50 protein-coding genes and 4 pseudogenes (2 of these 54 running past the window's edge) are annotated in these 56,202 nt (G+C 59.9%); 31 read left to right on the top strand and 23 right to left on the bottom strand.

Features of this window, described 5'->3' with window-relative positions; translation table 11 throughout:
- The 4 genes from spoT to R1A29_RS28375 all read right to left on the bottom strand — a co-directional run.
- Positions 1-1,047, bottom strand: partial view of a bifunctional GTP diphosphokinase/guanosine-3',5'-bis pyrophosphate 3'-pyrophosphohydrolase gene (spoT, locus tag R1A29_RS28390; RefSeq protein WP_438300174.1) — the start only. The gene continues 1,059 nt to the left of window position 1, outside the view; 1,047 of the gene's 2,106 nt are visible here — the first part of the coding sequence; the start codon lies at positions 1,045-1,047; the stop codon falls past the left edge of the window.
- A gap of 57 nt (positions 1,048-1,104) precedes the next feature.
- Positions 1,105-1,368: a DNA-directed RNA polymerase subunit omega gene (gene rpoZ, locus R1A29_RS28385; protein WP_003229503.1), complete on the bottom strand. Its 264-nt coding sequence runs from the start codon at positions 1,366-1,368 to the stop codon at positions 1,105-1,107.
- A 168-nt stretch (positions 1,369-1,536) separates the two neighbouring features.
- A complete protein-coding gene (gene gmk / locus R1A29_RS28380) occupies positions 1,537-2,157 on the bottom strand; it encodes a guanylate kinase (RefSeq protein ID WP_085708867.1) in 621 nt (206 codons plus the stop codon).
- A gap of 10 nt (positions 2,158-2,167) precedes the next feature.
- Entirely contained in the window at positions 2,168-3,031 is an 864-nt protein-coding gene (locus tag R1A29_RS28375) for a YicC/YloC family endoribonuclease (RefSeq protein ID WP_438300173.1), read from the bottom strand.
- 267 nt (positions 3,032-3,298) lie between these two features.
- Between R1A29_RS28375 and rph the strand changes: the two genes are divergently transcribed.
- From rph to gltS, 3 genes are all read left to right on the top strand, one after another.
- Positions 3,299-4,021 (top strand): ribonuclease PH, encoded by a 723-nt coding sequence (gene rph / locus R1A29_RS28370; protein ID WP_085708868.1) that lies wholly within the window; start codon positions 3,299-3,301, stop codon positions 4,019-4,021.
- A 29-nt stretch (positions 4,022-4,050) separates the two neighbouring features.
- On the top strand, positions 4,051-4,419 hold the full coding sequence (locus R1A29_RS28365; protein ID WP_438300172.1) for a DUF4870 domain-containing protein: 369 nt from the start codon (positions 4,051-4,053) through the stop codon (positions 4,417-4,419).
- A gap of 389 nt (positions 4,420-4,808) precedes the next feature.
- Positions 4,809-6,017 (top strand): sodium/glutamate symporter, encoded by a 1,209-nt coding sequence (gene gltS, locus R1A29_RS28360; protein WP_134828506.1) that lies wholly within the window; start codon positions 4,809-4,811, stop codon positions 6,015-6,017.
- Between the two features lie 82 nt (positions 6,018-6,099).
- Here gltS and R1A29_RS28355 read toward each other — a convergent pair whose 3' ends face one another.
- A complete protein-coding gene (locus R1A29_RS28355; RefSeq protein WP_007920349.1) occupies positions 6,100-6,879 on the bottom strand; it encodes an exodeoxyribonuclease III in 780 nt (259 codons plus the stop codon).
- Between the two features lie 82 nt (positions 6,880-6,961).
- On the opposite strand from R1A29_RS28355, the gene pyrE reads away from it, so the two are divergent.
- On the top strand, positions 6,962-7,606 hold the full coding sequence (gene pyrE / locus R1A29_RS28350) for an orotate phosphoribosyltransferase (RefSeq protein WP_007954442.1): 645 nt from the start codon (positions 6,962-6,964) through the stop codon (positions 7,604-7,606).
- A gap of 70 nt (positions 7,607-7,676) precedes the next feature.
- Here the strand turns inward: pyrE and argB are convergent, their stop codons facing one another.
- From argB to coaBC, 4 genes and pseudogenes are all read right to left on the bottom strand, one after another.
- Positions 7,677-8,582, bottom strand: coding sequence for an acetylglutamate kinase (gene argB / locus R1A29_RS28345; protein WP_119426808.1), 906 nt, complete (start codon positions 8,580-8,582; stop codon positions 7,677-7,679).
- Positions 8,583-8,599: 17 nt separating this feature from the next.
- A pseudogene (locus tag R1A29_RS28340) lies at positions 8,600-10,003 on the bottom strand (phosphomannomutase/phosphoglucomutase); the annotation flags it as partial.
- Positions 10,004-10,239: 236 nt separating this feature from the next.
- Positions 10,240-10,695, bottom strand: coding sequence for a dUTP diphosphatase (gene dut, locus R1A29_RS28335; protein ID WP_065258173.1), 456 nt, complete (start codon positions 10,693-10,695; stop codon positions 10,240-10,242).
- Between the two features lie 5 nt (positions 10,696-10,700).
- On the bottom strand, positions 10,701-11,909 hold the full coding sequence (gene coaBC, locus R1A29_RS28330) for a bifunctional phosphopantothenoylcysteine decarboxylase/phosphopantothenate--cysteine ligase CoaBC (RefSeq protein ID WP_085708873.1): 1,209 nt from the start codon (positions 11,907-11,909) through the stop codon (positions 10,701-10,703).
- 134 nt (positions 11,910-12,043) lie between these two features.
- On the opposite strand from coaBC, the gene radC reads away from it, so the two are divergent.
- Positions 12,044-12,718: a RadC family protein gene (gene radC, locus R1A29_RS28325; RefSeq protein ID WP_438300171.1), complete on the top strand. Its 675-nt coding sequence runs from the start codon at positions 12,044-12,046 to the stop codon at positions 12,716-12,718.
- A gap of 77 nt (positions 12,719-12,795) precedes the next feature.
- Here radC and R1A29_RS28320 read toward each other — a convergent pair whose 3' ends face one another.
- Entirely contained in the window at positions 12,796-14,385 is a 1,590-nt protein-coding gene (locus R1A29_RS28320; protein WP_438300170.1) for an ABC transporter substrate-binding protein, read from the bottom strand.
- A gap of 79 nt (positions 14,386-14,464) precedes the next feature.
- On the opposite strand from R1A29_RS28320, the gene R1A29_RS28315 reads away from it, so the two are divergent.
- The 3 genes from R1A29_RS28315 (at position 14,465) to rpmG (ending at position 15,232) form a co-directional block, all read left to right on the top strand.
- Positions 14,465-14,632, top strand: a complete 168-nt coding sequence (locus tag R1A29_RS28315) for a hypothetical protein (RefSeq protein ID WP_438300169.1) — start codon at positions 14,465-14,467, stop codon at positions 14,630-14,632.
- Positions 14,633-14,831: 199 nt separating this feature from the next.
- Positions 14,832-15,065, top strand: coding sequence for a 50S ribosomal protein L28 (rpmB, locus tag R1A29_RS28310; protein ID WP_003229474.1), 234 nt, complete (start codon positions 14,832-14,834; stop codon positions 15,063-15,065).
- An 11-nt stretch (positions 15,066-15,076) separates the two neighbouring features.
- Entirely contained in the window at positions 15,077-15,232 is a 156-nt protein-coding gene (rpmG, locus tag R1A29_RS28305; protein WP_003177274.1) for a 50S ribosomal protein L33, read from the top strand.
- Between the two features lie 74 nt (positions 15,233-15,306).
- On the opposite strand, the gene R1A29_RS28300 is transcribed toward rpmG, so the two are convergent.
- Positions 15,307-15,669, bottom strand: a complete 363-nt coding sequence (locus R1A29_RS28300) for a cupin domain-containing protein (protein ID WP_085708876.1) — start codon at positions 15,667-15,669, stop codon at positions 15,307-15,309.
- 237 nt (positions 15,670-15,906) lie between these two features.
- Between R1A29_RS28300 and R1A29_RS28295 the strand changes: the two genes are divergently transcribed.
- Together R1A29_RS28295 and R1A29_RS28290 are read left to right on the top strand one after the other, a co-directional pair.
- A complete protein-coding gene (locus R1A29_RS28295; RefSeq protein ID WP_085708877.1) occupies positions 15,907-17,400 on the top strand; it encodes an aldehyde dehydrogenase in 1,494 nt (497 codons plus the stop codon).
- A gap of 184 nt (positions 17,401-17,584) precedes the next feature.
- Complete coding sequence (locus tag R1A29_RS28290) at positions 17,585-18,730, top strand: MFS transporter (protein WP_438300168.1); 1,146 nt, start codon at positions 17,585-17,587, stop codon at positions 18,728-18,730.
- Positions 18,731-18,751: 21 nt separating this feature from the next.
- Here R1A29_RS28290 and R1A29_RS28285 read toward each other — a convergent pair whose 3' ends face one another.
- Positions 18,752-20,287, bottom strand: coding sequence for a phospholipase D family protein (locus R1A29_RS28285; protein ID WP_438302101.1), 1,536 nt, complete (start codon positions 20,285-20,287; stop codon positions 18,752-18,754).
- Between the two features lie 277 nt (positions 20,288-20,564).
- Here R1A29_RS28285 and R1A29_RS28280 point away from each other — a divergent pair, with 277 nt between their 5' ends.
- The 4 genes from R1A29_RS28280 to R1A29_RS28265 all read left to right on the top strand — a co-directional run bounded on the left by R1A29_RS28280 (position 20,565) and on the right by R1A29_RS28265 (position 24,997).
- On the top strand, positions 20,565-21,215 hold the full coding sequence (locus tag R1A29_RS28280; RefSeq protein ID WP_438300167.1) for a DUF1120 domain-containing protein: 651 nt from the start codon (positions 20,565-20,567) through the stop codon (positions 21,213-21,215).
- 101 nt (positions 21,216-21,316) lie between these two features.
- Positions 21,317-22,027: a fimbria/pilus chaperone family protein gene (locus R1A29_RS28275; protein ID WP_438300166.1), complete on the top strand. Its 711-nt coding sequence runs from the start codon at positions 21,317-21,319 to the stop codon at positions 22,025-22,027.
- Positions 22,027-24,456, top strand: a complete 2,430-nt coding sequence (locus R1A29_RS28270) for a fimbria/pilus outer membrane usher protein (RefSeq protein ID WP_438300165.1) — start codon at positions 22,027-22,029, stop codon at positions 24,454-24,456. The genes R1A29_RS28275 and R1A29_RS28270 overlap by 1 nt, the downstream gene beginning before the upstream one ends.
- A 13-nt stretch (positions 24,457-24,469) precedes the next feature.
- Positions 24,470-24,997: a hypothetical protein gene (locus R1A29_RS28265; protein WP_438300164.1), complete on the top strand. Its 528-nt coding sequence runs from the start codon at positions 24,470-24,472 to the stop codon at positions 24,995-24,997.
- Here the strand turns inward: R1A29_RS28265 and R1A29_RS28260 are convergent.
- Complete coding sequence (locus R1A29_RS28260) at positions 24,994-26,415, bottom strand: PLP-dependent aminotransferase family protein (protein WP_438300163.1); 1,422 nt, start codon at positions 26,413-26,415, stop codon at positions 24,994-24,996. The genes R1A29_RS28265 and R1A29_RS28260 overlap by 4 nt on opposite strands.
- Before the next feature lie 179 nt (positions 26,416-26,594).
- Here R1A29_RS28260 and R1A29_RS28255 point away from each other — a divergent pair, with 179 nt between their 5' ends.
- Positions 26,595-26,840, top strand: a complete 246-nt coding sequence (locus R1A29_RS28255) for a DUF1127 domain-containing protein (protein ID WP_248739845.1) — start codon at positions 26,595-26,597, stop codon at positions 26,838-26,840.
- A 34-nt stretch (positions 26,841-26,874) separates the two neighbouring features.
- Here the strand turns inward: R1A29_RS28255 and R1A29_RS28250 are convergent, their stop codons facing one another.
- The gene (locus tag R1A29_RS28250) at positions 26,875-28,185 is read right to left on the bottom strand and encodes an NAD(P)/FAD-dependent oxidoreductase (RefSeq protein WP_438300162.1); all 1,311 of its coding nucleotides are present in this window, start codon (positions 28,183-28,185) and stop codon (positions 26,875-26,877) included.
- Positions 28,186-28,330: 145 nt separating this feature from the next.
- Between R1A29_RS28250 and R1A29_RS28245 the strand changes: the two genes are divergently transcribed.
- Positions 28,331-28,684, top strand: coding sequence for a YkgJ family cysteine cluster protein (locus tag R1A29_RS28245; protein ID WP_007954485.1), 354 nt, complete (start codon positions 28,331-28,333; stop codon positions 28,682-28,684).
- A gap of 4 nt (positions 28,685-28,688) precedes the next feature.
- Here R1A29_RS28245 and R1A29_RS28240 read toward each other — a convergent pair whose 3' ends face one another.
- Entirely contained in the window at positions 28,689-29,177 is a 489-nt protein-coding gene (locus R1A29_RS28240) for an Lrp/AsnC ligand binding domain-containing protein (RefSeq protein WP_003177284.1), read from the bottom strand.
- A 154-nt stretch (positions 29,178-29,331) separates the two neighbouring features.
- On the opposite strand from R1A29_RS28240, the gene dadA reads away from it, so the two are divergent.
- From dadA to R1A29_RS28210, 6 genes are all read left to right on the top strand, one after another.
- The gene (gene dadA / locus R1A29_RS28235; RefSeq protein ID WP_085708888.1) at positions 29,332-30,636 is read left to right on the top strand and encodes a D-amino acid dehydrogenase; all 1,305 of its coding nucleotides are present in this window, start codon (positions 29,332-29,334) and stop codon (positions 30,634-30,636) included.
- Positions 30,608-30,961 carry a RidA family protein gene (locus R1A29_RS28230; protein ID WP_085708889.1) on the top strand — a complete coding sequence of 118 codons (354 nt, stop codon included), beginning with the start codon at positions 30,608-30,610 and terminating at the stop codon, positions 30,959-30,961. The genes dadA and R1A29_RS28230 overlap by 29 nt, the downstream gene beginning before the upstream one ends.
- A gap of 95 nt (positions 30,962-31,056) precedes the next feature.
- Complete coding sequence (gene alr, locus R1A29_RS28225) at positions 31,057-32,130, top strand: alanine racemase (protein WP_438302100.1); 1,074 nt, start codon at positions 31,057-31,059, stop codon at positions 32,128-32,130.
- 89 nt (positions 32,131-32,219) lie between these two features.
- Positions 32,220-32,768: a cupin domain-containing protein gene (locus tag R1A29_RS28220; protein ID WP_003229444.1), complete on the top strand. Its 549-nt coding sequence runs from the start codon at positions 32,220-32,222 to the stop codon at positions 32,766-32,768.
- A gap of 182 nt (positions 32,769-32,950) precedes the next feature.
- A complete protein-coding gene (locus tag R1A29_RS28215; RefSeq protein WP_025112727.1) occupies positions 32,951-33,367 on the top strand; it encodes a c-type cytochrome in 417 nt (138 codons plus the stop codon).
- 136 nt (positions 33,368-33,503) lie between these two features.
- The gene (locus tag R1A29_RS28210) at positions 33,504-35,426 is read left to right on the top strand and encodes an acetyl-CoA hydrolase/transferase C-terminal domain-containing protein (protein WP_438300161.1); all 1,923 of its coding nucleotides are present in this window, start codon (positions 33,504-33,506) and stop codon (positions 35,424-35,426) included.
- Between the two features lie 49 nt (positions 35,427-35,475).
- Here the strand turns inward: R1A29_RS28210 and R1A29_RS28205 are convergent, their stop codons facing one another.
- Together R1A29_RS28205 and rep are read right to left on the bottom strand one after the other, a co-directional pair.
- Complete coding sequence (locus R1A29_RS28205; RefSeq protein ID WP_007920398.1) at positions 35,476-36,048, bottom strand: xanthine phosphoribosyltransferase; 573 nt, start codon at positions 36,046-36,048, stop codon at positions 35,476-35,478.
- 57 nt (positions 36,049-36,105) lie between these two features.
- On the bottom strand, positions 36,106-38,115 hold the full coding sequence (gene rep, locus R1A29_RS28200; RefSeq protein WP_119426795.1) for a DNA helicase Rep: 2,010 nt from the start codon (positions 38,113-38,115) through the stop codon (positions 36,106-36,108).
- 264 nt (positions 38,116-38,379) lie between these two features.
- Here rep and R1A29_RS28195 point away from each other — a divergent pair.
- Positions 38,380-40,051, top strand: a pseudogene (locus tag R1A29_RS28195) (putative bifunctional diguanylate cyclase/phosphodiesterase).
- 39 nt (positions 40,052-40,090) lie between these two features.
- On the opposite strand, the gene R1A29_RS28190 reads toward R1A29_RS28195, so the two are convergent.
- Positions 40,091-41,485: a NorM family multidrug efflux MATE transporter gene (locus tag R1A29_RS28190; RefSeq protein ID WP_438300160.1), complete on the bottom strand. Its 1,395-nt coding sequence runs from the start codon at positions 41,483-41,485 to the stop codon at positions 40,091-40,093.
- A gap of 157 nt (positions 41,486-41,642) precedes the next feature.
- On the opposite strand from R1A29_RS28190, the gene R1A29_RS28185 reads away from it, so the two are divergent.
- Positions 41,643-42,563 (top strand): LysR substrate-binding domain-containing protein, encoded by a 921-nt coding sequence (locus tag R1A29_RS28185; protein ID WP_119426792.1) that lies wholly within the window; start codon positions 41,643-41,645, stop codon positions 42,561-42,563.
- A gap of 182 nt (positions 42,564-42,745) precedes the next feature.
- The gene (locus R1A29_RS28180) at positions 42,746-44,722 is read left to right on the top strand and encodes a methyl-accepting chemotaxis protein (RefSeq protein WP_114886302.1); all 1,977 of its coding nucleotides are present in this window, start codon (positions 42,746-42,748) and stop codon (positions 44,720-44,722) included.
- Positions 44,723-44,827: 105 nt separating this feature from the next.
- Here the strand turns inward: R1A29_RS28180 and R1A29_RS28175 are convergent.
- Positions 44,828-45,475 (bottom strand): annotated as a pseudogene (locus R1A29_RS28175) (ATP-binding protein); the annotation flags it as partial.
- Positions 45,476-45,670: 195 nt separating this feature from the next.
- On the opposite strand from R1A29_RS28175, the gene R1A29_RS28170 reads away from it, so the two are divergent.
- The 6 genes and pseudogenes from R1A29_RS28170 (at position 45,671) to R1A29_RS28145 (ending at position 51,589) form a co-directional block, all read left to right on the top strand.
- A complete protein-coding gene (locus R1A29_RS28170; protein ID WP_438300159.1) occupies positions 45,671-46,261 on the top strand; it encodes a TnsA endonuclease N-terminal domain-containing protein in 591 nt (196 codons plus the stop codon).
- Entirely contained in the window at positions 46,258-48,177 is a 1,920-nt protein-coding gene (locus R1A29_RS28165) for a Mu transposase C-terminal domain-containing protein (protein ID WP_438300158.1), read from the top strand. The genes R1A29_RS28170 and R1A29_RS28165 overlap by 4 nt, the downstream gene beginning before the upstream one ends.
- A 54-nt stretch (positions 48,178-48,231) precedes the next feature.
- On the top strand, positions 48,232-49,068 hold the full coding sequence (locus R1A29_RS28160) for a TniB family NTP-binding protein (RefSeq protein WP_438300157.1): 837 nt from the start codon (positions 48,232-48,234) through the stop codon (positions 49,066-49,068).
- A pseudogene (locus tag R1A29_RS28155) lies at positions 49,020-49,490 on the top strand (TniQ family protein); the annotation flags it as partial. The gene R1A29_RS28160 and the pseudogene R1A29_RS28155, both read left to right, overlap by 49 nt.
- A gap of 129 nt (positions 49,491-49,619) precedes the next feature.
- A complete protein-coding gene (locus R1A29_RS28150) occupies positions 49,620-50,138 on the top strand; it encodes a hypothetical protein (protein WP_438302107.1) in 519 nt (172 codons plus the stop codon).
- 455 nt (positions 50,139-50,593) lie between these two features.
- Complete coding sequence (locus R1A29_RS28145; RefSeq protein ID WP_438300156.1) at positions 50,594-51,589, top strand: hypothetical protein; 996 nt, start codon at positions 50,594-50,596, stop codon at positions 51,587-51,589.
- Between the two features lie 369 nt (positions 51,590-51,958).
- On the opposite strand, the gene R1A29_RS28140 is transcribed toward R1A29_RS28145, so the two are convergent.
- From R1A29_RS28140 to R1A29_RS28125, 4 genes are all read right to left on the bottom strand, one after another.
- Entirely contained in the window at positions 51,959-53,596 is a 1,638-nt protein-coding gene (locus R1A29_RS28140) for a hypothetical protein (protein ID WP_438300155.1), read from the bottom strand.
- A 194-nt stretch (positions 53,597-53,790) separates the two neighbouring features.
- Positions 53,791-54,429, bottom strand: coding sequence for an antitoxin Xre/MbcA/ParS toxin-binding domain-containing protein (locus R1A29_RS28135; RefSeq protein WP_438300154.1), 639 nt, complete (start codon positions 54,427-54,429; stop codon positions 53,791-53,793).
- A gap of 158 nt (positions 54,430-54,587) precedes the next feature.
- Positions 54,588-54,983: a DUF6957 family protein gene (locus tag R1A29_RS28130; protein ID WP_438300153.1), complete on the bottom strand. Its 396-nt coding sequence runs from the start codon at positions 54,981-54,983 to the stop codon at positions 54,588-54,590.
- Between the two features lie 266 nt (positions 54,984-55,249).
- A protein-coding gene (locus R1A29_RS28125) for a toll/interleukin-1 receptor domain-containing protein (protein WP_438300152.1) crosses the window boundary here: on the bottom strand, positions 55,250-56,202 show its 3' portion. The gene runs 25 nt beyond the window's last position; only the last 953 of its 978 coding nucleotides appear in the window; the start codon falls outside the window, past its right edge — the gene reads right to left on this strand; the stop codon is at positions 55,250-55,252.

Raw genomic sequence — 56,202 nt, 5'->3', positions numbered from 1 at the left:
CGGCTGCTCGTCGCCGCTGGATTTGTACAGCCAGTGGGCGGCAATGCCGTTGTTGGCCATCTCTTCCATTTCGCGGGTGCGGATCTGGATCTCGATCGGTACACCGTGCATGCCGAACAGCGTGGTGTGCAGCGACTGATAGCCGTTGGCCTTGGGGATCGCGATGTAATCCTTGAAGCGACCCGGCAACGGTTTGTACAAATTATGTACAGCACCCAGCACGCGGTAGCAGGTGTCGACCTTGTCGACGATGATCCGGAACGCGTAGACGTCCATGATCTCGTTGAAGGCCCGACGCTTGCCGCGCATTTTCTTGTAGATGCCGTAGAGGTGTTTCTGGCGACCGCTGACTTCGCCCTGGATGCCGTCGATGGCGAGGCAATGGCCAAGGGATTCTTCGATCTTGTTGACGATTTCCTTGCGGTTGCCCCGGGCGCGCTTCACGGCCTGGTAGATCCGCGCGGAACGCATCGGGTGCATGGCCTTGAAACCGAGGTCTTCGAACTCGATGCGGATCGCGTGCATGCCCAGGCGGTTGGCGATGGGTGCGTAGATCTCGAGGGTTTCCTTGGCGATGCGCCGGCGTTTTTCACCGGACAGCACTTCCAGCGTGCGCATGTTGTGCAAACGGTCGGCGAGCTTGACCAGGATCACGCGAATGTCGCGTGCCATGGCCATGGCCATTTTCTGGAAGTTTTCAGCCTGGGCTTCGGCCTTGGTCTCGAAGTTCATCTGGGTCAGTTTGCTGACCCCGTCGACCAGTTCGGCCACGGTTTCACCGAACTGCGCTTGCAGCGCTTCTTTGGCGATCCCGGTGTCTTCGATCACGTCATGCAGCATCGCGGCCATCAGGCTCTGATGGTCCATGTGCATGTCGGCAAGAATATTTGCCACGGCAAGAGGATGCGTGACGTACGCCTCGCCACTGCGGCGGCGTTGGCCGTCGTGGGCTTGTTCGGCGTAGAAATACGCTCGGCGGACCAGGTTGACCTGGTCATTGCCGAGGTAGGTCGATAAGCGATCGGCGAGGGCGTCTATGCTCGGCATGATGTCTCCTGCCGTAGGCTGTGATCCCGCGCCGTGCTACGTCGACCAGGCATAGGCTTAGACGGCCTCGTTGGACTCGTCCTCGAACGCAGCGAAGACTGGGTCTTCGTGGACGATTTCCTGCTCGGCGATGAACTCGTAGCTCATCAGGCCTTCAGCGATTTCACGCAGCGCAACTACGGTCGGTTTGTCGTTTTCCCACTGTACCAGGGGCTCTTTGCCGCCGGTGGCCAGTTGACGGGCACGCTTGGTAGAGAGCATGACCAGCTCAAAGCGGTTTTCCACGTGTTCTAGGCAGTCTTCAACGGTTACGCGGGCCATGGTATTCCTCGGAGCGAATGCAATATGCGCGCTGCCCGGTTGGGCGAGCGGACTCAACAGTTTAAAAAATCACCAGCGATTAGGGAAGCGCTGATTTTTTGACCAGACTCTTCAACGCGCTGCAAGCACCAATGTAAAGCCCTTGCAGCGGTTTTGGGAAGTGCTGTTTCAGCCCAGCAATTCAGCCAGCAATTTGCCGAAACGCACCTGTTGGCGTTTCTGTTGCAGCTGATTGGCGCGGAAAATCGCTTTCAGATCGTCCAGTGCGTGGGCGAAATCGTCGTTGATGATCAGGTAGTCGTACTCGACGTAGTGGCTCATCTCGCTGACAGCTTCGCGCATCCGGCCGGCAATGATTTCGTCGCTGTCCTGGCCACGGTTGGTCAGGCGCTGGTGCAGGGCCTGCAGCGATGGCGGCAGAATGAAGATCGAACGGGCCTGGGGCATCAGCTTGCGAACCTGCTCGGCACCTTGCCAGTCGATTTCCAGAATCAGGTCGTGACCTTCATCCAGGGTCTGCTGCAGGCGGCTTTGCGAGGTGCCGTAGAAGTTGCCGAAGACTTCGGCGCGTTCGAGGAAGTCGCCGTGCTCGCCCATCTTCACGAACTCTTCGCGGCTCACGAAGTGATAGTTCACGCCGTCCACTTCGCCCGGGCGCATGGCGCGGGTGGTGTGGGAAATCGAGACGCGGATTTCCGGGTTGGCGTCGGTCAGGGCCTTGACCAGGCTGCTCTTGCCCGCGCCCGAAGGGGCGGAAATGATGTACAGGGTGCCGGTGCTGTGGGTCATGTCTGTTGCCTTACTCAATATTCTGCACTTGTTCGCGCATCTGCTCGATCAACACCTTGAGGTTGACCGCCGCCTGGGTGCTGCGCGGATCGAAGGCCTTGGAGCCCAATGTGTTGGCTTCGCGATTGAGCTCCTGCATCAGGAAGTCCAGGCGCCGACCGGCGGCACCGCCGGATTGCAGCACCCGGCGAACTTCGATGATGTGGGTGCTCAGGCGATCCAGTTCTTCAGCCACGTCGCTCTTTTGCGCGAGCATGACCATTTCCTGTTCCAGACGCTGCGGGTCCATTTCGGCCTTCATGTCGGCGAAACGGTCGAGGACTTTCTGGCGCTGGGTGGCGAGCATCTGCGGAACCAGTTCGCGCAGGGTCACCACGTCTTCCTCGATGGAGGTCAGACGATCGTTGATCAGGCGTGCCAGCTCCGCGCCTTCGCGCTCGCGGCCGGCCTTGAGGTCTTTCAGGCCTTGATTGAACAGGGCCAGCGCTTCCGCGTTCAAGGCCTGCGGGTCAGTGGCGTCGGCGACCAGCACGCCCGGCCAGGCCAGCACTTCCAGCGGGTTCAGCGCGGCGGGGTTCTTGATCAGGCCGGCGACGGTCTCGGCAGCGGCGACCAGTTGTGCAGCGCGTTCGCGATCCACCTGCAGTGGCTTGCCGGTGCTTTCCTCGGTGAAGCGCAGGGTGCATTCCAGTTTGCCGCGCGACAGGCCCTGACGCAGGGCTTCGCGGACGGCGCCTTCGAGGTCGCGAAACGATTCCGGCAGGCGCAGATGGGGTTCCAGGTAGCGGCTGTTGACCGAGCGCAGCTCCCAACTCAGGGTGCCCTGAGCGACGGCTTTTTCGACGCGGGCGAAGGCGGTCATGCTGTGCACCATGGGGTGACCTCGCGATACAGATCGGCGCGAATTGAAGCTTCGCAGCTCGATATCAATGAATTTAAGCCGACTGGCAGCAAAGGCGCAGGATTGTAGCGCAGTGCGGCAGATGCGCCCAAACACACGGTGTGACAAAGGGCTGCAGGCCGTCGGCGAAGCGCGTTTCAGGGCTCTGGATCGACGGCCGGAATTTTTAGGCAGTGCCCAGGCGCGGTGCGCAGCTCTATAATGCTCCGCAGTTTTCCGTCCCCAGTACAGGTATCTCCTATGAAACGTCCAAGTGGTCGCGCTGCCGATCAGCTCCGCTCGATCCGCATTACCCGCAACTACACCAAGCACGCCGAAGGATCGGTACTGGTCGAATTCGGTGATACCAAAGTCATCTGCACCGTCAGCGTCGAGAACGGCGTACCGCGTTTCCTCAAAGGTCAGGGCCAGGGCTGGCTGACCGCCGAGTACGGCATGCTGCCGCGCGCCACCGGCGAGCGTAATCAGCGTGAAGCGAGCCGTGGCAAGCAGGGCGGCCGCACCCTGGAAATCCAGCGCCTGATCGGCCGTTCCCTGCGCGCCGCGCTGGACATGTCCAAGCTGGGCGACGTCACCTTGTACGTCGACTGCGATGTGATCCAGGCCGACGGCGGCACCCGCACTGCGTCTATCACCGGCGCCATGGTTGCGTTGGTCGATGCGTTGAAAGTGATCAAGAAGCGCGGCGGCCTGAAGGGCGGTGACCCGCTCAAGCAAATGATCGGTGCCGTTTCCGTGGGCATGTACCAGGGCGAGCCGGTGCTGGATCTGGACTATCTTGAAGACTCCGCTGCCGAGACTGACCTGAACGTGGTGATGACCAGTACCGGTGGTTTCATCGAAGTGCAGGGCACCGCCGAAGGCGCGCCGTTCCAGCCTGAAGAGCTGACCGCGATGCTGGAACTGGCCAAGAAAGGCATGAACGAGATCTTCGAACTGCAAACGGCTGCACTGGCCGACTGAGCAGGTTCGTAACCCGCAAGGAGGACGCGATGAGTGATGAGCAAGAGTTGCTGCCCAAGCCGAGCCACGAGGTTCGCCAGTGGGCAATGTTTTGTCACTTGTCCGCCTTGCTGGGGATCTGGGTTCCGTTCGGCACGCTGATTGGGCCATTGATCCTGTGGCAGATGAAGCGCGAGACGGATCCGTTTATCGATGCCCAGGGCAAGGAAGCGCTGAATTTTCAGATCACCGTGGCGATTGCTTCGATGATCTGCTTCCTGCTGATGGTGCTGATCATCGGATTCGTGATGTTTGGCCTGCTCGCCATCGGCGCACTGGTGTTGACGATCATCGGTGGCGTAAAAGCCAATGAAGGTTTTCCGTACCGTTATCCGTTTACCTGGCGCTTGATCAAATAGCATCCTGCCGAAAGATAAATGCTGAAATAATTAATTCTGCATACTTAAAAAGCCCTGACTTGTCAGGGCTTTTTTTACAACTACATAAACCTGCACTAATTGTAGGAATAGTCTGCCCGCGATGAATGGCAGAACAGATTTTATATATTCACCGGCCTTACATTTTTAGTCACAACTGTAATGCCTTGATACGGCCAAAGGTCATTGGCAGCATGACTTTGTGCTTGTTAAGGTTGTCGCACGTCATATTCCTTCAGAAATATTTCGATATATTCAGGCCATCGAAGGCTCTTGAATTTCAGTGTTTCCAGTGTTGAAACAGCCAGCCGATTCGTGAGGCGTATCCAGGGAAAAGTTCGCCTCCGACTATATAGCCAAGAATAATCCAGATGATTCAGCTCGATTTTTACGGCACGCTCGTGGCCGCTTCCCTTGTACTTCTGCTGGGGCGTGGTCTTGTTACCCGTGTTGGTGTACTGCGCAACTTCAATATTCCCGAACCTGTCGCGGGTGGCCTGTTGGTTGCTCTGGTGCTTCTGGTATTGCGTGCGCTCGACATAGAAGTCCGGTTCGATACCTCGCTGCAGGCACCGCTGATGCTGGCGTTTTTTGCCACTATCGGTCTGAGTGCAGACTTCGCCAGCCTCAAGAAGGGCGGTCGCGTAGTGGGAGTGTTTTTACTGGCGGTCACCGGCCTCCTGATCCTGCAGAACGCCATGGGCATCGGACTCGCCACAATGCTGGGGCTCGACCCGCTGATGGGACTGTTGACGGGCTCCATCACGCTGGCCGGTGGTCACGGAACCGGCGCCGCGTGGGGAACGGTATTCAGCGAGAAATACGGTTTGGCTTCAGCCTCCGAGCTGGCGATTGCCTCGGCGACATTCGGTCTGGTGCTGGGTGGACTGATCGGTGGGCCGGTTGCCCGTCTGCTGATCAAGCGGGTCGAGGTGCCGGGCTGCCACGCGCAGGAGGCGCCGCGTCTGCCAAAAGGTTTTGAGCAGCCGAACAAGGAGCGCTCGATCACGCCATTCTCGTTCATCGAAACCCTGGCACTGATCGCGGTAAGCCTGCTGGTCGGCACTCTGCTGAACGGGTTGTTGCATGGCACGGCATTCGAGTTGCCGACATTCGTTTGTGTCTTGTTCGTAGGCGTCGTACTGCGCAACGGCCTCTCGGCGTTTGGTCTGTATCAGGTCTTCGAGCGTGAAGTTTCGGTGTTGGGCAACGTCAGCCTGTCGCTGTTTCTGGCGATTGCGCTGATGTCGCTCAAACTGTGGGACCTGGCAGCGCTGGCGTTGCCGATCTTCATCATTCTGGCGGTGCAGACACTGGTCATGGCGTTGTTCGCGGTGTTCGTGACGTTCAGGGTGATGGGCCGCAACTACGATGCGGCAGTGCTGGCGGCGGGGCATTGCGGTTTCGGCCTCGGTGCCACGCCGACCGCCATCGCCAACATGCAAGCGGTGACGCAGCGTTACGGGCCTTCGCAGATCGCGTTTCTGGTCGTGCCGATGGTGGGGGCATTCTTCATCGACATCATCAATGTCATCGTGATCAAACTGTACCTGGCGCTGCCGTTCTTCGCTGCTGTCTAAAGCACATTCCAGCCTGAGACTGACCCATAAAAAATGCCCGTATCCTGCGATACGGGCATTTTTTTCTACTGCGAAACGACGCTTAGATGGTCAGCGTCCAGTCGTAGTCGACGATCAGCGGCGCGTGTTGCGAGAACCGAGGCTGACGCGGCAGGCGTGCGCTGCGCACGAAGCGCCGCAGGCCCGGAGTCAGGATCTGGTAGTCGAAGCGCCAGCCCAGATTCAGCATCTCGGCCTGTTCGTTGTCCGGCCACCAGCTGTACTGGTCGCCTTCGCGGCTGACTTCGCGCAGGGCGTCTACGTAGCCCATGTTGCCGACAATCTCGTCCATCCAGGCGCGTTCTGGCGCCAGGAAGCCCGGAGATTGCTGGCTGTCGCGCCAGTTCTTGATGTCGAGCTTCTGCTGCGCGACGTACAGCGAGCCACAATAAATGTACTCGCGACGTTTGCGCCGCTGTTTGTCCAGGTACTTGCCGAAGTCGTCCATGAGCTTGAACTTCTGGTTCAAGTCCTCATCGCCGTTCATCCCCGAAGGAAGCAGCAAGGTGGCAATACTGACTTTGTCGAAATCTGCTTGCAGGTAGCGCCCGTAGCGGTCGGCCGTCTCGAAACCGAGACCGCTGATGACAGCCTTCGGTTGCAACCGCGAATACAAAGCCACGCCGCCTTGGGCAGGGACTTCAGCATCGCAGGCATAAAGGAAGTAGCCGTCCAGTTGGAAGGCTGGGTCATCCAGTTCAAAGGCGGAGGCACGGGTGTCCTGCAGGCAGATGACGTCGGCATTCTGTGCCTGCAGCCAACTGAGCAAACCGCGCTCGACTGCAGCCTGAATACCATTGACGTTCACACTGATGATCCGCATAAATGGCCCCAAAAATCGCGTGCGTGTATGATACACGGCGTCAAGCTAATTAGCTAAATCCGTGGTATTTGGGGTTTTTTTCATGCAAGCGTATCAGCGCGATTTCATTCGTTTTGCCATCGATCGCGGCGTTTTGCGCTTCGGTGAGTTCACCCTGAAGTCCGGACGCACCAGTCCTTACTTCTTCAACGCCGGCCTGTTCAACTCGGGTTCGGCCCTGGCGCAGCTCGGTCGTTTCTATGCCGCAGCCATCGCCGAGAGCGGAATTCCGTTCGACGTGCTGTTCGGTCCGGCCTACAAAGGCATCCCGCTGGCGGCAACCACTGCCGTGGCGCTGGCTGAACACCACAACCGTGACCTGCCATGGTGCTTCAATCGCAAGGAAGCCAAGGCCCACGGCGAAGGCGGCAGTCTGGTTGGCGCACCGCTGACCGGTGAAGTGCTGATCATCGACGACGTGATCACCGCCGGCACCGCGATCCGTGAAGTGATGCAGATCATCGCGTCCCAGGACGGCGCCAAGGCCGCTGGCGTGCTGATCGCCCTGAACCGTCAGGAGCGCGGCAACGGCGAGCTGTCGGCGATCCAGGAAGTCGAGCGTGATTTCGGCATCCCGGTCATCAGCATCGTGTCGCTGAATCAGGTGCTGGAATTCCTGGCTGACGACCCGCAACTCAAGCAGCACCTGCCAGCCGTTGAAGCCTATCGCGCCCAGTTCGGCGTTTGATCGCTTCTTCCAGGCAAAAAAAGACCCCGCTCAGTCAGGCTGAGCGGGGTCTTTTTGTTTGCGCTACCGCTTAAGGACGCTTGCGATTGCTGATCAGCGTACCCACACCGGTGTCGGTGAAGATTTCCAGCAGGATCGCGTTCGGCACGCGGCCGTCGATGATCAGCGAGCTGCCCACGCCGCCCTGAACGGCTTCCAGTGCACAACGGATCTTCGGCAGCATGCCGCCGTAGATGGTGCCGTCGGCGATCAGGTCGTCGACCTGCTGGGTGCTCAGGCCGGTCAGTACGGTGCCCGACTTGTCCATCAGGCCGGCGATGTTGGTCAGCAGCATCAGCTTCTCGGCTTTCAGCGCTTCGGCAACCTTGCCGGCCACCAGATCGGCGTTGATGTTGTACGACTCGCCGTTCTCACCTACACCGATCGGCGCGATCACCGGGATGAAGTTGCCTTTGACCAGCAGATTCAGCAGTTCTGTGTTGATCCCGACCACTTCGCCTACCTGGCCGATGTCGATGATTTCCGGTTGGGTCATCTCCGGGGTCTGGCGGGTGACGGTGAGCTTCTTCGCACGAATCAGCCCAGCGTCTTTGCCGGTCAGGCCGATGGCGCTGCCGCCGTGACGGTTGATCAGGTTGACGATGCTTTTGTTGACCTGGCCGCCGAGAACCATTTCCACCACGTCCATGGTCGCCGCGTCGGTGACGCGCATGCCGTCGACGAAGTGGCTTTCGATCGACAGGCGCTTGAGCAGATCACCGATCTGCGGGCCGCCGCCGTGAACCACGACCGGGTTGATGCCGACGGCTTTCATCAAGACGATGTCGCGGGCGAAGCCGGTTTTCAGCTCCTCGCTTTCCATCGCGTTGCCGCCGTATTTGATCACCAGGGTCTTGCCGACATAACGTCGGATGTAAGGCAACGCTTCGGACAGGACCTTGGCGGTTTGGGCGGCGGCTTCGCGTTCGAGGGTCATTCAGGGCTCCGGGTGAATCAGAACGGTAGTTGGAGATCAGGTGCAACGCGTTTCAACTGGGCATGGAACACAGCCTTGATGCGCTGCAATTCAGCCTCGTCATCGGCCTCGAAGCGCAGCACCAGCACCGGTGTGGTGTTGGACGCGCGCACCAGGCCCCAGCCTTTGGCGTAATCGACCCGCACGCCGTCAATGGTGGTCAGGTCGGCGCCTGGACCCCACTGCGCATCGTGCAGTGCATCAATGATGCTGAATTTGCTCTCTTCGGTCACATGGATATTGATTTCCGGCGTGGAAATATCGTTCGGGAAGGTCGCGAACAGCGCTTCCGCATCGGATTTTTCCTTGCTGAGGATTTCCAGCAGCCGTGCGGCGCTGTAAATGCCGTCGTCGAAACCGAACCAGCGTTCCTTGAAGAAGATGTGCCCGCTCATTTCGCCGGCCAGCAATGCGCCGGACTGTTTCATTTTCTTTTTGATCAACGAGTGACCGGTCTTCCACATTAGCGACTGGCCGCCGTATTCCTTGATCAACGGAATCAGGCGACGGGTGCATTTGACGTCGAAGATGATTTCCGCGCCCGGGTTGCGGGCCAGTACGTCGCGGGCAAACAGCATCAGCAGGCGATCCGGGAACACGATGGTGCCGGTGTTGGTCACCACGCCGACGCGGTCGCCGTCGCCGTCGAAGGCCAGGCCGATGTCAGCCTTGGTTTCCTTGACCTTGGCAATCAGGTCGACGAGGTTTTCAGGCTTGCCCGGATCCGGGTGGTGGTTCGGGAAGTTGCCGTCGACTTCGCAGAACAGCGGGATGACTTCGCAGTTCAGCGCTTCGATCAGCTGTGGGGCAATCACGCCGGCCGCACCGTTGCCGCAGTCGACCACGACTTTCAGGCGCCGGGCCAGTTTGATGTCCTGGACGATTTCGGTGGTGTAGCGGTCGAGGATCTCGACCTGGGTCACGCTGCCCTTGCCGCTGCTCAGGTTGCCGGTCTTGAGGCGCTCGTGCAGGGCCTGGATCTGTTCGTTGGCGAGGGTGTCGCCGGCGATCACGATCTTGAAGCCGTTGTAGTTCGACGGGTTGTGGCTGCCAGTGAGCATTACGCCGGATTTACCGGCCAGCACGTTGGCGGCGTAGTACAGCGCCGGGGTCGGCACCAGGCCGACGTCGCTGACGTGGCAGCCGCTTTCGGCGATACCGCGGATCAGCTCGGCAACCAGTTCCGGGCCGGACAGGCGGCCGTCGCGGCCGACGGAAACATTCGGTTCACCCTGGGCCAGGCTCTGGGAGCCGATGGCGCGGCCGATCCAGTAAGCGGTTTCGGCATTGAGGAATTCCGGCACGGTGCCGCGAATGTCATAGGCGCGGAAGATGCTGTCGGGAAGCTTCGGGGCGTCTTGGGCGGGGGTGCTCATCTGCGGAAATGCTCCATCTCGAAAGTGGCGGGACAGGCCGGCGAATCATCTCGGCGGCAGGCTCAAACTGAAGGGTATGACGGCGGTTTTCACAGAGAGTTCGTGGTGTGAAAGGGCCATGACGCCTTGTCCGGCGTGGCTTTGGCCTGCCAATGCCTTGATTTTCGGCGCTAAACCTTGCAGATGACATTTTGAATTTCGTGGCAAGCAACGCGCGCTCGCCACGACAGGTTTCCAGCCGATTACTTGGTGCCGGAGTGGCCGAAACCGCCAGCGCCACGCTCGGTTTCGACGAACTCTTCAACCATCTCGAAGTGCGCCTGCACTACCGGCACCAGCACCAGCTGCGCCAGGCGCTCGCCCACCGGCATGGTGAATTCGGTCTGGCCACGGTTCCAGCAGGACACCATCAGCGGGCCCTGGTAGTCGGAGTCGATCAGGCCGACCAGATTGCCCAGCACAATGCCGTGCTTATGGCCCATGCCCGAGCGCGGCAGGATCAGCGCGGCGAGGTTCGGGTCGCCGATGTACACCGACAGCCCGGTAGGGATCAGCACGGTTTCACCCGGTTTGATCACGATGTCCTGTTCCAGCATGGCGCGCAGGTCGAGGCCGGCGGAGCCCGGTGTGGCGTATTGCGGCAGCGGGAATTCGGTACCGATGCGTGGGTCGAGGATCTTGGCTTGCAAAGCGTGCATGTAAATTAAACCTGGTTCAGACGTTCGGCGATAAAAGTGACGAGCTGACGAGCGATCTTGCTCTTGCTGGTCTGGGCGAAAACCGTGGCGTGCAGCCCACGGTCGATGACGCTGCAGGCGTTTTCTTCACTGTTGAAACCGATGCTCGGGTTGGCGACGTCGTTGGCGACGATCAGATCGAGATTCTTGTCCTTCAGCTTGCGTGCAGCGTAGTCGAGCAGGTGTTCGGTCTCGGCGGCGAAGCCGACACTGAACGGACGATCGGGACGGGTCGCGATGGTGGCCAGGATATCCGGGTTGCGCACCATTTGCAGGACGAAGCCGTCACCGCTCGTAGGGTCTTTCTTCAATTTTTGCGGGGCGACGACTTCCGGGCGGTAGTCCGCGACCGCTGCCGAGGCGATGAAGATGTCGCAAGGGATCGCGGCTTCGCAGGCAGCGAGCATGTCGCGGGCGCTGACCACATCGATACGCGTGACGCGATCCGGCGTCGGCAAATGCACCGGGCCGCTGATCAGCGTGACGCGGGCGCCGGCTTCCACCGCCGCTTCCGCCAGGGCGAAGCCCATTTTGCCGGAGCTGTGGTTGGTGATGTAGCGCACCGGGTCGATGTTTTCCTGGGTCGGACCGGCGGTGATCACCACGTGCTTGCCGGTCAGCGCCTGACGCTGGAAGCAGTCCGCCGCGAGCTGGGCCAGATCGGTGGCTTCCATCATGCGGCCCATGCCGACGTCGCCGCAGGCCTGGCTGCCGGAGGCCGGGCCGAAGGTCTTCAGGCCACGGCTTTCAAGGAGTTGCAGGTTGGCCTGGGTCGCCGGGTCGCGCCACATGGCCTGGTTCATGGCCGGGGCGACAGCGACGATGGCGTCGGTGGCAAGCACCAGGGTGGTCAGCAGATCGTTGGCAATGCCTTGGGCCAGACGGGCCAGCAGGTCGGCGGTGGCCGGGGCGATCAGCACCAGATCGGCCCATTTGGCCAGTTCGATGTGGCCCATCGCCGCTTCGGCGGCCGGGTCGAGCAGATCCAGGTGAACCGGGTGGCCGGACAGGGCCTGCATGGTCAGCGGGGTGATGAATTCGCTGCCGCCACGGGTCATGACCACGCGCACTTCGGCGCCCTGATCGATCAGGCGGCGCACAAGGTCGGCGCTCTTGTAGGCAGCGATACCGCCGCCGACGCCCAGAACGATGCGTTTCCGATACAGCCGCTGCATAGGTCTGCCTTTCATTTCGTTGGTGACATGCGTGGCGAAACCCCTCCCCAGGGTGAATTCGCCCGCAAAAAAGATGGGCTACGATATCACAGCGACCGCTACGGAACAGCGGCGCCCACAGACAAGGAATGTGTATGAGTATTCGCGATTGGCCGGCGGCGGAAAGGCCGCGGGAGAAGCTTTTGGAACAAGGATCGGGAAGTCTTTCCGATGCCGAATTGCTGGCGATTTTTCTACGCACCGGCGTATCCGGTAAAAGCGCGGTGGATCTGGCGCGACACTTGTTGAATCAGTTCGGTAGCCTTCGGGCATTGCTGGAGTCTGATCTCGGGGCGTTCAGCGAGCAATTGGGCCTGGGGCCGGCGAAGTTTGCCCAACTGCAGGCTGTGCTGGAGATGGGGCGGCGACATTTGGCCGAGCGTATGCGGCAGAAAACGGCGCTGGAAAACCCACAAGTGGTTCGTGATTACCTCAAGGCCATGCTGCGCCACGAGCCGCACGAAGTGTTTGGCTGTCTGTTTCTGGACTCCAAACATCAAGTGTTGACCTTTGAAACGCTGTTTCGCGGCTCGATCGACAACACCGCCGTGCATCCCCGGGAAGTCGTGAAACGTTCTCTGGCCAACAACGCGGCGGCCGTGATCCTCTGCCACAACCATCCGTCGGGTAACACCGATCCCAGTCAGGCTGATCGATTATTGACCAAGCGCTTGCAGAAGGCTTTGGAATTGATCGACGTGCGGGTGCTTGATCACTTTGTCGTTGGCGATGGGGAACCGTTGTCGATGGCGGAGTGCGGTTGGATGTAGACAAGCAGCTGCAAGTTTCAAGCGGCGAGCCACAAGCTAAAGCAGACTGCGAATGGCTCTAGCTTGTGGCTTGCAGCTTATGGCTTGAGGCTGACCCTGGAGTAATCCTGCCGCCCGAACGGGCTCACCGAATAACCCTGCACGTCTTTGCGCGTCAGGGCGTAGGCCGTCGGATGCGCCAGCGGCAACCACAGCGCCTGCTGCTGGATCTGCGTCTGCGCCTGCTCATACAGCTTGGTGCGCACACCTTGTTCACTGGTGGTCTTGCCGGCGCTGATCAGCTTGTCCAGATCGGCGTTGCAGTAGCGGGCGAAGTTGGTGCCGGACTTCACCGCCGCGCAGGAAAACTGCGGTGTGAGGAAGTTGTCCGGGTCGCCGTTGTCACCGGCCCAGCCCATGAACAGCAGGTCATGCTCGCCAGCCTTGGCACGACGAATCAGTTCGCCCCATTCGATCACGCGGATTTCCGCCTGAATGCCGATTTCCGCCAGATCCGACTGCAGCAGTTGTGCACCCAGGCTCGGGTTCGGGTTGAGCAGGCTGCCGGATGGGCGCGTCCAGATGGTGGTCTGGAAACCGTCCTTCAATCCGGCCTTGGCCAGCAAAGCCTTGGCTTTTGCCACGTCGTGCGGGTAACCCGGCAGATTCTTCGCGTAGCTCCAGGTATTCGGCGGGTACGGGCCATTGGCGGGTTCGGCGGTGTCTTCGAATACAGCCTTCAGGTAGTTGGCCTTGTCAAAGGCGAGGTTGATCGCCTGACGAACTTCCGGCTTGTCCAATGGCGGATGCTGGCTGTTGATGCCGACGAATGCGGTCATGAACGCGTCAGTCTTTTCGACTTTCAGCGTCGGCTCTTCCTTCGCGGCCTGTACGTCCAATGGTTTTGGCGACAGGGCAATCTGGCACTCGTTACGCCGCAGTTTTTGCAGGCGCACGTTGGCGTCCGGGGTGATGGCGAAGATCAACGGATCCACCGCAGGCTTGCCGCCGAAGTAGTCCGGGTTGGCCTTGTAGCGGATCGAGGCGTCTTTCTGGAAGCGGGTGAACACAAACGGGCCGGTGCCGATCGGCTGGCTGTTGAGCTTGTCGGTCGCGTTCGCCTTGAGCAGCTTGTCGGCGTACTCGGCGGAATAGATCGAGGCGAAACCCATGCTCAGGGTCGCCAGGAATGTAGAGTCCGGGTGATCGAGGGTGAAGCGCACGGTGAGCGGGTCTAGCGCATCGATCTTCTTGATCAGGCTCGGCAACTGCATCGACTGGGCGTGCGGAAAGCCGCTCTGAGCGACCTTGTGCCACGGGTTGGCCGGATCGAGCATGCGGTCGAAGCTGAACTTGACGTCCTCGGCGGTCAGCTCACGGGTCGGCTTGAAGTACTCGGTGCTGTGGAACTTCACCTGCGGGTGCAGTTTGAATATATAAGTCAGGCCGTCGGTGCTGACTTCCCAGCTGTCGGCCAGGCTCGGCACCACCTTGCCGCTGGCGGTATCGAAATCCACCAGGCGGTTCATCAGCACATCGGCCGAAGCGTTGGTGGTGGTCAGCGAGTTGTACTGCACCACGTCGAACCCTTCAGGGCTGGCCTCGGTACAAACGCTCAGGGCGGCGGCCTGGGCCAGGGGGCTCAGCAATAACGGGGCGAGCAGCAGGGGGAGGGCAGCGAGGCGCATGGTCGGCTTCCTTTACAGATCGAAGGCCCATCTGCAAGTGCAGTCTGGAAAAGGCCTACCCTAGTGGTCGCGATTGCAAATGACTATCCCCTTTTTGCATTTTCAGGGGCTGAAGGCTGAGGATTTGTCGGAAGTGGCGGCAGGAAAAATCCCGAATGCGGGTATGATCGGTTTTCTTCGACGAATGGTAAAAGTTGCCGGCAGCCTTTGCCCAAGGCGCTTGCAGGCAGAAAAAGCGGCTTTTTAGCCATTCATTGCACACGGAAAGTTGTTGCTCCGTGGTCTTTCTGGTATAAAGCAGCGCTCTTTTCTAGGGGCCCGGTTCCTTCGCTTGTAGGTGTAGCCGGTAAGACCTCTAAAGAATCGCGGCGCCTGGCGCCACAATGACTAGAGATTAAGCGGCCAACCCATGCCGGGTTGGGCATGTGGTTTTAGAGGGCTGAGGCATGTCTAGAGTATGTCAAGTTACCGGTAAGGGTCCGGTAACCGGGAATAACATTTCCCACGCAAACAACAAAACCCGTCGTCGTTTCCTGCCGAACCTGCAGCATCACCGCTTCTGGGTTGAAGAAGAGAAACGTTTCGTACGCCTGCGCGTTTCCGCCAAAGGCATGCGTATCATCGACAAGCGTGGCATCAGCGTTGTGCTGGCCGAGCTGCGTCGCGACGGCAAGATTTAAGGGAGCTAATCATGCGTGAATTGATTCGTTTGATTTCGAGCGCCGGTACTGGTCACTTCTACACTACCGACAAGAACAAGCGTACTACCCCGGACAAAATCGAGATCAAGAAATATGATCCGGTTGTTCGCAAGCACGTGATCTACAAGGAAGGCAAAATCAAGTAATTGATTTTTCCCGACTTACGAAAAAAGGCCCGTATCTCACGATACGGGCCTTTTTTGTTGCCTGGCGAAAGGCTTCAGGCCTTCTGTTCGAAGATCACATAGACCTTGCGGCACGCCTCCAGCACTTCCCAGGTGCCACGGAAACCGGCCGGAATCACAAAGCGGTCGCCGACACGCAAAGTCTTGGCATTGCCTTCGCCGTCACGCAGCACCGAAACGCCCTGGAGGATTTCGCAGTATTCGTGCTCGGTGTAATTCACCGTCCACTGACCCACTGCACCTTCCCACACGCCGACGCCCATTTGCCCGCAAGGGCTGTCGTATTGATTGAACACCGCCTGCTCGGGATCGCCCTTCAGTACTTTGGCCGGGTCCGGGCGATAGCGCTCGGCCTGGTCCATGGTCAGGCTGATGTCGACGACGTTCTGGATGTTCATTGTTGTTTTTCTCCTGTAATGACGGCGCGATGGTTTGAAAGGGCCAAAGTCTATGTTGATTAAATTGAACGCCGCAAGGCGATATAGAAGCCTTATGTCAAATATATTGAAACAACCCCGGCCGCTGGTTTAGGGTGGCGGGTGCCTTGGGCCGAAAACAGGCTGGCCGGGCAGAATTCCTGAGGACGCCGGCGAAGATCGCGCGGCGCTCGTATTCAACAAGAGGAGGACACTCGAATGACCACCCTGACTCGTGCCGACTGGGAACAACGCGCTCGCGACCTGAAAATCGAAGGCCGCGCCTACCTTAATGGCGAGTACACCGATGCCGTCTCCGGCGAGACCTTCGAGTGCATCAGCCCGGTCGATGGCCGTCTGCTGGGCAAGATTGCCAGCTGTGACGCCGCCGATGCCCAGCGCGCCGTGGAAAACGCCCGCGCCACTTTCAATTCCGGCGTCTGGTCGCGCCTGGCGCCGACCAAACGCAAAGCCACCATGATCCGTTTCGCCGGCCTGCTCAAGCAGCACGCCGAAGAACTGGCCCTGCTCGAAACCCTCGACATGGGCAAGCCGATCAGCGACTCGCTGTACATCGACGTGCCGGGTGCCGCGCAAGCCCTGAGCTGGAGCGGTGAAGCGATCGACAAGATCTACGACGAAGTCGCCGCCACCCCGCACGACCAACTGGGTCTGGTAACCCGCGAGCCAGTGGGCGTGGTTGGCGCCATCGTGCCGTGGAACTTCCCGCTGATGATGGCCTGCTGGAAGCTCGGCCCGGCGCTGTCGACCGGTAACTCGGTGATCCTCAAACCGTCGGAAAAGTCCCCGCTGACTGCCATCCGCATCGCTGAACTGGCTGTTGAAGCCGGTATTCCGAAAGGCGTGCTGAACGTGTTGCCGGGCTACGGCCACACCGTCGGCAAGGCGCTCGCTCTGCATAACGATGTCGACACTCTGGTGTTCACCGGTTCGACCAAGATCGCCAAGCAACTGATGATCTATTCCGGCGAATCGAACATGAAGCGCGTCTGGCTGGAGGCCGGCGGCAAGAGCCCGAACATCGTGTTTGCCGATGCTCCGGACCTGCAAGCCGCTGCCGAATCCGCCGCCAGCGCCATCGCCTTCAACCAGGGCGAAGTCTGCACCGCCGGTTCGCGTCTGCTGGTCGAGCGTTCGATCAAGGACAAATTCCTGCCGATGGTGATTGAGGCGCTGAAAGCCTGGAAACCGGGCAATCCGCTGGACCCGGCCACCAACGTCGGTGCGCTGGTCGATACCCAGCAAATGAACACCGTGCTGTCCTACATCGAGTCGGGCCACACCGACGGCGCCAAACTGGTGGCCGGCGGCAAGCGCATCCTTCAGGAAACCGGTGGCACCTACGTCGAGCCGACGATTTTCGACGGCGTGAGCAACGCGATGAAGATTGCCCAGGAAGAAATCTTCGGCCCGGTGCTGTCGGTCATCGCCTTCGACACGGCCGAGGAGGCGATCAACATCGCCAACGACACGCCTTACGGTCTGGCTGCAGCGGTCTGGACCCAGGACATCTCCAAGGCGCATCTGACCGCCAAGGCCCTGCGTGCCGGCAGCGTGTGGGTCAACCAGTACGATGGCGGCGACATGACCGCACCGTTCGGCGGCTTCAAGCAGTCGGGCAATGGTCGTGACAAGTCGTTGCATGCGTTCGACAAATACACCGAGCTGAAGGCGACCTGGATCAAGCTGTAAACCGTTGAGGGAGCCTGCTTCGGCGGGCTCCCGAACGATACAAAGATCCCTGTGGGAGCGAGCCTGCTCGCGAAAGCGGTGTATCCGTCAGCACATCTGCTGAAGGTGAAACCGTTATCGCGAGCAAGCTCGCTCCCACAGTGTTTTGTGGTGCATATAAAAATTATCCACAGGAGCGTGGACCATGCGTTGGGCGACGTATTTCGCCGTGTTGGCGTCTGTCTTGAGTGTTGGCCTGGCCCTTGGCGTCAGCATGCCGCTGGTGTCTTTGCGTCTGGAGGGTTGGGGTTACGGTTCGTTCGCCATCGGCGTGATGGCGGCGATGCCGGCCATTGGCGTGCTGCTGGGGGCGAAAGTGTCCAGTCATCTGGCGGCGCGCTTCGGCACGGCGAACCTGATGCGCCTGTGCCTGTGGGGCGGGGCATTGTCCATCGGCCTGCTGGCACTGCTGCCGAGTTATCCGATCTGGCTGGTGCTGCGGCTGATGATCGGGGTGATCCTGACCATTGTGTTCATCCTTGGCGAAAGCTGGATCAATCAACTGGTGGTCGAGCAGTGGCGCGGGCGACTGGTGGCGCTGTATGGCAGCAGTTATGCGCTCAGCCAACTGTCCGGGCCGTTACTGCTGGGTGCGCTCGGCACCGAGCATGATTACGGCTTCTGGGTGGGTGTCGGCCTTTTAATCGCTGCGCCACTTCTGTTGCTGGGGCGCAGCGGTGCACCGAGCAGCGAGGCCAGCAGCGTGACCTTCGGTGACCTGTGGGGTTTCAGTCGCGAATTGCCGGCGATTGCCTGGGCGGTATCGCTGTTCGCCGCGTTTGAGGCGATGATCCTGTCCCTGTTGCCGGTGTACTGCCTGCAACAGGGCTTCACGGCGGAAATAGCGCTGGCGATGGTCAGCACCGTGGTGGTGGGCGACGCGCTGCTGCAATTGCCCATCGGTGCGCTGGCCGACTACCTGTCGCGGCGGACCTTGTTCGCCGGTTGCGCGGTGGTGCTGATGCTGTCGAGTCTGGCGATCCCGATGCTGATCGACACCCTGCTGATCTGGCCGTTGTGGGTGCTGTTCGGCGCCAGTGCCGGTGGCTTGTTCACCCTGTCGCTGATCCTGATCGGCGAGCGCTACCGCGATGACGCACTGGTGCGCGCCAATGCGCACGTCGCGCAGCTGTGGGGTGTCGGTTGCCTTATCGGGCCGCTGGCGGCGGGGGCGGGCAGCCAATGGATCAGCGGGCACGCGTTGCCGTGGTTCATGGCGGCCGGGGCGTTCGGGCTGGTGATTCTGCTGTCACGGCAAGGGGCGTTCGGCAAGGTGCCGGAGCCTGCCTGATGTTCACGCTGGGGCGGATGGCTACAGCATCCGCTCCAGCCCCACCGTGGTGCTGAACCACGCATTGAAGCGCCGCCACCAACTGCCGGGTTCCTTGGTCAACGTGTGCATCTGGCCGTTGTCCTCGGTGACCCAGACTATTTTTCCGTCCTGCAATTTCGCCTCGTAACTCAACGCGGGCGCCATGCCCTGCACGGCCAGTTCCCGAACGTGGGCAGCCAGTTCGGGACTGTCCACCAGCACCCCGACTTCGGTGTTCCACAACACCGAGCGAGGGTCGAAATTAAACGAGCCGATGAATGCTTTCTTCCCGTCGAAGATCATCGCCTTGCTGTGCAGGCTGGAATCCGAGCCGCGAAACGACTTGCTGTAAAACAGGTGCGGGCCGCTGCCGAAGTTATCCCCAGGCTGGCGCCGCAGTTCATACAACTTCACGCCATGTTCCAGCAATGCCTTGCGATAGGGCGCGTAACCCCCGTGCACCGCCGGCACGTCGGTGGCTTCCAGTGAGTTGGTCAGCAGGCTCACCGATACGCCCGCATCGGCCCGACCGGTCAGATAGACCAGCCCCGGCTGGCCCGGTACGAAATAGGCGGAAATCATTATCAGCTGCTTGCTGACACCCCTCAGCTCCGGTGCCAGTTGCGTGGTCAGCAGCAGCTGCGGATCAGGCTCGCCATCCGCCAGCACCTTGCTCGGTGCGTCCCACAACGCCTGGTTCCACGCCCAGATCAGCTCCCGGCGCCAGATGTCCATGCGCGGGTGGGTGGTGAAGGTCATCAACTGCTGATAGAGCGCGTGGTTCTGTTTGCGGGTTTCCTCGAGGGATTCCTCCAGGCGCGTGCGGGTGTTCTGCAGGTCTTTGGCCGAAGGTTTACTGGAGAGGAATTCCTCGATCGGCTTGCTCAGGGCGCTGTTCCAGTACTGGTCGAAGCTGTGCCCGAGCTGCTCGGCGACCGGTCCGACGCTGAGCATGTCGATGTCGGTGAAGTTCAGATTGGGCTCTGCATCGAAATACTCGTCACCTAGATTACGTCCGCCGACGATCGCGGCGCTGTTGTCCGCCAGCCACAGCTTGTTGTGCATCCGCCGGTGTTGCTGCGACAGGTTGAACAGCCGTCCTGCGGCGCGGGTCACGCCGGTGCTGCGGCCCAGGTGCAGTGGATTGAACAGGCGGATCTGGATGTTCGGATGCGCCGCCAGCGTGGCGATGATCAGGTCGAGGCCGTCGCTGGTGGTGTCGTCCAGCAGGATGCGAACTCGTACGCCACGATCGGCAGCCTTCAACACTTCTTCCACCAGCATCCGCGTACTGATGCCGTCGTGGACGATGTAGTACTGCAAATCGAGGCTGCTCCGGGCGTTGCGGATCAACTCGGCGCGGGCCGTGAAGGCTTCGGTGCTGTTGGACAGCAGGCGAAAGCCGGACTGGCCTTTGTACGGTGCGGCCTGGGCCTGGATAGAGCGGCCGAATGCCGATCCATCGGCCGGCAGGGTCTGGCTGGGCTCTCTTGGAACATCAAGCGAGGCGCACCCGGCGAGCAACAGGACGAACATCAATGCAAATGGCAGGGAATGTCTGGTGCTCAAGTCGGGTCGTTCCGGGTGTGGGCGAGGTCAGGAGTATGGCATGACGTTCTCACTATCTGGTCACGGGGAAATGTAGGACTCCGTTACCTAATTCCAACTGCCTATTGTTCTGGTCGTAATTTCGCTATGTGATGGCTGTCATTTCCTACAGATTTGTCTCTCTTGAGCCGCAATCATCAACTCCCTTGCTTACACACCAGGTTTGTAGGGATTGAACTGTCAATCAAATGGACGATTACGGCTTATGAAAAAGACATCACGTCTTGCGGTACTGGCAGCGGCATTGCTGCCAACATTGGCGATGGCAGAAAGCGTTGACCTGAATGTCATCGGCACCATTATTCCGACTGCCTGCGTTCCGGCCTTTGCCGGCGGCGGTACGGTGGATCTGCGCAAGATTTCCGCCTCTACGCTGAACCCGACCACCCAGACAGTGCTGGCCGGTCGCGACGTGTCGCTGCACATCAATTGCGATGCCCCGGCTCCGGTCGAAGTGTCGGTGCGCGACAACCGGGCCGGCACCAAGTTGCCGGGTATCAGCGACGGTGCCGGTCAGAATGACCCGGCGCTGTTTTACGGGCTGGGTGAAATCAACGGTACGCGCATCGGTGGTTTCGCCTTGCGCCACGGCGTTCCGGAGACCGACGGCAATACCCGGATATTGCTGACCCGCACGCTGGCGGCCCCGGCATGGCGTGTGCCGACCAGTACGCTGGTCAGCAATGCGCCGCAGCTGTACTCGTGGGGCGCCAGTGCCGCGACCGGCCCGGTTGCCGCCCGCCACCACGGTTTCCCGATGCACCTGCTGCCGATCATCGGCCCAAGCAACGCTTTGCCGATTACCAGCGAAATCCCGCTGGATGGTTCCGTGACGTTCGACATGTTCTATCTCTGACGGCGGCTGTCCGGTGCCCTCAAGGCGCCGGGTCTGACCGTTGCGTATGAGCGCGGTCCGACATCTGTCGGACCGCATTCGCGATTTCACGGATTACCCCGATGCTCATATCTTTCAAGTCTGTTCTCAAGACGGCAGCGCTGAGCCTGCTCGCATGGTTTTCAATACCGCTGTCCCACGCCGCCGGGATGGTCCCGCAGACGCCGGTACTGCTGGTGGAAGAGGGCATGGGTGAGGCGGTGATGAATGTGCGCAATACCGACGCGCGCCCCGCCTTGTTGCACACCACCATCGAGAACGTCGAAGAAGGCGACGACGTCCTGCTGGTCTTTACCCCGCCCATCGCCCGCGTCGAGCCGGGCGGTATACAGCAAGTGCGATTCATTCTGCAAAATCGGCAGCCACTGAAGACTGAACGCCTGAAGCGTGTGATCTTTGAGGGGATCAGCCCGGTCAGTGACGCCGACGGAGCGCAGGTGACCCTCGGTGTACGGCAGAACCTGCCAGTGATTTTGCGGCCCGCCGGGTTGCCGGTCGAACGCGAGCCGTGGAAGCGACTGATCTGGTCGATGGACGCCACCGGTATACAAATCGTCAATCCGAGCCCCTATGTGGTTCGGCTGGCGAGAGCCATTGTGCCTCTGCCCGGCACCCGATCGGTGAACCTGCCCCGGACCTACATTTTGCCCGGCGAGCGACTGCACGCCGATTTGCCTTTGCACGCCTCGGCACAGACGATGGCGGTGAGGATTTTTCCGGCCACCACCTACGGCTTTGCGGTCGATCATTACGACGCACCAGTTGCTCGGTGATGAAAATCTGCGCTCGTTGGGCCGTACTGGCGCTTGCCGTCACCGGTGCAGGTGCCCTGTTCGCTGCCGAGTCAGTGGATTTCGATATCCGGGTCTTGAGGGACCGTGGCATCGACCCTGCATTGGCGGCGTACTTTCGTGAAGCACCACGCTTCTCGCAAGGCGAGCAATTGGTGGCGCTTGAGGTTAACGGTCAGGCCAAGGGCCGTGTACTTGCATCGTTCAACGAGCTCGGAGAATTGTGCCTGCAACCCCAATGGCTGAGTGCTGCCGGCGTACATCCGCCGTCCTCTATCGACAAGCTGCGGCCGGGGCAGTGTCTGACGCCGACGGAGGGTTTTCCCGGTGCCGTCGTGCGACTGGATCCGGGACGCGAACTGATTGAGTTGCTGGTGCCGACCGAAAGTCTGGCGTTGCCGCAGCGACCGGCAAATAACTTCGCCCATGGCGGTACTGCCGGCATTTTCAACTACGACGCGCTGATGGTCGGCAGCCAGCACGAAGGACAGCACGACAGGTTTGATAGCCTGGGCTCGGAAGTCGGCCTGAATGCCGGTGACTGGGTGCTGCGCAGCCGGCAGTCCTACACCTCGACATCCGAAAACACACGGTTCGAGCACCTGTATGCCTACGGAGCGCGGACGCTGGAGGACATCGAAGCCAGCCTGCAGGTCGGGCAATTGAATCTTGTGTCGCCCCTGTTTGCCGGAGAGTCATTCAATGGCGTGCAGCTCCTGCCGGAGGCGGCATTCTCGCAGTTGCGAGCGGCGCAGGACGGCGCGCGCGGACAGGTGGAGGGCATTGCGTATTCACCGTCGCGCATCGACGTCAGGCAGAACGGCGTCATGATCCATACCACCATGGTGCCGAGTGGTCCGTTCACGCTGCGGGCATTGCCATTGCTGAGCAATCAGATTGATCTGGACGTTACCGTTCACGAGCAGGATGGGCAGGTGCGGCGCCTGCGAGTACCGGCGGCCAGTCTTCACGAAGCGCAATGGGCCGGGCCGAGCGGGTTCAACTTTGCATTGGGCACGGTGCGGTGGCTGGGTTCGGATGACCGTCAGGCGCCAATGTTCACCACGCTGGGCAAAGAGTGGGATTGGGGGCGGAGCACCCGGCTGAGTGCGGGAGTGCTCGCGGCCACCGAATATCTTTCGACAGGCTGGGGCGTGCAGCGGCAATGGGCTGGCGACACGGTGCTGGGTGTGCGGCAGCTGTTGTCCAATGATCGCTCCCGCGGCCGGGCGGGCAACCAGACGCAGATAACGTTCAGTGCACCGCTGGCCGAGAATCTGTCGACCAGCGTCGTGGTCGTGCGCCAAAGCCAGAATTTTCGTACGTTGTCAGACACTGGCTGGAATCAGGAGCGTCACCAGACTCAAACCCCCGGCCGCGACCATATGGTGTTTTCGCTGACGGGGTCCACGGATCAATGGGGCGCATTCGGGGCGACCTGGTCGCGATACTCTACTCAGAGTGAGCCAGCGCAGGCGCGATTGGGCCTGTCATGGTCTCGGACATTACCGGAGCGCATCAGTCTTTCATTGAACCTGGAGCGAGACATCGGTGATGGATCACGAGATAGTCAGGGCAACTCCGCGTACCTGACGCTGGGAATGACGCTGGGTGGGCAGCGCCGGCTGCGAGGCTATTTGCGCAGCGACGATCGTGCAGGCGTGCGTCGGGGTTTGGCCGTCAGCGATGTGCTGGATGAAACCCTCGCCTACAGCGCCAACGCCGAATACCGCGATGAGTCTGCAACCAGTTACGGCGTGCGCCTGAATGCGCTGCCGCGCTACACCAGCCTGGACGTTGGCGCAGGTCAGCGATCCGGTGCGACCGATTACGATGTGGGGTTGCGCGGTGGTGTGGCATTGCATCGCGACGGTGCTACGTTGTCGCCGTATCCCTTGCGCGACACTTTCGGCGTACTCAAGGCCGGTGAGCGATCGGGCGTGAAACTGAATACGCCTCAAGGGCCGGTCTGGACCGATGGTGCGGGCCGCGCCGTGGCAGCAAGTCTGCCGGCCTGGTCGACGTCGCGGCTGGAAGTCGACCCGCTCAGCCTGCCACGCAACGTTGAAGTGCTGGGCGGGGTGCAGGAAGTGCAGCCGGCGCGAGGGTCGGTGCAGCATCTGGATTTCTCTATCGTTACGGTCCGGCGATTGTTGCTCAACGCCATGACGGTCGACCGGCAGTGGCTGGCCAAAGGACTGAGTGTTCACGACGAACAGGGCCGCTATCTGACCGCTGTCCAGGACGCCGGAGCGATTTTTCTGCCCGACGTGAAAACGGGTCAAAGGTTGCACGTCCAACTCCCTGACAAAACGCAGTGCGTCTTGCATTTCCCACTTTCCGAATCCCCTGAAAACAGCACGCTCATCGAGCGAGTCGACGCTACCTGTGCCCCGACCGAGCTGTCCTGAACGAGTGCATCTGATGAAATACCTGGTGTTGGCGGCCGCGTTGTCGGGCCTTGGCTTTCAGCCGGCGTCGGGCGCCGAAGCCTGTCAGTCGAGCCTGTCGTCCGCGATGGTGAATCTGGGGGCCGCGACGCGCACCGAGCTGCTGCAACGCATGGCACTTGATGGCCGAGGCCCGGGCTTCGGTCTGCGCAGTGTGCACCTGCGGGTGCAGTGTCCCGATGTGCGTGTGATGCACTGGGCATTTGTCGCGCCCCCGGCTGATTCGCAGCGTTTCCGTTGGGCGGCGGGTACGTTGCAATTGCGTATCGTGGCCGTGCGTCTGGACGGTGCGGCGGTGCAGTGGCGACTGGACAGCGGCCAGCCGGTTGAAGGCGATCTCCTGCGTCCCGGCATCCGCGTCGTGCCATGGCGGGCGGACGCCGGTGCCATGGGCAGTCTTATGGAAGTGGAGCTGGAGCTTGATGCGCGGGTCGATGACGCCTCAAGCCGCCCCGTCGATCCGGTGCGACTTGAAGGTCAGGGCGCCTTTACGGTGGACTAATCCGCCTCGGCCAACAGCTTGATGGCGGTCGCGCCGACCTTGCGCACCGCTTCTTCTATTAGCGCGGTTGGTTTGGCCGCGTAGTTCATGCGCAAGCAGTTTCGGTATTTTCCCGAAGCCGAAAAAATGCTGCCGACAGCAATCTGTACGCCTTGATCGTGCAGTGCACGATTCAGTTTCAGCGTATCGAAACCTTCCGGCAGCTCGACCCAGAGCATGAAGCTGCCTTGAGGACGGCTGGCGCGAGTACCGGCCGGGAAATATCGCGTCACCCAATCGATCATCACGTCGCGATTGCGCTGATATTGAGTGCGCATCCGCCGCAAATGCGGTTCGAAGTGCCCGGCTTTCAGAAACTCGGCGATGGCGATCTGCGGTTGTGGCGCGGTGGAGCCGGTGCTGATGTATTTCATGTGCAGCACGCGTTCGAGATAGCGACCGGGCGCGACCCAGCCGATGCGCAATCCCGGCGCGAGAGTCTTGGAGAACGAGCTGCACAGCAACACGCGGCCGTCCTCGTCGAAGGACTTGATCGTGCGCGGACGCGGGTAGGTGTAGGCCAGTTCGCCATACACGTCGTCCTCGATGATCGCCACGTCGAAGCGCTGGGCCAGCGTCAACAACGCGCGTTTGCGCGACTCCGGCATGATGTAGCCGAGGGGGTTATTGCAGTTGGGCGTGAGCTGGATGACCTTGATCGGCCATTGCTCCAGCGCCAGTTCCAGGGCTTCGAGGCTGATGCCGGTGAGCGGGTCGGTGGGGATTTCCAGGGCTTTCATGCCCAGCCCCTTGAGGGTCTGCATGGCGCCGTGAAAGCTTGGCGAGTCCACCGCAACGATATCGCCGGGCTCGCAGATCGCGTGGATGCTGGTGGACAGCGCTTCGTGGCAACCGGTGGTCACCACCAGGTCACTGGCGCTCAACTGGCAGCCGGAATCGAGCATCAGCCGGGCGATCTGTTCGCGCAGTTCGAGGGTGCCGTGGATATTGTCGTAATACAGACCGGGCATGTCCTGGCGGCGGCTGATACGGGCCAGTCCGCGCAGCAGCGGTTTCATCGTCGGTGACGAGATGTCCGGCATGCCGCGACCGAGCTGCACCACGTCCTTGCGCGGCACCGCGCGAATCAGCTCCAGCACCTGATCCCACTGGGAAATCTCCACCGGACGCTGGGCCGGACGCCCGATGGCCGGCAGTTCCGGCAACTCGCGGCCGACCGGCACGAAGTAGCCGGATTTGGGCTTTGGCGTGGCCAGGCCGCTGTCTTCCAGCATCCGATAGGCCTGCTGCACCGTGCTGAGGCTGACCCCATGTTCTACGCTCAAGGCGCGCACCGACGGCAGGCGATCACCAGGACGGTAGAAGCCTTGTTCGATGCGGGTGCCGAGCAACTCGGCGAGGTTCACATACAGGGTCATGGCACTGCCTCGATGCAGGTGATTCGAAAAACCAGTACAGATGCGACGTAAATCGACAATTCAGTCCCGGAGACAGCAAATCTGTATGGAAATAATACAGATGTGTTGAATCTGTAATGCTTTTGTTGGCCCGCGCATCATGGAATCTCTGGCTACCCAAGTAAACAGGAGCGACAAAAATGAACGGCTTGAGCGATGTGCGGCTGACGTTACACAGTCAGGAACTGGAGGCAGGGCAACAGGACAACGCGCGCAACGAGATGCTGCGCAACGCGCCGTCCGGCCTGAGCCGCTGGGGTCTGTTCTGGCATCGTCTGCACACACGCAAAGCGCTGCTGGGCCTGACGCCGGAGCAGCTCAAGGATGTCGGGCTGACCCGGGAACAGGCGCTGGAGGAGGGATTGAAGCCGTTCTGGCGGATCTAGAAGGATCGTTCCCACGCTCTGCGTGGGAACGATCTCAGACCAGCTCTTTGAGCCGATGCCACAACATCCCCAACGCCAGCAACGGCGAACGCAGATGCTTGCCGCCGGGGAAGGTGATGTGTGGCACTTTGGCGAACAGATCGAAGTCGCCGCTGTGCTGGCCGCTGATGGCCTCGGCCAGCAACTTGCCGGCCAGGTGCGTGGCATTTACCCCGTGACCGGAATAGGCCTGGGCGTAATACACGTTTGGTTGATCGCTTAGCCGACCAATCTGCGGCAGACGGTTCGCCCCGATGCCGATCATCCCGCCCCACTGATACTCGATCTTCGCTGACGCGAGTTGCGGGAACACTTCCAGCATCTTCGGCCGCATGTAGGCGCCGATGTCTTTCGGGTCACGCCCCGAATAATGGCAGGCGCCGCCGAACAGCAGACGACGGTCCGCCGAGAGCCGGTAGTAATCCAGCGCCACCCGTTGATCGCAGACCGCCATGTTCTGCGGCAGCAGGGCGTGGGCCTGTTCTTCGCTCAGCGGTTCAGTGGCGATGATGTAGCTGCCGGCCGGCAGCACTTTGCCGCTGAGTTGTGGATTCAGATTATTGAGATAGGCGTTGCAGCCCAGCACCAGGGTCTTCGCCCGCACCGAACCTTGCGCCGTGTGTACCCGGACTTCGGGGCCGTAGTCGATGCGGGTGACTGCCGATTGCTCGAACAGCTTCACCCCGAGTTGCTGCGCTGCTGCGGCTTCGCCCAGTGCCAGGTTCAGCGGATGCAGATGGCCGGAACCCATGTCGATCAAACCACCGACATAGCGTCTGGAGCCGACCACGGTGTGCATCTCGTTGGCTTGCAGCAGACGGGTTTCGTAGCGGTAACCGAGGCCACGCAATTCTTCGGCGTCTTCGGCAAAGCCTTCCAGGTCGGAAGGTTTGTTGGCGAGGTCGCAGTAGCCCCAGGTCAGGTCGCAGGGGATCTGAAATTTCTCGACGCGCTGTCGGACGATTTCCACCGCTTCCAGGCCCATGAGTTTCATCTGACGCACACCGTCGGCGCCGATCACGTTGGCGAACTGGTCGAGGCCATGACCGACCCCGCGAATCAACTGTCCGCCGTTACGGCCGCTGGCTCCCCAGCCAATCCGGTGTGCTTCCAGCAAAACCACGCTCAAGCCGCGCTCCGCCAGTTCCAGCGCGGTGTTAAGCCCGGAGAAACCGCCACCGACCACACACACGTCAGCAATCAGCTCACCCTGCAGCACCGGATGGTCGGGTTGCGGCAGGCTGCTGGCGGCGTAGTAAGAGGCAACGTGGGGTTGGCTCGCGAAGGCTTGGGCGCGGGCATTCATGGGCGTCATCCTGAGCGGGTGTCGAGAAAATTTGACGGAGCATAAGCCGCAGGCCCGAGGCCGGGCAACATTGGTCGGCCCGTGGTGTCTGGATCACGGCTTTTGCGGCACAATTGCCGCCTATTCCGCTCCGGTTACCGCTGCAATGAGCTGCAACAGTCAGAAAATCCGCACCCTGCGTCAGCAGATTCCCACGTTCGAGTGCGTGCCGGGCTGTCACGATTGCTGCGGGCCGGTGACCACCTCGCCCGAGGAAATGTCCCGCCTGCCGCGCAAGACCCGCGCCGAGCAGGATGCAGCCATGGAAGAACTCAACTGCGTGCATCTGGGGCCGAACGGCTGCACGGTGTATGACGAGCGGCCGCTGATCTGCCGGCTGTTTGGCACCACCCAGACCTTGCCGTGCCCCAACGGCCGGCGGCCGGTGGAACTGATTCACCCACGGGTCGAGAAGCAGGTGTTCGAATACATGGCCGAAAACCGGCAGGTGCTGGTCTGAGCGATCAATCCGGAATCGGCAGGCTCAGGCTCTCTTTCACTTCTTCCATCACGATGTAGCTCTTGGATTCGCGCACATGCGGGAGCTTGAGCAGGATGTCGCCCAGCAGCTTGCGGTACGAAGCCATCTCGGAAATTCGCGCCTTCACCAGATAGTCGAAATCCCCTGACACCAGGTGGCACTCCAGCACGTGGGGCAGTTTCAGCACGGCGCGTCGGAACTCTTCGAACGTGTCGCCGGATTTGTAGTCGAGGCTGATCTCGACGAACACCAGCAGGCTGCCTTTCAAGTGCTGCGGATTCAGCCGGGCGTTGTAGCCCATGATGATCCCCTCGCGCTCCAGCCGCCGCACCCGCTCGGTGCACGGCGTGGTGGAGAGCCCGACCTTCTCGCCCAGTTCAGTAAATGAAATCCGCCCGTCCGCCTGCAGGATCCGCAAGATGTTGCGGTCGATCTTGTCCAGCTCACGTTTGGTCTGAGTGTTGGTACGCATAGGGGATGCGCCTCCGTAAAAAGGGTTTTTGCCGAGAATTGTCGCCAAATATAGGCGCTTATACAGTGAAAAGCACTGGCGAATCTTTTTTACACTGCGCGCATCATTGCTCTAACAACAGACGTACGCGGCACGCCGCGAGAGGGATAAAAAAATGCGCGTTATGGTCTTGGGTAGCGGCGTCATCGGTACCGCCAGTGCTTACTATCTGGCCCGTGCCGGGTTTGAAGTGGTGGTGGTCGACCGGCAGCCAGCCGCGGCCATGGAGACCAGTTTCGCCAACGCCGGCCAGGTCTCGCCGGGCTATGCCTCGCCGTGGGCCGCGCCGGGCGTGCCGCTCAAGGCCATCAAGTGGCTGCTGCAACGCCACGCGCCGCTGGCCATCAAGGCCACCGCCGACATCGACCAGTACCTGTGGATGGCGCAGATGCTGCGCAACTGCACCGCCAACCGTTACGCGGTGAACAAGGAGCGCATGGTGCGTCTGTCCGAGTACAGCCGCGACTGCCTCGACGAATTGCGCGCCGAAACCGGCATCGCCTACGAAGGCCGCAGCCTGGGCACCACCCAGCTGTTCCGCACCCAAGCGCAACTTGATGGCGCCGCCAAGGACATCGCCGTTCTCAAAGAATCCGGCGTACCGTTCGAAGTCCTCGATCGCGCCGGCATTGCCCGCGTCGAGCCGGCCCTGGCCAGCGTCACCGACATCCTCGCCGGTGCCCTGCGCCTGCCGAACGACCAGACCGGCGACTGCCAGATCTTCACTACTCGCCTTGCCGAAATGGCCGTGAACCTGGGTGTGGAATTCCGTTTCAACCAGGACATCCAGCGTCTCGACTTCGCCGGTGACCGCATCAACGGCGTGTGGATCGACGGCAAGCTGGAAACCGCCGACCGCTACGTGCTGGCCCTCGGCAGCTACTCGCCGCAACTGCTCAAGCCGCTGGGCATCAAGGCCCCGGTCTATCCGTTGAAGGGCTACTCGCTGACCGTGCCGATCACCAACCCGGCGATGGCGCCGACTTCGACCATTCTCGACGAGACCTACAAGGTCGCGATCACCCGTTTCGACAACCGCATCCGCGTCGGCGGCATGGCGGAGATCGCCGGTTTTGACCTGTCGCTGAACCCGCGTCGGCGCGAAACCCTGGAGATGATCGTCAACGACCTTTATCCTCAGGGCGGCAATCTGGCCGAAGCCAGTTTCTGGACCGGCCTGCGTCCAACCACGCCGGACGGCACCCCGATCGTCGGCGCCACCCCGTTCAAGAACCTGTTCCTGAACACCGGTCACGGCACCCTCGGCTGGACCATGGCGTGCGGCTCCGGTCGCTTGCTGGCCGACCTGATGGCGAAGAAAAAGCCGCAGATCAGCGCCGAAGGCCTCGATATTTCCCGTTATGGCAACAAGACCCAGGAGTCCGCAAAGCATGGCAATCCAGCGCCAGCTCACCAATGAGCGCATGAGTCAGATCGTCAGCCACAACGGCATCGTGTATCTGGCCGGGCAGGTCGGTGACGACTTCAACGCCGGAGTCGAACAACAGACTCGCGACGTGCTCGCCAATATCGAGCGTCTGCTGGATCTGGCCGGGACTGACAAACAGCATCTGCTGTCGGCGACGATCTACCTGAACGACATCGAGGCGCACTTCGCCGGGATGAACTCGGTTTGGGATCAGTGGCTGCCCAAGGGCGCCGCCCCGGCCCGTGCCACCGTTGAAGCGAAGATGGCCAAGCCGAGCATTCTGGTCGAGATCTCCATCGTCGCCGCGTTGCCGTAAACCGTTGTAAAGATCCCTCTCCCGGTGCTGTTGGCGGTTCACGTCGCCAGCCAGCGCCGGTTTTTATTCCCATGACCGCCAAGAAGTCTGCTGCCATGCGTCCTGCCCGTGCCCTGATCGATCTAGAAGCCCTGCGTCACAACTACCGTATCGCCCGTGAAATCACCGGTGCCAAGGCACTGGCGGTGATCAAGGCCGATGCCTACGGCCACGGCGCAGTGCGTTGCGCTCAGGCGCTGGAGGCCGAAGCGGACGGCTTTGCGGTGGCTTGTATCGAAGAAGCCCTGGAGCTGCGTGCCGCCGGGATTCGTGTGCCGGTGCTGTTGCTCGAAGGCTTTTTCGAAGCCGATGAGCTGGCGCTCATCGTCGAGCACGATTTCTGGTGCGTGGTGCATTCGCTGTGGCAGCTCGAAGCCATCGAGCAGGCCGCGTTGAGCAAGCCGATCACCGTGTGGCTGAAGCTTGATTCGGGCATGCACCGTGTCGGTCTGCATCCGAAGGATTACCCGGCGGCTTACCAGCGTCTGCTGGCCAGCGGCAAAGTGGCGAAAGTCGTGCTGATGAGCCACTTCGCCCGGGCCGATGAGTTGCATGAGCAGAGCAGTGCCGATCAGGTTGCCGTGTTCGAGGCTGCGCGTCAGGGCCTGGCCGCCGAAGTCAGCCTGCGCAACTCGCCGGCGGTGCTGGGCTGGCCGCAGATTCACAGCGACTGGGTGCGCCCGGGCATCATGCTCTACGGCGCCACTCCGTTCGAAGAAGCCAACGCGGTGGCCGAGCGTCTGCAACCGGTGATGACCCTGGAGTCGAAAGTCATTAGCGTGCGCGAGCTGCCGGCCGGCGAGCCGGTGGGTTACGGCGCAAAATTCATCACCGACAAACCGATGCGCATCGGCGTGGTCGCCATGGGTTACGCCGACGGTTATCCGCGCCAGGCGCCGACCGGCACCCCGGTACTGGTGGCCGGCAAACGCAGCCGCATTCTGGGCCGCGTGTCGATGGACATGCTCTGCATCGACCTGACCGACGTACCGGAAGCCGGCCTGGGTTCGACGGTCGAGCTGTGGGGCAAGAACATCCTCGCCAGCGACGTGGCGAAGTGGGCGGACACCATTCCGTACCAGATCTTCTGCAACCTGCGCCGGGTGCCAAGGCTCTATTCCGAGGGTTGAGGCCCGGACCGGGCCCAAGTGTTGTAAATACTGAACGCTGTCGCCATGATAACGCTCAATATTTCTACAACACTCAGGAGGCCCAAGCCTTGGACGTCGGTGAACGACTGCAATCGATCCGCAAGCTCAAAGGGCTTTCCCAGCGTGAACTCGCCAAGCGCGCGGGCGTCACCAACAGCACCATTTCGATGATCGAAAAGAACAGCGTCAGCCCTTCGATCAGTTCGCTGAGGAAGGTGCTGGGCGGGATTCCCATGTCCATGGTCGAGTTCTTTTCCGAAGAAATCCTCCAGGAAAAACCGACCCAGATCGTCTACAAGGCCAACGAGCTGATCGACATTTCCGACGGCGCCGTGACCATGAAACTGGTCGGCCGTGCGCACCCGAGCCGGGCCATCGCGTTTCTCAACGAAATCTATCCGCCGGGCGCCGACACTGGCGAAGAAATGCTCACCCACGAAGGCGAGGAAACCGGGATTCTGGTGGAAGGTCGTCTGGAGCTGGTGGTGGGTCTTGAAACTTTTATCCTCGAAGCCGGCGACAGCTACTACTTTGAAAGTACCAAGCCGCATCGTTTCCGTAATCCGTTCGACGCACCGGCGCGACTAATCAGCGCAGCCACGCCGGCGAACTTTTAAACCGAGAGACGCCAGGCCACTGCGGCAAAGGTGTCCGGACTGTTTGACCGATGCGCAACAAGACCCCTTTAACTTTGGGGTTGTTTCAGTGTGGCGGGCTACCCGCTATACTTGCGCCCGCCTGCGAACCGTGGCCGCAGGCGTGAATAGCCACCATTGAGGGTGAACGCGTGAATCTAATTATGAAAATGCTGGCTGCACCAGCAACCGTACTGGCCCTCTGGGCTGTCAGCGCTCAAGCTGCGACGAATGACGACATTGCCAAACGCCTCGAGCCTGTCGGCCAGGTGTGTGTTCAAGGGCAAGAGTGCAAGGGGATGGAAGTCGCCGCTTCGGCAGGCGGCGGTGGCGGCGCCAAGACGCCGGACGAAGTGATTGCCAAACATTGCAACGCTTGCCACGGCACCGGCCTGCTGGGCGCACCGAAAATCGGTGACGCAGCAGCCTGGAAAGACCGTGCCGATCACCAGGGCGGCCTCGACGGCCTGCTGGCCAAAGCCATCACCGGCCTGAACTCTATGCCTCCGAAAGGCACCTGCGCCGATTGCTCGGATGACGAGCTGAAGGGCGCGATCCAGAAGATGTCCGGCCTGAAATAAGCCGCGCTTCTGACGAAAAAAACCGTCTTCGGACGGTTTTTTTGTGCCTGCGATTCGGGCCCGAGGCTGTTCATTGCAGCAAACAACCGGCAATCTCGGTCGTACCTCTATTCACGGAACGGGCAGGAGGCTTCAGATGGTGCAGTTGTGTTCGATCGAACAGGCAGTGGACGACGTACTGGCACGGTTGCCGGCGCACATCCACATGGGCCTGCCGCTGGGGCTGGGCAAACCCAATCCCTTCGTCAACGCGCTGTACCGGCGGGTTGCCGGACTGCCCGAGCGGCAACTGACGATCTACACCGCCCTGTGCCTCGGCCGCCCGGCCCTGGGCGATGGCTTGCAGAAGCGCTTCATCGAACCCTTCGTCGAGCGGGTGTTTGGCGATTACCCGGAGCTGGATTTCCTCGCCGACCTGCGCCGCGACAGCCTGCCGGCCAACATCCGCATCGAGCAATTCTTCATGCAGCCCGGCAGCCTGCTCAACAGCGCGCCGGCCCAGCAGGATTACGTCAGCAGCAACTACAGCCATGCCGCACGCGACATCAACGCCGCCGGGCTGAACCTGGTGGCGCAGTTGCTCGCCAGCAGCAGCGAACATCCCGATTGCCTGAGCCTGAGCTGCAACCCGGACATCACCCTCGACCTGTTCCCGATGATTGCCAAACGCCGGGCGGCGGGGGAGACGATCCTGCTGGTCGGTCAGGTGCACACGGAGTTGCCGTACATGCCGGGCGACGCCGAAGTCGACATCGATACTTTCGACCTGCTGATCGACGAGAAGGACAGCAGCACGCTGTTTTCCACACCGAACATGCCCGTCGGATTTCAGGATCATTTCATCGGTTTGCACGCCAGCACATTGGTACGCGATGGCGGCACCTTGCAGATCGGCATCGGCTCGATGGGCGACGCGCTGACCGCTGCGTTGCTGGCGCGTCAGGCCGACAATGTTGGCTACCGGGAGTTGCTGGCCGATGTGAACCTCAGCCAGTGGGCGCAACTGATCGAACGCGAGGGCGGCATCGAGCCGTTCGCCAAGGGCCTTTACGGCTGCAGCGAAATGTTCGTCAACGGCCTGCTGGTGCTGGCGGACGCCGGGATCATCCGGCGCAAGGTCTATCCGGACGTGCAGACTCAGGAGCAGGCCAACGCCGGCACCCTCGACGAGGCGGCGCAAACCGACGGCATATCAGTGCACGGCGGCTTCTTCCTCGGGCCGCGCAGTTTCTATGAGCGCCTGCGCGAGCTGCCCCACAGCAAACGTCTTGAATTCAACATGACCCGCATCAGCTACATCAACGAGCTGTACGGTCAGGAAGAACTCAAACGCCTGCAGCGCGTTGATGCGCGCTTCATCAATACCGCGTTCACCATGACCCTGCTCGGGGCCGGGGTGTCCGATCAGCTACAGGATGGTCGGGTACTCAGCGGCGTCGGCGGGCAGTACAACTTCGTTGCCCAGGGCCATGCGCTGCACGATGCGCGGTCGATCCTGCTGTTGCGCAGCTGGCGCGAGTCCGGCGGCGATGTCAGTTCGAACATTGTCTGGGAATATGGCCACTGCACGATTCCACGGCATCTGCGCGACATCGTGGTGACCGAGTACGGCATCGCCGATCTGCGTGGCAAGTCCGATGCGGTGGTGATCGAAGCGTTGCTCAATATCAGCGACTCACGCTTCCAGCAGGGTCTGATCGAGCAGGCACAGAAGGTCGGCAAACTGCCGAAGGATTTTCGCCTCGATCCGCGCTTTACCGACAACACCCCGCAACGCTTGCAGGCGATTGCCGCACGGCATCCGAACCTGTTTCCGGAGTATCCGCTGGGCTGCGATTTCAACGAGGTCGAGAAGGATCTGTTGCGAGCGCTGAACTGGCTCAAGAGCAAGTTCAAACTGACGGAGATTCTGGAGTTGGGCAAGGCAGCGCTGGATGCGCCGGAGGCTTCGCTGTATCCGGAGCATCTGGCGCGCATGCATCTCACCAGCCCGGAAGGCCTGAAGGAAGACCTGTTTCAGCGGTTGTTGCTCACCGGCCTGAAGGCCACCGCGCAGTAGCATCCGCCGCATCCCGAGGATGCGGCGGCAAGCTTGGGCCTTTCAGCGATTACTCGATGAAAGTCACCACGCCATCCTTCAGCGACTTCACGCGAGCCAGCGACTCGACGCGGTAACCCTGGGAATCCAGCTCCGCACGGCCACCCTGGAACGACTTCTCGATCACGATGCCCAGACCCGCGACGGTGGCGCCGGCCTGCTTGATGATCGAGATCAGCGCCTGGGACGCCTTACCGTTGGCCAGGAAGTCGTCGATGATCAGCACGCGGTCGCTGCTGGTCAGGTGGCGCGGGGAGATGGCCACGGTGCTTTCGGTCTTCTTGGTGAACGAGTAAACGGTCGCCGACAGCAGGTTTTCAGTCAGGGTCAGGGACTGTTGCTTGCGGGCGAAGATCACCGGCACGCCGAGGTTCAGGCCGGTCATGATCGCCGGGGCGATGCCCGACGCTTCGATGGTGACGATCTTGGTGATGCCGGAATCCTTGAACAGCGAGGCGAATTCGTCGCCGATCAGCTTCATCAGGGCCGGGTCGATCTGGTGGTTCAGAAAGGCGTCGACCTTCAGGACCTGGTCGGAAAGCACGATGCCTTGTTCGCGGATTTTCTGGTGCAATGCTTCCATGAAGCTGTCCTCATTTGGCGCTTTGTGCGCCGAAGGTCTAGTAAAAAGTGGTCAATTCTAGCGCTTTAACATCGCGCGTATATCAGCCAGTGCGTTGTTGCCGCGCACAGCTTTGACTTCGGTCGGTGTGTCGTCGTTGCCTTCCCAGGCCAGGTCGTCCGGCGGCAGCTCATCGAGGAAGCGGCTGGGCGCGCAGTCGATGATCTCGCCGTACTGTTTGCGCTTGGCGGCGAAGGTGAACGCGAGGGTCTGGCGCGCGCGGGTAATGCCCACGTAAGCCAGGCGGCGTTCTTCTTCGATGGTGTCGGCTTCGATACTGGAACGGTGCGGGAGGATTTCCTCTTCCATGCCCATGATGAACACGTAAGGGAATTCCAGACCCTTGGACGCATGCAGGGTCATCATCTGCACGCCTTCGGCGCCGTCTTCCTCTTCCTGCTGACGTTCCAGCATGTCTCGCAGGACGAGTTTGCCGATGGCGTCCTCGACGGTCATTTCGCCGTCTTCGTCTTTTTCCAGGGTGTTCTTCAAGGCCTCGATCAGGAACCAGACGTTGCTCATCCGGTAGTCCGCGGCCTTGTCGCTGGAGCTGTTGGTGCGCAGCCAGTTCTCGTAGTCGATGTCCATGACCATGCTGCGCAGGGCGGAGATCGGGTCTTCGCCGGCGCACTGCTCGCGCACCTTGTCCATGAAGCGCTTGAAGCGCGACAGGCGATCGGTGAAGCGGCTGTCCAGATGCTCGCCCAGGCCGAGTTCGTCGGTGGCGGCGTACATCGAGATCTTGCGTTCGGTGGCGTAGTTGCCGAGTTTTTCCAGGGTCGTCGAGCCGATCTCGCGGCGCGGCACGTTGATCACCCGCAGGAAGGCGTTGTCATCGTCCGGGTTCACGATCAGGCGGAAGTAGGCCATCAGGTCTTTCACTTCCTGGCGCCCGAAGAAGCTGTTGCCACCGCTCAGACGGTACGGCACCTGATGGTGCTGCAGTTTCAGCTCGATCAGCTTGGCCTGGTAGTTGCCGCGATAGAGGATCGCGAAGTCGCTGTACGGGCGGTCGGTGCGCAAGTGCAGGCTGAGGATTTCCATGGCCACGCGCTCGGCTTCGGCGTCCTCGTTGCGGCAGCGGATCACGCGGATCTCGTCACCGTGGCCCATCTCACTCCACAGCTGCTTTTCGAATTCGTGGGGGTTGTTCGAAATCAGGACGTTGGCGCAGCGCAGGATGCGGCTGGTGGAGCGGTAGTTCTGCTCCAGCATCACCACTTTCAGGGACGGATAGTCGTCCTTGAGCAACATCAGGTTTTCCGGCCGCGCGCCGCGCCAGGCGTAGATCGACTGGTCGTCGTCGCCTACCACGGTGAACTGGTTGCGTTTGCCGATGAGCATTTTCACCAGCAAATACTGGCTGGCGTTGGTGTCCTGGTATTCGTCCACCAGCAGGTAGCGCACCTTGTTCTGCCACTTTTCGAGGATGTCGGCGTGTTCTTCGAAGAGTTTTACCGGCAACAGGATCAGGTCGTCGAAGTCCACCGCGTTGAACGCCTTGAGCGTGCGCTGGTAGTGGGTGTAGACGATGGCGGCGGTCTGTTCCTTGGGGTTGCGGGCGTTTTCCAGGGCCACGGCCGGCAGGATCAGGTCGTTTTTCCAGGCGCCGATCATGTTCTTGATCTCGTCGACGCCGTCGTCGCCCGCGTATTCCTTCTGCATGATGTCGGTCATCAGCGACTTGACGTCGGTTTCGTCGAAGATCGAGAAACCGGGTTTGTAGCCCAGCCGTTCATGTTCCTTGCGGATGATGTTCAGACCCAGGTTGTGGAAGGTGCAGACCGTCAGGCCGCGACCTTCGCCGGGACGCAACAGGGTGCCGACCCGTTCCTTCATCTCGCGCGCGGCCTTGTTGGTAAAGGTCATGGCGACGATGTACTGGGCACGGATGCCGCAGTTCTGGATCAGGTGCGCAATCTTGCGCGTGATCACGCTGGTCTTGCCGGAGCCAGCACCGGCGAGCACCAATAGAGGGCCGCCGACGTAGTTCACGGCTTCTTGCTGCCGGGGATTGAGTCGGGACATACGAAAATTCGGGAGTCGTTGACGAAATGGGCCGGCATTTTAACAGGCTCAGCGATTTGTGCTGCTCTCTCCGACTTGTGACGCACCACGCGATTCAAATTTGCCGGTTTTGATACTTTCACGCAGGATGCGCGGTGATTTTGCGGCTAATGTTCTCATTCGTGACACAAAATAACGTTTTGATAACCGTTGTCATTTGGTCATTGGTTGGCAGAACGGCATAATGCCCGCCGCCCACATCATTGCAGAGTCTAGGGAGTCAGCTTGACTACGCCTGTCGAACCCTTGCGTTTGCTGCTACTGGCCGAAGAGCCAGCGTGGACAGCGTTATTGCGCGAGTGTCTGGCTCCGTTGGGGAGCGCGGCGGTGCTGATCAGCGCGCCGAGCTGGGAGTCGGTCAGCAGTCTGTTCGAAGACAACCGCCATGCGGTGTTGTTGACCGTTCCCGCCTTGCAGCCGGCCCCCGGCCGTTGCAGCCTGCCGACCGTGCTGCTGCTGGAACACGAACCGGCGACCGCGCCCGATGGCGTCAGCGACTGGCTGGTGTTCGATGCCCTCGATGCCGGCATGCTTCGTCGTTGCCTGCGTCACGTGCGCGAACGCGGCGTGCTGGAAAACACCCTGCAACGCCTGGCCGAACAGGATCCGCTGACCGGCATCGCCAACCGTCAGGGCTTTCAGACCTTGCTGACCGCGCGTCTTGCCGAAAATGACGGTCGCGGTCTGGCCCTCGGGCACCTCGATCTCGACAATTTCCGCTACGCCAACGACGCTCTCGGCCACCAGGCCGGCGACCGGTTGATCCTGCAAGTGGTCGCCCGGCTGAAAAAGCCAGCTGGAGGCCGGCGATCAACTGGCGCGTCTGGGCAGCGATGAATTTGCCCTGCTGATCGACACCCGCCGTGCTCCGCAGCGGGCCGAATGGATGGCCGAACGCATTACCGAAGCCTTGGCCGAGCCTTACTGGATCGACGGTGAAAGCCTGCTGATCGGCTCCAGTCTGGGTATTGCACACGCCCGCGCCCAGGGTGGCGCCGATCCGCTGATGTGGCATGCGCACATCGCCATGCAGCAGGCCAAGAGCACTCAGGGCTGCACCTTTCACATCTTCAACGAACGAATCAACCGTAACGCGCGGAGCATCGCCGACCTCGAAAGCGAACTGCGCCGGGCGTTGCGCCGCGACGAACTGGAACTGCATTACCAGCCACGCCTGGATATGCAGGACGGTCAGATCGTCGGCCTCGAAGCCCTGGTGCGCTGGCGTCACAGCGAACGCGGCCTGTTGCCGCCAAGCGAATTCGTGCCGCTGGCCGAGCAGAGCGGTCTGATCGTGCCGCTGGGTTACTGGGTAATTTCCCGGGCCCTGCGCGACATGCAGGCGTTGCGCGAGCGCGGATTGCCGGCGCTGCACATGGCGATCAACCTGTCGTTCCGCCAGTTTCAGGACAGCCAGTTGCTGCCGACGCTCAGCCGCTTGATCGCCGAGCGTGGGGTCGAGGCGCAATGGCTGGAATTCGAACTCACCGAAACCGCCGTGATGCGCCGCAGCGATCTGGTCAAACAGACCATGGACGCTCTCGGCCGCCTCGGCGTGCGTTTTTCGCTGGATGATTTCGGCACTGGGTTTTCGTCGTTCGTGCACCTCAACAGCCTGCCGATCACCTTGCTGAAGATCGACAAGAGCTTCGTTGGCGGCATGGAGCAGCGCGAAGAGAACCGCAAACTGGTGCACGCGATGATCAACCTCGCGCACAACCTGCACCTGGAAGTGGTGGCCGAAGGGGTGGAAACCCGGGAGCAACTGGATCTGTTGCGCGGATTCGGCTGCGATCAGGTGCAGGGTTACCTGATCAGCAAGCCGTTGCCGTTGGCGGAGCTGGTTGACTATCTGATTGCTGACGCCAGCCAGCCTCCGCTGGGTATTGTGGTCTGACTAAAAGGTGTACGGGAGCAGGGTTGCTCCCGTAGCCCGTCATTCCGGCTGAGCGATCTTGAATCCTCGAGATTGCGGCTCCAGCCGAATCATCCGCTTCATCTTCCATTCGAACGCCAGCGTCAGGCTGATCGCCGCGCAGGCCAGGCCCAGCGCGAGACCCCACCAGACGCCGGTCGGCCCCCAGTGCAGATGGAACGCCATCAACCACGCTGCCGGCGCGCCGATCAGCCAGTAGCAACCGAGCCCGACCAGGAAAGTGGTCTTGGCATCCTTGAGTCCGCGGATGCAGCCCATGGCAATGGTCTGCGTGCCGTCGAACAGCTCGAACCATGCCGCCACCGCCAGCAGGCTCACGGCCAGACGAATCACCTCGGCAAACGCCGGGTCGTTATGGTCGAGGAACAAACCGACCAGCTGATTCGGCAGCAACCAGAACACCATCGCAAACCCCAGCATCACCACGGCACCAAATGCGATTCCGACCCGCCCGGACATTCGCGCATCGTTCAATTGCCCGGCGCCGTAATGCTGGCCGACGCGCATGGTGATCGCATACGACATCCCCGCCGGCACCATGAATGCCACCGAGACGATCTGCAGGGCAATCTGGTGCGCCGCCAGTTGCGTGCTGCCCATGGTGCCCATGCACAGCGCCGCGAAGGCGAACAGCCCGACTTCCACCGCGTAGGTGCCGCCAATCGGCAGGCCCAGGCGCCACAATTCTTTCAGGTACTGCCGGTTCGGCCGCGACAGGCCCTCGCGCAGCGGGTAAGCGTCATAGGCCGGATGCCGGCGGATATGCCACGCCAGCCCCAGCGCCATGCAGTTGGCCACAATCGCGGTAACCAGACCGATACCGGTCAGCCCCAGTTTCGGCAGGCCGAACATGCCGGTGATCAACGCGTAATTAAGCAGGAAGTTGGCCACGGTGCCGGCGAGGCTGATGACCATCACCGGCGTCGCCCGGCCAATCGCGCTGGTGAAACCGCGCAGGGCCATGAAGCTCAGGTAGCCGGGCAGGGCGAACGGCAGGGCGATCAGAAATTGTCCGGCAGCGTTGACGTTGGTCTCGGTTTGGCCGAACAGCAGCAACACCGGTTTGAGGTTCCACAGCAGCAACCCGGCGCCCAGCGCCATCAGCCACGCCAGCCAGAGTCCGGCCTGGGTCAGTCTGGCGGCGCCGATAATGTCGCCGGCACCCTGACGGATTGCCACCAGGGTGCCGACCGCCGCGATCACGCCGATGCAGAAGATCGACACGAACGAGTAGCTGGCCGCACCCAGCCCGCCGCCAGCCAGTGCTTCGGGACTGAGGCGGGCCATCATCAGGGTGTCGGTCAGCACCATCAACATGTGCGCCAACTGCGAGGCGATCAACGGCCCCGCCAGCCGCAAAATGGCCCAGAGTTCGGTACGCACAGGACGCTGCATGGTTTCACATCCTTATAAAAGAGGGAGCAAGAGACCGTCGATTCTCAGGGTTTGGCGCGGGTTGCACAAAGGGATAAAAAGGATGGGTGGCATGATTAAAACTCATCCAGCCGAGATTCTGCTAAGTTGGCGCAATCCCGCCATTGGAGCGCTGTGCATGTCCCGTCGTCTTCCACCCTTGTATGCCCTGCGTGCATTCGAAGCTGCGGCGCGGCACAGTTCGTTCACCCGCGCCGCCGAAGAGTTGTCGATCACTCAAAGTGCGGTGAGCCGGCACATCCGCACGCTCGAAGAGCACTTCGCCTGTCGGCTGTTCCACCGCAGCGGACGCAACCTGCAACTGACCGAATCGGCGCGCCTGCTGCTGCCGGGCATTCGCGAGGGGTTCGCCGCCCTGGAGCGAGCCTGCAATACCTTGCGCGCCGAAGATGACATCCTGCGCATGAAAGCCCCGTCGACCCTGACCATGCGCTGGTTGTTGGCGCGACTCAGTCGCTTCCGCCATTTGCAGCCGGGTAATGAAGTGCAACTGACCAGTGCCTGGATGGACGTGGACTCGGTGGACTTCAACAACGAACCGTTCGATTGCGCGGTGCTGTTGAGCGACGGGCATTTTCCGCCGGACTGGGAGGCCAGCCTGTTGTTCCCGGAAGAACTGATTCCGGTAGGCGCGCCCAACCTGCTCAATGACCAGCCCTGGGATGTGGCGCGACTGGCCGCCACCGAATTGCTGCATCCGACCCCGGATCGCCGCGACTGGCGCAGCTGGCTGGAGCATATGGGTTTGTCGGATCAGGTGTCGCTCAAGGGCGGACAGGTGTTCGATACCCTGGAACTGGGGATGATCGCGGCGGCCCGGGGTTATGGCGTGTCCATGGGCGATCTGCTGATGGTGGCCGAGGATGTGGCGCAAGGACGTTTGAGTCTGCCGTGGCCGACGGCGGTCGCCAGCGGCCTGAATTACTACCTGGTGTGGCCAAAGACTCGTCCGGGAGGTGAACGTTTGCGCCGGCTCAGTGATTTCCTTCAGGGCGAAGTCCGGGCGATGGAACTGCCGGTGGTCGCGCGCTTGAGCTGAAACGTTCGAGCCGCCACAATGCCGGCCCCGGGCGATAACCCTGCTGTGCGCTCAAGTATTCGCGTTCACCGCCGAATACGTCCAAGTGGAACCGTCGTGCCGGTTCTGCGCATCACCCCCATTATTAGAATTTTTCCGAGCCGCGATCAGGGAGGATCCGCAGACTCGGCCAGGAGCTGTCCATGTCTCAACCTCGCGCCCGGATCGCCTCGCAGCTGGGCCTTGCGCTCGCCGTGATACTGGCGGTTGTCATCAGTGGCAGTACGGTGTTCGCCCTGCGTTCGCTGGACACCGCCAACCTCGCCACCCGTGAAGAACACCTGGCCAGCGAAGCACGTCTGCTCGCCGACCAATTGAGCACCTTCCACGGCACGCTGCGTGAAAGCACCCAGCGCCTGAGCGGGCTGTTCGAGAAGCGCTTCAGCGCGGGCCTGAGCATTCACCCGGACGAGCCGGTCAGCGTGGCGGGTACCCAGACCCCGGGCCTGCACTTGGGCAGCGAAGTGTTGAACAACAACTTCAAGGAAGTCGACGAGTTCAAGCAGATGACGGCGGGCGTTGCCACGCTGTTCGTGCGCAGCGGCGAAGACTTCGTGCGGGTCAGCACCTCGCTGACCAAACAGGACGGCAGCCGCGCCATCGGCACCTTGCTCGATCACGCGCACCCGGCCTACGCAAAGTTGATGGCGGGGCAGGGCTACGTCGGCCGCGCGCTGCTGTTCGATCGTTCCTACATGACTCAGTACACCCCGGTGCGTGACAGCAGCGGCAAGGTGATCGCAGTGCTGTTCGTCGGCTTCGACTACACCGACGCGCAGAACGCCCAGTTCGACAATCTCAAGCGCTTCCGCATCGGCCAGAGCGGTTCCCTGGCGCTGCTGGACGAGCAGAACAAATGGCTGGTCGCGCCAGCGGGTGTGCAGGCGCCGGATCAAGCGGTGCCGGTGGTCAACGGTTTGGCGAAAGCACCGGGCAAGGGCCGGTTCTGGAGTGATACCTCCGAAGACTTCTACAGTATCGCCGTGCCGTTCGAAGGTGGACCGTGGTCGGTGGTGGCGAGCATGCCGAAGTCCGAGATCCGTGAAGTGACCTGGAGCGTTGGCTTCCAGTTGGCCATCGGCAGTCTGCTGGCGATGCTGATCGCGGTCGGTTCGGCAGTGTGGCTGCTGCGCAGCAAACTGCAACCGCTGGGTGATCTGGTGCGTCAGGCCGAAGCCCTGGGTGCCGGCGATCTGAGCGTGCGCCTGAATGTGTCGAGCAACGATGAAATCGGCCAGTTGGCCCGTGCGTTCAATCAGATGAGCCAGGCCCTGTCGACCATGGTCGAGCACATCCGCCGCGCTTCGGAGGAGGTCAACAGCCGTGCGCAGGCACTGTCCGGTCTGTCCGGTGGCGCATACGAAGGCATGGAGCAGCAGTCCGGCGAAATCACCAGCATGGCGGGTGCGGTTGAAGAGTTTTCCGCCACCTCGCTGAACATTGCCGACAACATGGGCAACACCCAACGTCTGGCCCAGGAAAACGCGCAGCAGACCCAGATCGGTCGCAGCTCGATGGAAGAGGCATCGTCCTCGCTGGAGCAGATTGCCGGCGCGCTGAACACCACGGCAACCGTGATCAACACGCTCGGTCAGCGCTCCCAGGAAATCGGCGGCATCGTCAGCGTGATCACCTCGATTGCCGAACAGACCAACCTGCTGGCGCTCAACGCGGCCATCGAAGCGGCCCGTGCCGGCGAGCAAGGTCGCGGCTTTGCCGTGGTGGCGGATGAAGTGCGCAATCTGGCATCGCGCACCCGCCAGGCGACTGACGAAATCTCCGGGATGATTCACAGCATCCAGCAGGAAACCGGCAACGCCATCAGCACCATGGAGCAGGGCAACGTGCTGATGCAGGAAGGCCTGTCGCGCAACGCCAATGTTGCCTCGGCGCTGGCGCGGATCGATGAGCAGAGCCGTTCGGCGGGTCAGCAGTTCGCGGCGATTACCACCGCGACCCAGGAGCAGAGCAGCACCGCGACGCTGTTGAGCAGCAATCTGCAGAGCATTGCGATGGCCAATAGCGAGCAGCGTGAGGTGGTTTCCAATCTGGCGGTAACCGCTAAAGAGCTGGAGAAGCTGGCGGCGGATTTGCGTTCCGAGGTTGATCGCTTCCGCTGATGCATCTCTGAAACAGCTATCGCGAGCAGGCTCGCTCCCAAAGGATCTGTGTTGGTCCTGTGAGAGCGAGCCTGTTTGCATTTGGGCTCTCCAAAAACTCAGCACCTACTGAGTCGCCGGCCGATACTGCAACGCTTCGGCCAGGTGCTCGCGTCTGATATCCGCGCACGTTTCCAGATCCGCCAGCGTCCGCGCCACCTTGAGCAACCGATGCGCCGAGCGCAGCGACAAGGTCAATCTTTCGCACGCCGTTTCCAGCCAGGTTTCATCGGCTGTGGATAACTTGCAGTGCCTCTTCAGCCCCGGCAAATCGAGAAACGCATTGGCGCAGCCCTGGCGCTTTTGCTGGCGCTCGCGGGCTTCGGCGACCAACGCCGCCGCACTGGCACTGTCCTCTCCCGGTTTCACCGCCGGGTTCAACGCTGTGGCCTCTCGCGCCACCGTCAGGTGCAAGTCGATCCGGTCCAGCAACGGCCCCGACAGCTTGTTGCGATAGCGCTGCACCATGTCCGGTGTACACGAGCACTTGCCGCTTGGCTCGCCAAGATATCCACAGGGACAGGGATTCATCGCCGCCACCAGCTGGAATCTTGCGGGAAACCGCACCCGTTCCTTGGCCCGGGCAATCACGATGCAGCCCGATTCCAATGGTTCGCGCAAAACCTCCAGCACCTTGCGATCAAACTCCGGCAGTTCATCGAGAAACAGCACACCGTGATGGGCGAGGGTGATTTCGCCGGGTTGCGGTTTTGAGCTGCTGTGACATTTGGGAATAGATGCAACGCACCTACGCTGCAAGCCCCAACTGTCGTATGATTTGCCACAATATTATGCAACTCAAACCTACTAATAGGTGCAACTGGCCTCATTATGGATAGCAATAGCTGCAACCAGCCTCAATTCTCAGTTGCGAGGCGCATAAAATCTACGACGCGGAGCCTCTCTGGAGTGTTCGCTTTTCGCGGACAGGGCGTTGCCTTCGAATCCATGCTTGAGCGTGACTTCCTCAGTCGCATGGATTTCAGGAAGGATGTTCTGGCTGTCATCTCGCAGCCGGTGCAACTGGATTTCGTTGCTCGCAGCGGCCGCTCCTATACCTATACCCCCGACTATCTTGTTCACTTCCACGCTTACACTCATCTGAGCCCCATGCTGGTAGAGGTCAAACCGGCTGAAAATTGGCGTGAGAATTGGCGCGAGCTGTTGCCGAAATGGAAGGCAGCGTTGCGGTATGCGAAGGACCGAGGCTGGCGCTTCCACATCTATGACGAATCCCGGATCCGTGGCCAGTCACTGAAGAACATTCAGTACCTGGAGCGGTTCAAGAATGCGGATTACGCCGATCAGGATCTGGACGCCATTATTCGTACGGTCGCTTTCAAGGGCGTTGCATCGATTAGCTATCTGGTGGCGCTGCACTTTCAAGGCGCTGAGGCCATGGGCAAGTCCCACATTTTTCATCTCATCGCGACCCGGCAGCTGGATTGCGACATTTCCGGGCCTCTGAGCGATTCGCTAGAAGTCATGGTGGCCGAATGAATGACTTCGTGAGTGATCAGCCCAAGAGAGGCAAGATCGACCGGTCTTTCGTGAACATTGCGCCGGGCCAGCTTGCTTGCTATCAAAAAGAGACCTTCCGGATCATCCAGGTACTGGATTTCCAATCCGTGCTTGCGATTAACGTGGAAACCGGGCAGCCGAAGGTGTTGCAAATCGGCGAGCTCAAACCATTTCTTGGAGACAAAGCAAGAGGGCCCTACGCCGATTACGATCTTGAGGATATCGGAGCCGAAGAATGGGCTATTGCCCAGAAACGCTACGCAGTCATCGCACCTCTGTTGGGCATTGAAGGGCAATCGCGAAGTGTGGTCGAACAGCGCGCGAAAGATGCCGGTGTTGATGCCGTTACGGTGTACCGGTGGCTGCGCCGCTACAAAGAGCAAGGCGAAGTTACTGCGCTGATCCCATTTAAGCGTGGGTGGGGCAAAGGTCGTTCCAGGATCTCTGAGGGCGTCGAGAAGGTTATTGCCGAGACCATCGACGATTTTTACCTGACCGAGCAACGTCCGGATGTTGCCTCGACGGTTTATGAGGTCCGAAAGCGTTGCAAGGCTTTGAAACTGTCTCCTCCAACTGTGTCGACGGTGCAGGCGCGCATCAAGAACATTCCTGATCGGACGCGTTTGCGAAGACGCGGAGACAGAGAGCTTGCGGGCAATAAGTATGACCCGCGTCCGGGTGGTCTCAACACAGAGTACCCACTCCAGATCGTACAGATTGACCATACTCCGGCTGACATGATCATTGTCGATGACGTCCACCGACGTCCTATCGGTCGTCCTTGGCTGACACTGGCAATCTGCGTGTACTCGCGAATGGTGACTGGTTATTACCTGTCCATGGATGCTCCTTCTGCGGTCTCGGTAGCAATGTGCGTTGTGCACTCCATACTGCCAAAAGAAAAGTGGCTAGCACTTCACGGGGTCGATGCTGAATGGCCGGTGTGGGGGAAAATGGGCACCTTGCACAGTGACAACGGTGCTGACTTCAAGACCAACAGCCTTGTGCAGTCCTGTGTGAACCACAATATCCGTCGGGATTTCAGGCCAAAGAAAAACCCGCAATGGGGCGGACACATTGAGCGCTGGATGGGCACGTTTGCCGGCATCAACAAGAAAGACCGGGGCGCAACCTTTAGCAATCCTACTGAGCGCCGTGAGTACGACTCTGAGAAGCAGTCGATCTATACGTTCGCCGAATACGAGCAGCGGTTGGTCAGGAACCTCATCAAGTACAACAATAAATTCCATGAAGAGATCGACATGGCGCCGATCAAGAAATGGAATCTGGCTTTCTTCGGGGATAAAGAGCACGACCCAATTGTGCCGCTACCGCCTAGGGTCGCGGATCCGTGGGGTTTCCAACTCGACTTCTTGCCTGCGACGCTGCGTACCATCCACCCCTATGGCGTGGAAATGGATGCGATGTATTTCGCTGAAGCGCTGCGGCCGTGGATAGGTGCAACCGATCCTAAAACAGGCAAGGCTCGAAAATTCCTTTTTCGACGCGACCCTCGGGACATCAACCGAATCTGGTTCTACGACCCGGCGTTGAAAGAACACTTTGAGGTGCCGATCATTCGCGGCCGGTACGCCGGCGTCACGGTGGGTGAGTACGTCAACGCCAAGAAGAAAGCGAGGAAGGCCGGCCGCGATGCGGTCAACCACGATGTGATCGAACGGATGTTGGACGAAAACAAGCAGCAGGAAACTGAGGCGGCTGTGCGCACCAAGCAGGCCCGCAAAAGTGTTCAGAAGCGGACAAACAACACCAAACAAACAACGCCGGCTCGGCCCACGCCGCACGTCGAGCCCAAGTTTCCACCTATTGGGTTACCTGAATCGCCGCAACTGTTGTCGGTGGATGAAGTGGACACCTTTGGAGAAGTCTGGTGACCAATTACGCCCATATCACACCGCAGTTCAGAGACGTGATGGAAAAGTCCGATCTTGATCGGCTCGCATTTTCTGGATGAGCCGCGCTGGGTCGATTACCAGGCGGCTAACAACCTGATGGATATCCTCAATGGCCTGCTACGCAAGCCCGAGCGTCCTCGCATGCCAAACCTCATGCTTGTTGGTGAGTCCAATACAGGCAAAACCACGGTGGTCACCCGGTTCAAGGAGCTATCAGGACAGCCCTACATTAGCGACGATGCGGTCAGCGTGCGGCCGGTGATTTGCGCTGAGGTTCACAAGCCCGATGAGCGAGAGCTGTATAACGCCATCCTTCGAGAGTTCTGGGCACCTCACAACCCCGTCGCACCGCTGGAAAAGCTTCGACATCAGGCCATTCATCTCTTGCGTGATGCGCGCACTCGCATGCTCATCCTTGACGAAGTGCATACGATCAACAACGGATCGGCTGCCAAGCGCATGGATGTCATGAACGAATTGAAGATGCTGTCGAACATCCTCCACATTCCGTTGGTGTTGGTCGGCACCCGAACGGCACTTCAGCTACTGGTCCTGGATTCGCAGTATTCAAGCCGGTTTGAGGTGGTTTCGCTGCCCAACTGGTCGGTCAATGCCGAGTTCCAACGCTTCCTGAAAAGCTTTGAGTCAGTGCTCCCGCTTAAATCCGCTTCAAAACTGTACTCGCCGGAGCTCACCCCGCTCATTCACGCGATCTCCAATGGCAACACGGGCAACATCGAATACCTTTTACGTGAGTGTGCAAGGGAGGCGATTCGAAACGGTTCGGAAGTGATTGACCGTCGACTGCTTGAGAAAAACCAATGGATGCGTCCTACCAGTGCAGATGGGGTGCGAGAGCGAGTCCTGTAGATCCGGTCTGGCCAATGGTGCCAGCTCTTCTGCAGGACGAAGTTATCTCCTCCTGGCTAATGCGATGTGCTTTGGCCCAAGGTTGCGATGCCACAACGCTAACAGGCGAGGTCTGGCCGAGGCAGAGGTACTGGTGCAGCGATCCGGACAGAGAGTTATCCATTGAACAGTCGCAGCACCTGACCCGCCTTTCTGGCATTCCGGCAGCAGCGCTTCAAGCGGCCACTTTACAGCCGCTATATCAGTTGATGACGGGAATTGCGAAATTCCCAAGAGGGATAGCGCCTTGGTTTCTCTGTCTGGGGTGCCGAAATCGACGTCGCTGCGGCGGCCTTCAGTACTGCCCAAAATGCTTCAAGGAGCGAATTCCTCATTACTTGATACAGGATCGGCTGGCCTGGCACAGCGCGTGTCCGCTGCACCGGGTGACCCTGCTGGATCGTTGTGAATGCTGCCATGCGCCGTTATGCCCTCAGCTGCTTGCTCCACCTGAGCAGACGCTAGGTCGGTGTCATCGCTGCGGACATGAGCTGGGCTTCGCGTCAACTGACATGGCACCAATCAAGGCTTTGAGTTTTCAGCTTGCGGCCGATGAGCTGTTTTCCAAACCTACCCTGCGCTATGGCGAGAACCTGCTACTTCTGACTGAATGGTTTGCTCTGTCGCGATGGATGATTGGTATATTGCGCACCGCCGCACGTGCACCCAGCCCCTGCACGGAGGTGTTTTTCCGTGAGCTTGGTGTGAGCCTGGCCGAACTCAGGCCTCCTCCAACGGGCTTGCCATTCGAGTATTTGTCACCCGTGGACCGCGCAGGCCTTTTGGCACACGTCTGGAGCATGTTGGAGGCTGGTCCCGAGCGCTTGATGGTAGTGGCCGAGCGTGAGCGCGTGCGGCCATCACTGCTGCTACCGCGCTCGGGAGAGTTACCGGCCTCACTTTCCATGCTTGGCGCAGTGCTGAAAAGCAGTCGACGCCGTAACTACAACCTCGCCCCGGTCGGAAACCCGCGCTCTGTCAAAAGCGTATTGATGAGATGGCAACGATTGCTTAGGAAGTTTCAACGATGACGCCTCTGGAACTGCCACTGAAGTGCGATGAGTGCCAATGCATCGCATCGAAGATTCACCGGATCCACAAAGGTCGGCGATTCTGCAATGCGTGCTATGCCCGACTGTTCAAGCGCCGATTGTGTCCAGGCTGTGGCAATTTCGGCCGGCTCCCCGTATTTGAAAAAGACGCCAAATGCATTCGTTGCGAGTCGAAAGCGCCCTGTGTACGGTGCAAGAAGACCGGGAAACCGGTCGGATTGATGACGGTCTACGGCCCGGCATGTACCAGCTGTGCCCATCATTTTTCCGAACCTGAGCCTTGCCAGCGGTGCGGAAAACTCTCAACGAAATTAACCCGAGTCCTAGCAATCGACCCCGATGTTCGCTGCTGTTCTCAATGCGCACGAGCAGGCGCGGCAACATGTCCAGGTTGCCGGCATCACCGTTTCTTGGTCCAGTATAATGATGGTCTCATGCGGTGTAAGTTGTGCGCTGAAAAAGGCGAAATTCAATGTGCCACCTGCACCCGGTTGATGCCGGCGGGACGCAAGAATGAATGTGAGAGCTGCGCCTGGGAAAAGAGCCTTGAACGGCGCGCGCGTATTCATGTCGAGCTGTTCGACAATACCAGCACACGTCAACACTTCAACGAGTTCTGTCTGTGGCTCAAAGACCAGATGGGTGCTCACAAGGCTGCGCTGAAACTCAAGCTCTACTTACCCTTTTTCAGCTTCCTGGATGCGCATCCCATTGGATTGCCGTCGTACATTCTTCTGCTCGAACACTTCAGCGCAGAAGGACTCCGTAGGATGCAGACCCCAATGTTATGGCTCAATGCGCGGTATGGTGTCGCGGCCGATGAGCAACTGCGCAACGAACATTCCGAAAAGCGCAGAATTCAAGAAATGATCGAATCGACACCCGCCGGCGTTGGCTTGGAAGCACTGCTGGGTTACCGAGAGTATCTTCGGACCAAGCAAGGCGACGGATCTACGTCGATCAGTTCTGTTCGGCTCTCCTTGCGTGCAGCGAAAAACGTGTTGGCTTCAGCATCGCAGGAGTTCGATACGTTGCCCACGCAGAAGTCGGTGACGGCCTATCTCACTCAGTCGCCGGGACAGCGCGCGGCCGCGCAGGGCTTCATTGGTTACCTGAACCGCACCCATGGACTCAGCCTTACAACCGAACTCAGCGAGCGCGCGGTAGCAAGGGCGAAAAATCATAAGCTGGAGGCCACGCTTTACACCTTGTACGCAACCGGTGGCGAAGGTGAAGCCTACGAGCGTGCGTGGATCAAGGCCGCCTTGATGCTGTTGCACGGGTTGAAGAGCGTGAACAAGAAAACGTTCTCGTATAGCGTTCTCGTGCTGCAGGGAGTCGCTGGTTTTAATGTGGTGATCAACGCTCAAACGTATTGGGTACCTAGCGCTACTTCCGGCTCTTTCTTGTTAAGTGGTCCTATGACCTGAGACAAATTGATATCAGATCCCTGGAGATGGACACAAATCGAAGGCTACATGTTGAATGGACTTGACCGTCCATTTCCATTTTTGGCCGATGGTGCTTTAGATACAGCTACCCAAACGGATGGAGCGGCCGTTGCAATTTTGCGATGAGTATTTGCGACGCGCGAGGTGCTGGAAATCCCAGGTTTATCAAAATTATGGAGTTTATGATGGGAGGATAAACTCCCTAATTTCATTACATATCGCCGCAATCTCTGGGCGTCGCTATTGCTCAGATGAGGGTGACGCCCAAGCGATAGAAGGCGTAGAAGATCGTTGTACCGATGTCAGGGTAATGCCGGAAGATGTTGTGCGGATGTCTCCACGGCGTTTTCAGCTTGTGGAAGTTACCGTTGGCAAACCGGATCTCAGCGCAAATTCTGGAGATCTCGACCAGCGCCTCGGCCTCGTTGTTGATTTCCACCAGGAGCCCTGAAATTTTCTGTTCACCGTATACGGTGCCTTTTCGAATTTTCTTGCGCTGGAGTTCAAACAGATAGAAAGAGCGGCCCCTGATCTTGATGCGCGCAACCAGTATGCCTCGACGACGGTTGGCATTTTCTTTGTAAGACAGCCATGTTCGGTTCTTGTCTTTAGGCGCTTCGGAGGGGTAAACGCCGCCAGTGTCAGTAATCTGAAGTCATCGCTCTGCACAAAGCCCTGACGCTCTGACTGCCACGCCAAGCTAGAAAAGCGGTTTTGGCCCAAGTGGTGTTGAAGCTCATCCCATACAGTTTGAAGTGCGCCTCCATCACCCAAGACCCGCTTTGCGACAGCAGTGAATTTGCCGACGCCTTTGTTGTAGCCCTGCGGGTCTCCAGTGGAGAGCACCTTGGTCGTGCCCGGCGGGACCAGAATGGCCTTTTTCTTTGAAAGCGATCGCTCGTCAAATGATACGGTATGGGGGCATTCCGGCCCGAGGATTTCAAACCCAGGATCGGGTTTTGACCATCGAGCAGATCCTTGATCGGGTTCCTGACGGTCGGTGATCAGAAACGGGTCCTGTGGCTTTTCCGCTTCAATCTTGACCCTCATCGTGTCGACAAGGGCTGGGTCGTGTTCAGAATCATCTTTGGAGTATCTGACCCGGCTTATCTCGTAGGGGTGATCCTGAGGCTGACTCATGCCTGTGACTTCGTAGCACAGAAATGTGTTGCGATTGTTGATCCAGCGGCCACGAACCTTGACCTTTGCCGGGCCCTGAAACCACGGCTTAACCCGCAAACTCGTTTCCTTCATGCGCTTGCCGTATGCATTGTCCAGTTCGGCGTACAGCAGCTTGGCGGCCTGTTCGGTGTAATTGTTGTATAGGGCGTGTGCGAGAAACAGCCCATCGTTGTCAGGCACATTGGGATGTGGTCTAACAAGCCAGGTGTTGGGGGCTTTCTGGGTATCGGCATAGAGAAGCTCCCGCACCTTGGGCCACGGGTAGGTCGTCAGTATCCGCGCCATGTCCGACGTGCTGCCATAACACCGGTACAGAAATTCAATACAGGGGATCAGGAGGTTTTTACCTTTCGGTAGGGGGAAGCTCAGAAATTCGGTCAGTACCTTATCCGTGGGCTGGCTTCTTAGCGGATAATCGGTTTTGAAATAGGGAACGGGTTGGTGGTTGCCATGGATACTGACGTAGGACCAGGCACCTTCAGTGAAATCCACAGAAAACTCTTGGTCTTTACCCAGGTCGGTTTCGGCAATGCACTTTCCCCCTTGCCAAATGGTCCCCAGACGAAAACTTCCCAATCGGCTTACGCCGATCAGTGCAGGGGTCACGCCGGCAGGCTCATCGTTGCGGTCTAGAAACCGAAAGATGACCTCCACAAAGGGAATGCTTTCAGCTTCGAAGTTTTTTCTAATGCGCTCGTAAGACCAGACCACCACTGTTCCGTTGCGGATGTGCTTGATGGCCTCGCCATCTTCGGTAGTGCAAAGGTTGTCGCGGGGAGGAACTCGCTTGATTCGATGAAACAATTCGCAACTCCGAATATGCAGGAGCATCAAGCTCGTCGCTGATTAATGGCTGACTAAGCGTGGACTCGTGCATATCGTCCTGATTGTTTGAAGCTCCGCCAGAGGGGCTGTACGTTACCTGCAAAAAAGGGTCTGCACCAAGTCGGCAGCTCATGCAATCCGATCATTTTTCTTCGGTATCTCGGCAAACTGGGTCAGAACGACATCCCTTCTGATGCCTGAACCAATAGCTCCTCCACCTGACGGGATCCAACGGTTGTGGAGAGCATCTCGAACGGGCTTTTGCCCGAGAATTGAGACTTTGGTTTGGACAGCCAGCGCATAGCCTTGTCAGTGTCACCGAAAAAGGATTCGGCTACAGCAATGGAGTTGGCCAGGCGGAACAGGTGATCACTTTGGCTCGCGGTTAATCGCTCACCGGTGGCGAGCTGTGTTTTAAGCACTGGGGTGGGACAGATGGTGTCCAGAGTAGCGGGGCTGATGAGCCCTAAGTCGCTCATTGCTGTCAGGGTGGTCGCCTCAAGGCCCGCGTCGATTATCTCGTGAATTTGCTGCGCAGTCGCGTCGACGGGAATATTGAGAAGAGCCTTCATGCGGTTTCGATAGCTGCCATCGGCTTGGGCGCGTAAGACCTCGGTGGCCCTTGGATTTTCCAGCATCGGAGCGCGTACGGGTGTCAGGATGATCGTATCGCCGGCGACGGTCATGGCCAGCTCATCCCCGATGCCAAGACCCATCTCCTGTAACAGGGCAGGAGGTAAATCGACAATGACATCGCCACTACCATCGTGGGTGGCCTGGGCTTGAACTAACCAAGGTCGGTCTTTCTTCATATCATCCACCTGAGTGCAGTCTGAGAGAAAGGATGTCCTATGCTCGCGCGCGCAACGCCATCTGTCATGGATAAAAAGAGCCTTCGCTGCATGTCGAGGCTTGAAGGCGATAAGTGGTCCGCTCGGTGCTGACCTCGCAGGCGCTGCCCATGCCTCACTCAACTCAAACTCAGTAAATCACTCAGCGTAATTCTCTGGCGCGTGCCCGCACCGAGCAGTACGTACAGCGTATTTCGGGTGAAAAAGAGCCCTTGGTCTTCGTATCTCAGTTGAAATGTGCTGCGGACCCAGTCTCCTGGGTTAAAGCGCGCGCGGCTGTCGAGCACTACGTTGCGCGCATAGACCAGCACCGGTTCAAGGCCACGGGAGCGTAAAGCGTCATGTCCCTCGCCGCAGGGGGCCAGCTCCAGCAAGGTCCAGTCCCGTACCAGACAGTACGAACACTCGCTAAAGTTGCTTTGTACAAAGTCAATTGCATCTTCAACTGACAAGTCGCATCCATTGATGCTCTCTCCTTGCCCTCTCAACAGTTGCTGTAGCCGTAAGAGATCCATTCGCGCATTCCCCCTTAGAGAATACTCGTTCACCTGAGCGCCGGCGGTTGTTCAGCCACACCGTTCGAGCTCCTCAGTCTGATGGTGAAAGCGTGTCCCGCCGATTGTCAAACAGGCCTGTTGGGTCCCCTTGCGATACAGCGATGGCTTAGATGATTGGGCGTCCCAGCCATTCCGACTCGGCATTTTTCAGTGTGCGTCCCCAGACTTGCCTGCGCGAGCCGTCCAGATGATCTCCGAACGGCTGGTACGCTACGCCCTAATCGCTACGCGCGATCGCCGTCTTCATCTGCGGCGTTCAGTAATTTTTCCAGCGCTTCATAGCCTTCGTCGCGGCGCATGAGAAAGCCGATGACATCGTCGGCATCGAATCGGAAAGGCTCAGATTCCCGGACGGTTCTGAAAAACGTGTTTGCTAAAACGATACCGCCCTGATTTAGCCAAGGCTCTGCCTTTCCATCGAGCTGATCAAAAAATACCGATAAAATCGCAGTCGCCAATGGGCGCATTTCGCTGGACGAGGAGGAAAGCTCCCAATGCCAGCGTCCCTTGGTAGGGCAAAACGTTGGGCTATCATCGTTCAGCATGTAGTTCCAATTGTTGCTTTCCCACATCCACGGCGCGGGCTGAAGCAGACTTGGAGCGGTGCTTTCTCTATAGACGGTCACATCATGGTTTCGACCATTACCCCAAACCTCCACTGGTCGCGCCTGGAAAAATTTGAGAGCGCGCTCGCGGAGTTTGAAGGCTGCCAATCGAGCGTTGACGCCACTTTGCACCTGCGCTGGTGTTCTGCCCTCGGCCACTTCCATCACTGCCGTTCCGAGATCAATGTTCAGTTGATGCAGAGGTTGCAAATCTAGGTAGAGCCTGCCGATCAAAGGCTCGGGCAGATGGTCAGCACAGCCCGCCTCCAGGATGACCGGCACAATCCGCACGCCCGGTTCATCAGCGATCTCGGCCAGCATTCTCAGCTCACGGTACAAACCCGAACCTTTCTGCTGGGCGGCTCTGATGTAGTCCTGGTCACACAGGCACAAGATCTGGACTGGGCGCTTGGACAAGGCTTTGGCGATAACGCCATCGATGGAATCTCCGTAGGCGATGCTGTCTCTATCCCAAAATACGTCATGGTTCCAACTGATTTGCGTAAGCACGCGCTGGCGTACCCACTCTTTGTTCTCAAACCCGTTTCCCCAGGCGTAGGAAATGAAGATGT

The organism is Pseudomonas sp. NMS19W, assembly GCF_051554255.1.
Classification (GTDB): domain Bacteria; phylum Pseudomonadota; class Gammaproteobacteria; order Pseudomonadales; family Pseudomonadaceae; genus Aquipseudomonas; species Aquipseudomonas kribbensis.
Note: the sequence above shows the minus strand (reverse complement) of the source record. Positions and strands in the feature narration are given on the sequence as shown.

Bases quoted from the DNA above. Each gene is read 5' to 3' on its own strand.
- rpoZ (WP_003229503.1), bottom strand. From the start codon at position 1,368: ATGGCCCGCGTAACCGTTGAAGACTGCCTAGAACACGTGGAAAACCGC.
- gmk (WP_085708867.1), bottom strand. From the start codon at position 2,157: ATGACCCACAGCACCGGCACCCTGTACATCATTTCCGCCCCTTCGGGC.
- R1A29_RS28375 (WP_438300173.1), bottom strand. From the start codon at position 3,031: ATGGTGCACAGCATGACCGCCTTCGCCCGCGTCGAAAAAGCCGTCGCT.
- rph (WP_085708868.1), top strand. From the start codon at position 3,299: ATGAAACGTCCAAGTGGTCGCGCTGCCGATCAGCTCCGCTCGATCCGC.
- R1A29_RS28365 (WP_438300172.1), top strand. From the start codon at position 4,051: ATGAGTGATGAGCAAGAGTTGCTGCCCAAGCCGAGCCACGAGGTTCGC.
- gltS (WP_134828506.1), top strand. From the start codon at position 4,809: ATGATTCAGCTCGATTTTTACGGCACGCTCGTGGCCGCTTCCCTTGTA.
- R1A29_RS28355 (WP_007920349.1), bottom strand. From the start codon at position 6,879: ATGCGGATCATCAGTGTGAACGTCAATGGTATTCAGGCTGCAGTCGAG.
- pyrE (WP_007954442.1), top strand. From the start codon at position 6,962: ATGCAAGCGTATCAGCGCGATTTCATTCGTTTTGCCATCGATCGCGGC.
- argB (WP_119426808.1), bottom strand. From the start codon at position 8,582: ATGACCCTCGAACGCGAAGCCGCCGCCCAAACCGCCAAGGTCCTGTCC.
- dut (WP_065258173.1), bottom strand. From the start codon at position 10,695: ATGCACGCTTTGCAAGCCAAGATCCTCGACCCACGCATCGGTACCGAA.
- coaBC (WP_085708873.1), bottom strand. From the start codon at position 11,909: ATGCAGCGGCTGTATCGGAAACGCATCGTTCTGGGCGTCGGCGGCGGT.
- radC (WP_438300171.1), top strand. From the start codon at position 12,044: ATGAGTATTCGCGATTGGCCGGCGGCGGAAAGGCCGCGGGAGAAGCTT.
- R1A29_RS28320 (WP_438300170.1), bottom strand. From the start codon at position 14,385: ATGCGCCTCGCTGCCCTCCCCCTGCTGCTCGCCCCGTTATTGCTGAGC.
- R1A29_RS28315 (WP_438300169.1), top strand. From the start codon at position 14,465: ATGACTATCCCCTTTTTGCATTTTCAGGGGCTGAAGGCTGAGGATTTG.
- rpmB (WP_003229474.1), top strand. From the start codon at position 14,832: ATGTCTAGAGTATGTCAAGTTACCGGTAAGGGTCCGGTAACCGGGAAT.
- rpmG (WP_003177274.1), top strand. From the start codon at position 15,077: ATGCGTGAATTGATTCGTTTGATTTCGAGCGCCGGTACTGGTCACTTC.
- R1A29_RS28300 (WP_085708876.1), bottom strand. From the start codon at position 15,669: ATGAACATCCAGAACGTCGTCGACATCAGCCTGACCATGGACCAGGCC.
- R1A29_RS28295 (WP_085708877.1), top strand. From the start codon at position 15,907: ATGACCACCCTGACTCGTGCCGACTGGGAACAACGCGCTCGCGACCTG.
- R1A29_RS28290 (WP_438300168.1), top strand. From the start codon at position 17,585: ATGCGTTGGGCGACGTATTTCGCCGTGTTGGCGTCTGTCTTGAGTGTT.
- R1A29_RS28285 (WP_438302101.1), bottom strand. From the start codon at position 20,287: ATGTTCGTCCTGTTGCTCGCCGGGTGCGCCTCGCTTGATGTTCCAAGA.
- R1A29_RS28280 (WP_438300167.1), top strand. From the start codon at position 20,565: ATGAAAAAGACATCACGTCTTGCGGTACTGGCAGCGGCATTGCTGCCA.
- R1A29_RS28275 (WP_438300166.1), top strand. From the start codon at position 21,317: ATGCTCATATCTTTCAAGTCTGTTCTCAAGACGGCAGCGCTGAGCCTG.
- R1A29_RS28270 (WP_438300165.1), top strand. From the start codon at position 22,027: ATGAAAATCTGCGCTCGTTGGGCCGTACTGGCGCTTGCCGTCACCGGT.
- R1A29_RS28265 (WP_438300164.1), top strand. From the start codon at position 24,470: ATGAAATACCTGGTGTTGGCGGCCGCGTTGTCGGGCCTTGGCTTTCAG.
- R1A29_RS28260 (WP_438300163.1), bottom strand. From the start codon at position 26,415: ATGACCCTGTATGTGAACCTCGCCGAGTTGCTCGGCACCCGCATCGAA.
- R1A29_RS28255 (WP_248739845.1), top strand. From the start codon at position 26,595: ATGAACGGCTTGAGCGATGTGCGGCTGACGTTACACAGTCAGGAACTG.
- R1A29_RS28250 (WP_438300162.1), bottom strand. From the start codon at position 28,185: ATGAATGCCCGCGCCCAAGCCTTCGCGAGCCAACCCCACGTTGCCTCT.
- R1A29_RS28245 (WP_007954485.1), top strand. From the start codon at position 28,331: ATGAGCTGCAACAGTCAGAAAATCCGCACCCTGCGTCAGCAGATTCCC.
- R1A29_RS28240 (WP_003177284.1), bottom strand. From the start codon at position 29,177: ATGCGTACCAACACTCAGACCAAACGTGAGCTGGACAAGATCGACCGC.
- dadA (WP_085708888.1), top strand. From the start codon at position 29,332: ATGCGCGTTATGGTCTTGGGTAGCGGCGTCATCGGTACCGCCAGTGCT.
- R1A29_RS28230 (WP_085708889.1), top strand. From the start codon at position 30,608: ATGGCAATCCAGCGCCAGCTCACCAATGAGCGCATGAGTCAGATCGTC.
- alr (WP_438302100.1), top strand. From the start codon at position 31,057: ATGCGTCCTGCCCGTGCCCTGATCGATCTAGAAGCCCTGCGTCACAAC.
- R1A29_RS28215 (WP_025112727.1), top strand. From the start codon at position 32,951: ATGAAAATGCTGGCTGCACCAGCAACCGTACTGGCCCTCTGGGCTGTC.
- R1A29_RS28210 (WP_438300161.1), top strand. From the start codon at position 33,504: ATGGTGCAGTTGTGTTCGATCGAACAGGCAGTGGACGACGTACTGGCA.
- R1A29_RS28205 (WP_007920398.1), bottom strand. From the start codon at position 36,048: ATGGAAGCATTGCACCAGAAAATCCGCGAACAAGGCATCGTGCTTTCC.
- rep (WP_119426795.1), bottom strand. From the start codon at position 38,115: ATGTCCCGACTCAATCCCCGGCAGCAAGAAGCCGTGAACTACGTCGGC.
- R1A29_RS28190 (WP_438300160.1), bottom strand. From the start codon at position 41,485: ATGCAGCGTCCTGTGCGTACCGAACTCTGGGCCATTTTGCGGCTGGCG.
- R1A29_RS28185 (WP_119426792.1), top strand. From the start codon at position 41,643: ATGTCCCGTCGTCTTCCACCCTTGTATGCCCTGCGTGCATTCGAAGCT.
- R1A29_RS28180 (WP_114886302.1), top strand. From the start codon at position 42,746: ATGTCTCAACCTCGCGCCCGGATCGCCTCGCAGCTGGGCCTTGCGCTC.
- R1A29_RS28165 (WP_438300158.1), top strand. From the start codon at position 46,258: ATGAATGACTTCGTGAGTGATCAGCCCAAGAGAGGCAAGATCGACCGG.
- R1A29_RS28150 (WP_438302107.1), top strand. From the start codon at position 49,620: ATGGCACCAATCAAGGCTTTGAGTTTTCAGCTTGCGGCCGATGAGCTG.
- R1A29_RS28145 (WP_438300156.1), top strand. From the start codon at position 50,594: ATGCGGTGTAAGTTGTGCGCTGAAAAAGGCGAAATTCAATGTGCCACC.
- R1A29_RS28135 (WP_438300154.1), bottom strand. From the start codon at position 54,429: ATGAAGAAAGACCGACCTTGGTTAGTTCAAGCCCAGGCCACCCACGAT.
- R1A29_RS28130 (WP_438300153.1), bottom strand. From the start codon at position 54,983: ATGGATCTCTTACGGCTACAGCAACTGTTGAGAGGGCAAGGAGAGAGC.